Genomic DNA, 57,671 nt, shown 5'->3' with positions numbered 1-57,671 from the left:
GAACGAAACACACAGCATCAATAACGACGTTTGCGTTGTCTTTAGAGATGACTTCTTGAGCTGGTATATCAAGAACACGCTCCATCATACTGATGCGTTGTCCGATTTTATCGATAAATGGAATGATCAGGTTTAGACCTGGTTTGAGGGTTTGTGTATAACGGCCGAAGCGTTCTACAGTCCAGTTATTGCCTTGCGGAACCGTTTTTACTCCGGCAAAAATAAACAGTAGTGCGACGACAGTAAAGACGCCGATAGTAATCAATGTATCAATAGCCATACAGAATCCTTTGCAAGTTTAAGTTTTTGATAGTTCACTCTTGATACTGGCTCATATTTAAATTCTGAGCAAATTTATAAACGAGAAATGGGCCATAAAATATTGATTTTATGGCCCATTTTACACTGTTTAATTCGACAATCTAATTGATTAAATTGTCAGTTTTCGATGTTTAATCTAACGCTTTTTAAGTTTTAACTAGTAAAGTAGAGAGTACAGCTGTCGACGATATTTACTGGCAACGGGGTTACCTTGCCCCAGTGCACTCAAGATGTCCATGAACTCTTTTTTCATGTCGCCATCAAGCGTATTTAGATCTTTGGCTAAGAAAGACCACAAGAGATCCATTGCTTCTTCACTGCGATTCACTTGGTGATATTGCAGTGCCAATTTAGACGCTGTCTTAGCATCGCTTGGGTTTTGCTGGAGTACGGCTTCTAATGCTTGTATTTCAGGGCTGTCGGCTGCCTGCTTGTGAAGCTCCAGCTTCGCGATTAAGCCTTTATAGTAATTATCTTGGTACTCTAGAGGAATAGTGGCTAGCTGAGTTTCTGCAAGATCAAATTGTTGCGTTTCTAACAAACACTCTGCGATCGCCAGTTTTACTTCACCTTTATTCGTTAGCTCAGCTGGAAGTTGCTGCATTGCAGCTAAGGCTTGTGTGTGATCGCCAGCCTGCATTTGCTCTAGAGCTTGACGCAGTGCGAGTTCATCTTGACTTGGAAGGTGTTTGCCTAGCATCTCTACAATTGCTTCTAAGCTTTGAGGGCCACCTAGGCCGTCGACAGGTTGACCGTTAACAAACAGTGCAACAGTCGGCAATGCTTGAACACCAAACTGGCTAGCAATCGCTTGTTCTTGCTCGCAATTCAGTAGGGCTAACGTGAAAGCACCGTTGTATTGCTGAGTTAATGTTTGAAGTTCAGGAATGACTTGGGCGCTCTCTTGGCTCATTGGTGCCCAAAAATGGATGAGTACAGGGGTCTGCATCGAACCTTCTAATACTTGACGAAAGTTCTGCTCATTAAGTTCAACAATATGCGGAGATTGCATTTACGTTCCTTGAGGTTTGTTTTGTGGATACGTTGCAAATATGGGGTGAGAAGTCGGTAACTTCAAGATCTAACTCAGTTATCTCAGATAAAAAGCGCTAAAAATAGAAAAACGCCATGCTTCGATGTTGATAGAGTTGTTATCTCAACACGGAAGACACAGCGTTCTCATTGAGGTGGTCAGTGAGGTATTACTTAAGATATTCAAAACAGAATAAACAACGTAATAGCCAAACTCACACCTACCCAATTAAGGCGGTTTAAAGTCATGACATATCCAGAAGTAGCGTCATCAATTGGGAATAATTGATGAGATAGGCTAAATCATGACATCTTATTGTTACGAATAAATTACATCGTTACATTAAAGTTTGCGACTGTGCATTCAAAGTTAGTAATTTATGCTGCTTTTCTCAAAATAGGGTCTAGCAAGCGGCTTGGTAGGAGCCTTTTTAACACTGCGAACACCTTGGTTGGTGTCGTCACTCGATACCTTAACTTCGGCTTATTCGCAGTCAGCGCGTGAAAAACGGGTTCAATGCAGCTTTCAGCAGGCAGAACAAAAGCGTTGTTCGACGACTCTTTTTCAAGTCGGTCTTTTTGTTGCTGATAAGCTTCTTGGTGGACACTGCCTTCGATGCGTATCCACTTATTGAAAGTCTTTAGGGCGTTAGTTCTAAACTGGGTTTCAATAGGACCGGGTTGAAGTAATGAGATGTGTATACCACTGCCATGCAGTTCTAAACGCAGAGTGTCAGTCCAACCTTCAATCGCGAACTTTGAAGCGTTATAGGCGCCACGATATTTCATGGCCGCAAAGCCTAATACGGAACTGTTTTGTACGATTCGACCTTCGCCGCGTTCGCGCATGTGCGGAAGTATCTGACAAACAAGATGATGCCAGCCAAAGAAGTTGGTTTCGAATTGCTCTCTGAGCCCTTGAGTTGGTAAATCTTCCAGCGCTCCTGCTTGACCATAAGCGCCGTTATTGAACAAGCCATACAATCCGTTAGGCGCCAGCTCGATAGCAAGCTGTGCAGCTTGTTCAATGTTTTGTTGATTAGAAAGATCGAGCTGTATGCAGGTCAACCCTTCATCTTGCAGACGCTGTACATCTTGCGGATGACGACACGATGCAATGACATGAAAACCACGCTTTTGAAGCGCATGAGCACATGTGTAACCAATACCCGTTGAACAACCAGTGATAAGAATCGACTTATTCACGCTTAATCCTTTATTAGAGTCTCTATAACCCTAGGGTAAAGAATTAGTCTTGATGTTGTAACAAGTTTTTTAGTGCAGGCTCGATTCTTGAGTAACTAAAGATGAATCCCATTTCGGTGAGCTTTTTTGGTTTGGAGCGGATGCTATCAAATAGTAAACAAGATGATTCTCCCATCAGAAGTAACATTGCCCATTTCGGTGTGAACAAGAAATGCGGTCGGCCCAATTGTTTGGCTAACGTACTGCTGAACAGTTTGTTAGTCACAGGGTGTGGGGCACACATATTAAACTCCCCTTGAGCGTGAGGAATCGACAACAAGTGGTTGATAGCTCTCACCATATCTAGCATGTGAATCCAAGGCATGTATTGCTCGCCTGAACCTAGTGGCCCACCTACACCAAGTTTGTAGGGCATTAGCATCTTCTTCAGCGCGCCGCCATTTTCGCTCAACACAATCCCTGTTCGAAGTAGGATCACACGCGTGTTATCTGATTGAGCTCGCTTAGCTATCTCTTCCCAGTGGGCACAGACTTTATGAGGGAAACTTTCGTCTTCTACTTGTAGTGATTCATCAAATGGGTGTTGCTGTTGATCGCCATAATAGCCAACGGCTGACCCGCTAATAAAAACCTCGGGTGGGTTGCTACTGGCATGAATTAACTCGACCAGTTTTTCAGTGATGTGCCAGCGACTGTTACAGATCCTTTCTTTTTGCTCCGCACTCCAACGCTTGTCAGCGATCGGTTCGCCAGCAAGGTTTACCACCCAATCGAAGTCATTGAGATCGCTGAGTTCATCAAGAGATTGAATGTAATGAAGGTTATTCTGGTTCAGGTGATTTAGGTTTTGCTTCGCTTTTTCGGGGCTCCGTGTCAACAATGTCACATCGTCAGTATTCCAACTTTTGACCAATTCAGAACCAATAAATCCCGTACCACCAGTTAACAATATCTTCATACCAATCTCCCTATTAAACATAATTATAGACATGGCTTGTTTTTGAACGCTAATCAATACGAAAAAATCACTATAACGATCAGTTGGTTTCAATTGTGTGATACCCAAATTACGCCGTATCAATTTACGAAAGAATGAAATTAAATTCATCAGGTTAGGATGTATACCGCTATCACACTTATGCACTTTACTCAGATATGTTACCAACTGCGTAATATTTGTCACATAAGGAATGATAAGGATTTGCCATGATTATTAGTAATTAATAACCAGACACAATTTCAATGACTAGGAGTTGCGATGACGGCAGTGCTTGCTTTGTTTCGAGCCATGTTAGGTAGCCTAAGGGATCTCTTGCCGATTGTCGCGGTGATTGCTTTCTTCCAGCTTGCTGTTTTGCAAGAACCACTCCCTCATCTGTTGTCTATTCTAACTGGCTTAGTGCTGGTGGTTTTTGGTCTGACTTTCTTTATCTTTGGCCTTGAAATGGGGTTGTTCCCGATTGGCGAATCGATGGCTCAAGCTTTTGCGCGAAAGGGCAGTGTGTTTTGGCTATTGACCTTCGCTTTCTGTTTAGGTTTTGGTACCACCATTGCCGAACCTGCGTTAACCGCAGTGGCGGCCGAAGCCGCGGAAGTGGCCGCCGAGGGAGGCGTCATCCCCAATACGTTAGATGAAATGGAAGAATATGCAGATGGTCTGCGTTTCACCGTAGCATTGTCTGTCGGTATCGCTATTTTACTTGGGGTGCTGCGGATCTTAAAAGGTTGGCCAATCCAGTACATGATCATCGGTGGTTATATTGGTGTGGTGGTGCTCACCGCTTTCGCCCCTGAAAATATCATTGGGATTGCGTATGACTCCGGCGGAGTGACTACATCGACCATTACCGTTCCGTTAGTGACCGCATTGGGCGTGGGTTTAGCCTCTGCGATTAAAGGGCGAAATCCGATGATTGATGGCTTTGGATTGATCGCCTTTGCTTCACTGCTGCCGATGATGTTTGTCATGGTCTACGGGATGGTGGTGACATGATCAGTGCTCAGCAATTTATTGACACCTTTCTTGGCACTGTCATGGATGTGATTCCGATTGCGGTGATCATCTTCGGTTTCCAATTAGCGGTGCTGCGTAAGCCAGTTAATAACTTAGGCAAAGTGCTGATAGGTTTCTTTTACGTCATTCTTGGGTTGTCGCTCTTTTTGATGGGGTTAGAGCTCGCGCTGTTTCCTTTAGGGGAGACGATGGCAATGCAACTCACCGAACCAAGTTTTTTGACTGAGTTCAAGCTCAGTTCAGGCCTTGCCTTAGTTTGGTTTGATTATTACTGGGTTTACCTTTTCGCGTTTTGTATTGGTTTCAGTACCACGATAGCCGAGCCTTCTTTGATCGCCGTTGCTATTAAGGCAAACCAAGTTTCCGGTGGCAGTATCAGTGTTAACGGGCTGAGGATCTCCGTGGCGTTAGGCGTAGCGATTGGCATATCGCTAGGTAGTTATCGCATCGTGGCTGGCGACCCTATCCATTACTACATCATTGTTGGTTATGTCATTGTGGTGATTCAAACCTTTTATGCTCCCAAATTGATTATTCCGTTAGCTTACGATTCTGGTGGAGTTACGACATCAACGGTGACGGTTCCTTTAGTGACGGCACTTGGGTTGGGACTCGCGTCAACGGTGCCAGGAAGAAATCCGCTAATTGATGGCTTTGGGTTGATTGCTTTCGCGAGCTTATTTCCAATTATATCCGTGATGGGGTATGCCCAAATAACGCAATGGCTAAACCGATCACAATCCTCTAAGGAGAGCAAAGATGCGCTTTAAACTTATCTTAGCGTTTGTAGAAGAGAGCAAGACCGATATCGTGCTCGACGCCGCGCGTGATGCGGGCGCAACCGGAGCAACCGTGATTAACAATGCCAGAGGGCAGGGGCTAAACCAAAAGCGCACCTTCTTTGGGTTAACGTTAGAGGTGCAGAAAGATGTGCTGCTGTTTGTCGTCGAGGAGCATCTAGCTAGGCATATTCTAGAAACTATCGGTGAAGTGGGGGAGTTCGACCAAGAGTCTGGGCAAGGGATAGCAGTGCAGATTGATGTCGAAGATGCAGTCGGGGTTGCGCACCAAGTTGAAACATTAACTAAGGTTGTGGAGGACGAGTTATGAGTGGCAGTAAAAAAATCCGAGTAAGCGATGTAATGGCTAATACGTATGTGATTATCGATGGGCTAACCACTGTGTTGGAAGCGATAGAGATGGCTAAGAAGCATAAAGTGAAAGCTATCATTGTCGATAAGCGCCACGAAGATGACGAATACGGCATCGTATTGATGAATGATATTGCTAAGAAAGTGTTAGCGAAGAACCGCTCGCCTAAGCGCACTAACGTTTATGAAATCATGACTAAACCGGCTTTGAGCGTGTCTGCCGATATGAATGTGAAGTATTGTGCACGCTTATTTGAGCGTTTTGGTATCAGTCGCGCCCCTGTGGTCAGTGACCATAAAATAGTCGGTATGGTTAGTTACAATAATATCGTGATCAACGGTATGGCGAGAGATGACGTGTAGCGGTTAGATACGTACAATAGGCTCATAAATTTTATGGAGAAGTACGTGTGAAATTATTTTTTGCTTCAGACCTACACGGTTCGCTGCCAGCAACAGAAAAAGTATTAGAGCTATACCAAGCCTCTGGTGCGCAATATTTGGTTCTATTGGGTGATATTCTGAATCATGGTCCAAGAAACCCGATTCCAGAGGGATACAACCCGCCGGCGGTTGCAGAGAAGTTGAATGCGTTTTTTCAAGAGATCATTGCCGTTCGTGGTAACTGCGACAGCGAAGTGGATCAGATGCTGTTGTCTTTCCCAATGATGATGGATTACTCATGGGTGTTATTGGAATCGGGTCAGCGTATTTTCTTAACTCATGGTCACCTGTATAACACAACGAAGCGACCAGCATTGAAAGCGGGTGATATTATTGCGCATGGACATACCCATGTTCCAGTTGCCGAATACCAAGATGATATCTTCATTTTCAACCCTAGCTCAGTGACTTTCCCACGAGAAGGGCACGCAGCAAGCTATGGTCTATATGAAAACAATGCCTTCAAAGTGATCAGCCTTGAAGGTGACTTGATTGTGAGCGGTCAGCTTTAATTAATAAAATCGGTCGCGTAGCTTTACTTTGAATCCACGTGGCCGAGGTTTTTGTCTGGAGCAATGATGTTTCGTACTCTTTGCTTCAGAACTTTAGCCTCAGGAAAGCCGCCATCCGCTTTTCTTTCCCAAATCTGTGTCCCATTACAAAAGATCTCGAATCGTCCGCCCGTATCAGGGTGTAGACTGACTTGTTCTATCTCCTCACTGAAAGTGTGCAGCAATTCTTGGCACAACCAGCTTGAGCGAAGCATCCAATTACATTGACGACAATAGTGTATTGCGATGGTGGCCTTGGTGATTGATGCACTTACCGAGCTTGGTTCTGTATTCATAGATATCCCTAAAAATTCTAAAACAGTAGTTTGATGCCAACGGCTCACAAAAAAGGGGCATCATGCCCCTTTCTATTGGTATATCGTTTAATTATATACAGTAAATAACTGTTGAGTTTTAGCTTGAACTGGTTTTAGTTTGAGAACAACACTCTAGAGCCATGATTTAAGCTAGTGAGCAGCAGTGCCTTCTGGTTAATAATATCAATGCGTCGGCTTTGTTCTGCATCCATTTTAATCACTTGAGTGATCAGTTCGAGTTGCTCTTCCGAAAAGTCTTGGCGCTCAGCAGAAGTGACATCTTTAAACTCCGTTGGTGAGATCAGTAAGTAATTATCGTTAATATCCCACTGGCCGGTTTCGGAAATATTGATGACGTTTGCGGGTGCAGTCTGAGTGCCATACAATTTAACCACAGCCATTCTCAGATACGTACCATTTGGCAGGTATTTCGCATTCGATGACAACTCAACTTTACGCAGTGGTCCGATTGAATCCTCTTGCTTGATATCGCTGATCAGCGTCACCATTTTCGATTGCCATTCGTGTTGTGTCAGCAAGCGCTCTACTTTTGCATCGCTTCCCCAGTACAACCAACCGCTAAAGAAAGCAGAGATAACCAGTAAAATAATGGATACTTTTAATTTCATGTTACTGACCACCGTTACAAATGTCGTTTACATCCGACTGGTTTGCGTAAATTCTTAGAGTTACATTCTCGCTCGAGTAATCTTGAGGGTGAATATAGTTTAGAGCTAGATTGTTACCTTGTCCGCCTGTTGCAATCACCTCAGTTGGCTTTAGCATGCCAGTGTGGCTGGTGTTGTAACGCAATACACATTTCTCTATCGCTGGCAGCCAACTAGTCAGAGTTGGATGGTTGATTGGGGTTTGAACTTTGACACCATTAACCTCTGCTAATGTGCGGAATTCCGACTCTGCTGGGTTCTTTAACGTTAAAACGAGTATTGGCATGATGAAAGCGACGAGTAACATTCCAAACGTTAACCATTTATTCGAACTTTCATCTTTAGGCTTAACCTGATTGGTTACTGGCTCGACTTCAACATGATTTTCTTGAGCCTTTTCAGTTGGCTCTGGATCAATAGTTTCAGTGATGACCTCATCAGCTAATGTGGTATTAGCAAATGTTAAGATAGGTTCTACTTCACTTTCTGCAATTTCAGCTGTTGTTGGCTGACCGTTTGATGACAGTGGTGCTGAGCGCTCAACGGTTGCAATAAATTGATAACCGCGTTTAGGCACTGTCTTTACGAATTCTGGGGATTTGGTCGAGTCTTTCAGCATCTTTCTTAGTGTCGATACTGCTTGCGTTAAGCTAGAGTCATCAACCTCAAAGCCTTGGTCTCGCCAAACATATTCGTGCAATTCGTTGCGAGTGATAACTTCATTGGGTCTTTCCGACAGCATCAGGAGAATGCGGCTTTCATTGCTGCCAAGGCGTACGACTTCGCCGTCGCTCATTTGGTCAACAAGTGAGTTGCTGTTTGGATCGAAGACAAACCGCTGTGCGAGAATAAACTTTGTGCCGATATTGCTCATTGAATTCTTCTACTTTTGGATGATTTGGGGTGCGAAATAGACAAATCTCAGGTGAAGTTCAGTTAATTCTTCACCAAATCATGGCTTCTTTTATGTTCTTTTATATTTATCAGACTCAAGGATAATAAAAACCGATCAAAAAAACAGTGTTTTTATGCTTTTTGACCTTGAATTTACATTTGTCATCCTCATGTTAATGAACATAAGAGTGGCACCAAGTGTTACGCCCCTATGGTTATTCAACATAAAGTATAGATGTTTTGGAGTAAAAATGAGCGAAACGGCAACGCAAAATAAAGAGACTCGTGGCTTTCAATCTGAAGTAAAACAACTACTTCATCTAATGATTCACTCACTGTATTCAAATAAAGAAATCTTTCTACGTGAGCTGATCTCTAACGCATCTGACGCGGCTGATAAGCTTCGTTTTCAAGCTCTATCGAACGGTGACCTTTACCAAGGTGATGCAGATCTAGGTGTAAAACTTTCATTCAACGCTGAAGCAAACACCTTAACGATTTCTGATAACGGTATCGGCATGAGCCGCGACAACGTTATTGAGCATTTAGGCACCATAGCTAAATCAGGTACGGCAGACTTTTTCTCAAAACTGTCTGAAGACCAAAGCAAAGACTCTCAATTGATTGGTCAATTTGGTGTTGGTTTCTATTCTGCATTTATCGTTGCAGACGCAGTAACTGTGCGAACTCGCGCTGCTGGGCTGGCAAGCGATGAAGCTGTGCAATGGCATTCAGCTGGTGAAGGCGACTACACCATTGAAGACATTACCAAAGAATCTCGCGGTACTGACATCATTCTCCACATGCGTGAAGATGGTAAAGAATTCTTGAATGAGTGGCGTCTGCGTGAAGTGATTGGTAAATATTCTGATCACATCGGTATTCCTGTTTCTATCTTAACTGCGGTTAAAGATGACGAAGGTAAAGACACCGAAGAGAAGCATTGGGAACAGATTAACAAGGCTCAAGCGCTTTGGACTCGTAACAAATCTGATATTGAAAAAGAAGAGTACCAAGAGTTTTACAAGCACGTATCTCATGACTTCGCTGATCCATTAACTTGGAGCCACAACAAAGTTGAAGGTAAGAACGATTACACCAGCTTGCTTTATATCCCTGCTAAAGCACCTTGGGACATGATGAACCGTGATCATAAGAGCGGCTTGAAGCTTTATGTACAACGTGTATTCATCATGGATGACGCAGAGCAGTTCATGCCGTCTTACATGCGTTTCGTTCGCGGCTTGATTGACTCAAATGATCTGCCACTCAACGTGTCTCGTGAAATTCTGCAAGATAACAAGGTAACCCAGTCCCTTCGTGGCGCGTGTACTAAGCGTGTACTGACTATGCTTGAGCGCATGGCGAAGAATGACGATGATAAGTACCTAGAGTTTTGGAAAGAGTTCGGCCTAGTCTTGAAAGAAGGCCCGGCTGAAGACATGGCGAACAAAGAGAAGATCGCTGGTCTACTTCGTTTCTCGTCAACGGAAGTGGATTCTGCTGATCAAACCATCAGCCTAGCGTCTTACGTTGAACGTATGAAAGAAGGCCAAGACAAGATCTATTACCTAACGGCAGACAGCTATGCTGCAGCTAAGAACAGCCCTCACTTAGAGCAGTTCAAAGCGAAAGGTATTGAAGTTGTTCTAATGTACGATCGTATTGATGAGTACGTAATGAACTACCTGACTGATTTTGATGGTAAGCAGTTCCAATCGATCACTAAAGCGGGCTTAGACCTAAGCAAGTTTGAGGGTGAAGAAGAGAAAGAGAAGCAAAAAGAGACAGAAGAAGAGTTCAAGTCTGTTGTTGAGCGTACTCAAGCTTACCTAGGTGGTCGTGTTAAAGAAGTTCGTACAACCTTCAAGCTAGCAACAACGCCTGCGGTTGTTGTGACTGACGACTTCGAAATGGGTACGCAAATGGCTAAGCTTCTTGAAGCTGCGGGTCAAGCGGCACCTGAAGTTAAGTACATCTTTGAGATTAACCCTGAGCACGCACTTGTGAAACAGATGGCTGATGAAGCGGACGAACAGGCGTTTGGTCGTTGGGTTGAGTTACTCCTTGGTCAAGCTATGCTGGCTGAAAAAGGCTCAATGGAAGATCCATCACAATTCTTAGGTGCAATCAACGAACTACTGACAAAACGTTAGTATTTCGACTTTGGGCTAAGCTCATAATTATAGTTAAAAGCTCGCTAATGCGGGCTTTTTTTATGAACGTCGCTTAACTTCATCGAAATGTAGCTAAAGTCGCTAACAAAGCGAAAGCAAACGCTGTCGATACATTCTTTAGTCTTAATTTAAGCCAAATTGAATATTAATGTGATAGAATGCTCGACCTAATCAGCTGGGAGTATGAACCTATCGCCTCCAGTTGTATGATTTTTAAACGTTATACCGAAACTTACCGTTTTGCTTCTGTTTACAGTTGTGCTTAGCCTCAGTTGTTACCTAACCTCTCTTGTTTGACCTAAATTAAACCTGAAAGGCGGGATAGTGAGCTTCGGTATAAATCATAATTTTTATAAGAGGATTAAACATGCGCATCATTCTTCTAGGTGCTCCTGGCGCGGGTAAAGGTACTCAAGCTAACTTCATCATGAACAAATTTGGTATCCCTCAAATTTCAACTGGTGACATGCTACGTGCTGCTATCAAAGCGGGTACTGAGCTTGGTAAGCAAGCTAAATCAGTAATCGACGCGGGTCAGCTAGTTTCTGATGAAATTATCCTTGGTCTTATCAAAGAGCGTATCGCTCAAGATGACTGTGAGAAAGGTTTCCTACTAGACGGTTTCCCACGCACAATCCCACAAGCTGATGGCCTAAAAGAAATGGGTATCGCAGTAGACTACGTTGTTGAATTCGACGTAGCTGACGATGTGATTGTTGAGCGTATGGCTGGTCGTCGTGCTCACCTTCCTTCAGGCCGTACATACCACACTGTGTACAACCCGCCTAAAGAAGAAGGTAAAGATGACATCACTGGCGAAGAGCTAGTGGTACGTGATGACGACAAAGAAGAAACAGTACGTGCACGTCTAGGCGTATACCATGATCAAACAGCTCCGCTTATCTCTTACTACGGTAAAGAAGCTGAAGCAGGCAACACTCAGTACCTTAAGTTTGACGGTACTAAGCAAGTTGCTGAAGTTAGTGCAGAACTTGAGAAAGCACTAGCATAATTGGCTAACAGCCAGTTTTAGAATTTGATATATTGGAAGCGACCTTATGGGTCGCTTTTTTTGTTTTAATTTTTAGTACGATACCAATCTAGATAATTCGATTACACATCATTCAAGATGAAACCATTTTTGATGAAGGTGGCTCACAATCGAGAGTAGATGTTGCGATATCCCATTTAAATAATGATTATTCAGACATTTAGTGGGAAGCAATGATCTTAAACTTATGCAGATTAGTATATTACTTTCCAGAAAATCACATATTGGTCTCAGGTATCTATGGAAAATAATAAAAAGCAGGGCGTTTTACTGGTGAACTTAGGAACACCAGATTCGGCGACCCCAGCTGGCGTTCGTCGATTTTTGAGTGAATTCTTACACGACAAGCGAGTAGTAAACCTAACCCGTTGGCTTTGGTGCCCAATCTTGCACGGGGTGATTTTACCGATTCGAGCACCCAAAGTAGCCAAGTTGTATCAATCTGTCTGGATGGATGAAGGCTCACCACTGCTTGTGTATTCTCAAAGACAAGCTGAAAAGCTCCAGAAGAAACTAGAGATGCCGGTTGCACTGGGTATGACCTATGGTAACCCAAGCATTAAGACTGGTGTTGAGCAACTGATGGACCAGGGTGTTGAGGACATCATCGTACTGCCTTTATATCCTCAGTACTCTGGCACAACCACAGCGGCAGTTTCAGATGGTTTAACCAAAGCCTTTAAGCAAATGCCGGTAATACCTAGCTATCGTTTTATTCGCGACTACTACGCCCACCCTAGTTACGCAAAAGCATTAGCTGAAAGTGTGCGCAGTCATTGGGATAAAAATGGCAGAGCGGATCACTTGGTTTGTTCATTCCACGGCATCCCTAAAAGATTAGCCGATGAAGGTGACATCTATCCTCAGCATTGTGAAGCGACGACAAAATTGCTTGCTGCCGAGTTGGGCTTATCTGCAGACGATATTACCATGACATACCAGTCTCGATTTGGGCGAGAGGAGTGGTTAAAGCCGTACACAGATGAGACGCTTGAATCGTTGCCAAGCAAAGGAATCAAGAAGATCGACATCATGGCGCCTGCATTTTCGGTGGATTGTTTAGAAACGCTAGAAGAAATTTCTGACCAGTGTAAAGAGACTTTCATTGACGCTGGTGGTTCGGACTTTAGCTACATCATGTGTCTTAACGACAGAGATTCGCATATCGACATGATGGCTGAACTGGTAGCGCTTCATCGCTAATTGATGTGTCGATTGAATAGATAACAAAAGGGCTGCTCACTGAGCAGCCCTTTTTGATCTTGATGTTTCTTCTTGATAGATCTAGATATTAAGCAACAGAGGTTTCTGCTGTCTCAGCTTTTGGCTCAGCTTCAAGCATAGTGTTAGTTTCTACGCCATGCATCCATGATACAAGCTTACCTGCACAAAGCAGCAGTAATACGCCACTAATTGTTGCTGTAATCGCGATGCCACCAAAGATAGACATTGCGCCAAGCTCACCAACGTGAGAACCCACTAGACCAGCTACATAGTTTGCTACCGCATTGAAGCCAAACCATGCACCCATCATCAATGATGCTAGGCGAAGCGGAGCTAACTTAGTGACCAACGACAGGCCAATAGGAGATAGACAAAGCTCACCAAGAGTATGGAAGAAGAAAGCACCCACTAGCCATAACATGGATGTTTTCACTGTTAGGTCGCCACCTTGCTCCATTACCGCCCCCATCATGCAGACAAAGCCTAGTGCTAAGAAGAACAGCGCCATTGCAAACTTAACCGGCGAGTTTGGTTCACGCTTACCAAGCTTCACCCAAAATGCAGCGATGATAGGTGCAAGTGTAATGATGAAGAATGGATTTAGAGATTGGAACCAAGCAGCCGGAACTTCAAAGCCACCAATCATACGGTCGGTATATTGTTGAGTGTAGATGTTCATTAGGCCACCAGCTTGTTCAAAGCCCGCCCAGAAAACGATCACGAACAGACCCATAACTAGAATCACTTTTAGTCGGTCGAACTCTTCTTTAGTTAGTGGCGTTTTCTCTTTCGATTTGTTTAGCTCTTTTGCTCTAGCTGCTGCAGGTACAGAACCAATGTTGCCTAACCAAGATTGAGCCATTGTCATTTGCATGATTAAACTAATAACCATACCGATGCCTGCCGCTAGGAAACCTGCTTTCCAGCCATACGAATCAACCGCAGCACCGGAGATAAGGCCGCCCAGTAGTGCACCTAAGTTAATACCCATATAGAAAATAGTAAACGCGCCATCACGACGGTTATCGCCTTCTTGATAAAGGTCACCAACCATCGTCGAGATGTTTGGTTTGAACATGCCGTTACCACTGATAAGCAGCGCTAAACCCAGGTATAAAGCGTTGACTTGGTCTAAGCCAATAAAGCCGTTAGGTAGAGCAAGTGTAAATTGGCCTAGTGCCATCAATACACCACCAATCAGGATTGATTTTCGTTGTCCTAGGTAGTTATCGGCAATCCAGCCGCCAATTAATGGTGTGATGTAGACTAAACCGGTGTAGATACCGTAGAGATCAAGTGCGTCTTTCGTTGACCAACCAAGTCCACCGTTGAGGGTAGTGTCAGTCAAAAATAAAACAAGGATGGCACGCATCGCGTAGTAAGAGAAACGTTCCCATAGCTCTGTGCTAAAAAGTAGAAATAGGCCTCTAGGGTGGCCAAAGATGTTGTGAGTGCTTGGCATAAGTTTTACTAATTTTAAGTATTAAAAGATTTTATAGTTATTCATGTATACACAGTAGGGTAAAAGTCTGCAATAGGCGTATTTTATGGTTACGATAACTGAGGTTGAGTAAGGTGTTGATATTAAATACATTTACTTTTTATGTGGCCCATTCTGCTTGTGCTGCAAACTAATTTTTCATATTTGACCTGGTTCGTTATTGACCTGTTTTAGCCCGTATTCAATAAAATTGTTTAGATCTATTGGTCTAGTCTATCGTTATGATCTTAAAAGGAATGTCATTCTTATAATCTGCGAGATACATATGTTTACAGCAATGTGTCTTTTGATCTCTAAATGTTCCCTGTACAATGTCTGACCAAAATTTATACCTATTAGTTTTGGTTGATAAGTTTGTCTATTGCGCGTAATTTCTCGGTTATCAAAACTCATTTATTAACGGCGATTCAATCGTTTTGGTATGTGGTAAAATGTCTAAAAATATAAAATGGCTAGTTAAATGAAACGTTGGTATTTACTTTACTGTAAGCGTGGTGATCAAAAACGCGCTCAACAGCATCTAGAAAATCAGGGGGTAGAGTGCTTTTACCCTCAAATAGAAGTCGAAAAGGTAGTGAGAGGGAAAGAGAAGCGAGTACAAGAGCCGCTGTTCCCATCATATATCTTTGTCCGTTTTGATTATGAGCAGGGCCCAAGTTTTACTACAGTTCGTTCAACGCGTGGTGTAGTGGACTTCATTAAGTTTGGAGCACTGCCACACGAGGTCCAAGGCGACTTGATTTTTGAGCTTAAAGAGTTCGAGAAGTGCTGTAGTAACGAAGTTGAAGATTGCTGTGCTGAGTTCGAGGCAGGGCAGGTAGTTAAGATTCAGAGTGGCCAATTTGCAGGGGTTGAAGCTATTTTCGATCAGAAAGACGGTGAAGCTCGATCGATTATGCTGGTGAAAATGATCAGCCAAGTGGTTCCAATCAGTATTGAGAACGAAGCACTACAAGCTCTCGCATAACTGCAGTCATAAAAAATAGGCTTAAAACAAAAAGGCGCATAACGCGCCTTTTTTAGTATTCGAGTTTTTCAAGTGTTTTAAGCGTTATAAGCGTCGTTGTGAACGGCTTGTACCGCACGGCCTGATGGGTCGACACAGTTTTTGAACGACTCATCCCACTCAATTGCTTTCGCTGATGAACAAGCAACTGATGGACCACCAGGTACACATTCTGCCGCTGATTCTAGAGGGAATAGCTCCTCAAAGATTTCACGGTATGCATAACCTTCTTTGGTTGTTGGTGTGTTGTAAGGGAAACGGAACTTAGCAGCTTCCATTTGTTGATCCGTTACTTTTGCTTCAGCCGTTGCTTTCAACGTATCAATCCAATCGTAGCCAACACCATCAGAGAACTGCTCTTTTTGACGCCATGCGATTGAATCTGGTAGGTAGTCTTCAAAACACTCACGCAGGATGTGTTTCTCCATTTTACCGTTACCACACATCTTATCTTCAGGGTTCAAACGCATAGCGACATCAATGAACTCTTTATCTAAGAATGGTACTCGACCTTCAACGCCCCATGCTGCAAGTGACTTGTTTGCACGAGCACAGTCGAACATGCTTAGAGCAAGCAGCTTACGTACTGTCTCTTCGTGGAACTCTTTCGCGTTTGGTGCTTTATGGAAGTAAAGGTAGCCACCAAAGATTTCATCAGCACCTTCACCAGACAATACCATTTTGATGCCCATTGCTTTGATCTTACGAGCAAGCAAGTACATTGGCGTTGATGCACGAATCGTCGTTACATCGTAAGTCTCGATATGGTAGATAACATCACGGATTGCATCTAAGCCTTCCTGAATGGTGTAAGTCATCTCGTGGTGCACAGTACCGATCTTGTCCGCAACTTCACGAGCAGCGATAAGATCTGGTGCGCCTTCAAGGCCAACTGCGAATGAGTGCAGTTGTGGCCACCAAGCTTCAGATTGCTCATCATCTTCGATACGCATTGCAGCAAAGCGTTTAGCGACCGCTGAAGTAATTGATGAATCAAGGCCACCAGATAGAAGTACACCGTAAGGAACGTCAGTCATTAGTTGACGTTTAACTGCTGCTTCTAGCGCTTCAGTCAGTTCTTCTTTGCTTGTGCTGTTGCCTTGTACCGCAGCGTACTCGTTCCAATCGCGTATGTAGTAGCGTTGAGGTTCTGCATCTTTCGAAGAGTAGAAGCTACCAGGAGGGAATTCACTGATCGTCTTACATACTTCAACCAATGCTTTCATCTCTGAAGCAACGTAGTAGTTACCGTGCTCATCGTAACCTTGGTAAAGCGGGATGATACCGATGTGGTCACGACCCACTAGATATTCATCTTTTTCTTCGTCGTATAAAACGAAAGCGAAAATACCGTTAAGTTCTTCTAAAAGGTCTGCGCCCATTTCTTGGTATAACGCTAGGATAACTTCACAGTCAGAATCCGTCTGGAACTGGTACTTATCTTCATAGCGAGCGCGAAGTTCTTTGTGGTTATAGATTTCGCCGTTCACTGCAAGAATGTGTTTTTTGTCTTGGCTATATAGTGGTTGAGCACCACTGTTTAGGCCGACGATAGCTAGACGCTCGTGAGCAAGAATGGCTTTTTCACCGGCATAGATACCAGACCAGTCTGGGCCACGGTGACGAAGCTTTTTAGACATTTCTAAAGCAATAGGGCGAAGTGCTGCGACATCACTTTTAATGTCGAGAATGCCAAATACTGAACACATAGAACTTCCTTTTAAATAATTTCTAAATCAACTGCATTCAATTTGCCATTCTGGCTAAAAAAAGCAACCGAATGTGAGCAAAAAAATAATATAAAGGGTGTTCTGTTAGAAAATATCTAATTTTATTGTTGTTTTGGTGTGTGATGTTCAATTGCGGTTGGTTTTTTAAACAAAAACCTCTCAAAAGTGCAAAAGAACAGCAATTTTGAGAGGTTAACGAGACAATGTTTATGACTAGATTTTACTTATGTTAGGGTTTAGCTGCTCACAAACGTGGCGAGCAAAACCGCTACCTGCTTCGCTATAAATGTTGAACGCTGCATCGACACCGTTTTCTTTTAATGTTTCGAGTTGATCTGGATATTCAGCAATAGCCGCAATTTGGCCTTTAAAGTTACGTGACTTCAATTGCTCTAAAGCGGTTTGATTACCTTGGTGGTGAGGCATAGCCAAGATCACTAGCTTTACGTTTGCTGTATCTAGAATTCGTTCCCAGAAATCCGGGTCAGTCGCGTCACCAGAGATCACGTTCCTGCCATGGCTTCTGTGATTGTGCGCGGCTTCTTCGCGAACTTCAACACCTAGGCTGACTTTGCCATAGCGAGAGCGTAATTCGTCATAAGCACCAGTACCAATTCGTCCCATACCAAGAATCAGCACTTGGGCCCGACCTGGGTCAATTCGCTTATCACGTTGGTGAAGCTTTTCTGCGGCATGTTCTTTTAACCATTTACCAGATTGTTGATAAAGCTTGTGACCAGCTCGGTTTAGAGGTGCAGCGATCAAGAACGACAATGAAACCGCTATCGCCACCGCCACCAAGATATCACCAGACATCCAACCCATCTTGAAGGCGAGACCACCAACGATGAGGCCAAACTCGCTATAGTTAAACAGTGATAGCGAGGCAAGTAGAGACGTTCGAACACGGAACTTAAAGCGGTTAAGCACTAAGAAGTAAAGAACGCCTTTCACTGGAAGTAATAATAAGAACAATACTGCAAGCATAAAACCCTGAATAGTTGGCTGTTCTGACAAGCCAATATTCAAGAAGAAACAGACAAGGAAAAGTTCTTTAAGGTTAAACAGCGACTTTGATAATTCTGAGGCTTTTGGGTGACCAGCAAGTAACATACCTAAAACAAGAGCCCCCAAGTCTGGTTTCACACCAACCAAATGGAATAAACCAGCACCGACGACTAATGCGAAGAAGATGCCTGAAAGAACCAGCATCTCACCGTGACCAACCCAATCGAGCACTTTGTAGAACAGTGGGCGTAATAAGGGTAGGGCAAACAGAGCAATCGCATACCACTCAGGTATTTTGCCCGTAGAAGCCGTTAAGAATACTACGGCGAAGATATCCTGCATGACCAAGATACCAATCGCTAACGTTCCGTAGGTCGCATTCATTTCGCCTTTCTCTTGCAGAGTCTTAACCGCAAATACCGTACTAGAGAATGAAAGAGCAAAACCGAGCAGAACGATCTGTTCTACCGACATGGCAGCTAGCGATGAAATACCTAAGAACTTAAAGCCAAACAGGGCGACGGCGAAAAACAGAGTGGACAAAAGGTTGTGGATTGTCGCGCCAGCCCAGATCTCTTTAGAGAGCAGGGTTTTAATATCGAGCTTTAAGCCAATCGTAAATAGAAGCAGGGTGACACCAAGATCAGCCAAGGTAATGATGGTGTTATTGGTTTCAAAACCCAGAGCAAAGAGCCCAAAACCAGCGACCAAAAAGCCGACCAATGGGGGAAGGTGACACTTTAAAGCAATAAATCCTGCAATAAACGCAGTGGATATTAATATAAGTTCCATAACTTGTAGTAGTAGTTCCCTAGCTTGAAAAACGGGCCGTGTTTATACAAACACGGCCCGCGGAAAATCAGAATGGTTTTCTTTAGTCTTCGAGTAGCTTTTGAAGTAGCACGCCGTTGAGCATGGCACGCTTAATCATTGCAAAAGCTCCCATCGTGGGATGCTTATCGATCTGTGATGCTACAATAGGCAGGCCGCTATGGAAAGCCGTTAACGACTGATTCTCTACATTGCGCTTAATTGCAGGGAAAACAATCTCTTGTGCCTTGGTAATATCACCAGCAATGATTACTTTCTGAGGGTTAAACAGGTTAATCGTCATCGCGATAGCCTTGCCTAATTGGTTTCCTACTCTAACTAAGCTTTGCTTCGCGAGTTCATCGCCATTGATTGCGTGGTCACAAACATCTTGAATCGTAATATTTTCAAGTTCAGTTAAAGAAGACTCATAGCCTTGCTTAATGAGTTTCTGTACTCGGTCAACAATAGCAGGGTTTGCCGCTACGGTTTCAAGACAACCGAAGTTACCACACTGGCATTGTTCACCTAACGGATCAATTTGGATATGACCAATCTCACCCACGTTACGGTTATGGCCTAAGAAAACCTGACCATTAACGATGATGCCTGCGCCAGTACCACGGTGAACACTGACAAGAATAGAGTCTTGGCTGTCTTTACTTGCACCGAAGTAGTGCTCAGCAAGCGCCATTCCTCGAACGTCATTGCCGACAAAACAAGCCACATGGAAAGTGTCGCGAATAATGTCGCTTAATGCGAGGTTATCGATGTCAGTGTTTGGCATGTACTCAACAACACCGGTCGTTGGGTTAACCAAGCCTGGAAGGGTAACACCAATAGCAATCAGTTGGTCGATTTTTGGCTGATGCTCAGCAATGAAAGCCTTCAAATTATTTACCAAGCCTTGGGTAAGGTCTGATTGGTCTGAATAATTCAGGTCTTGCTGTTGGAAAGCCAATTCACGACCGCCAAGGTCATGTAGGCTAATTTGAATATAGTCTCGACCTAAGCGCACTGCGGCAGAATGAAAAGGTTCTACTTCTGTGGTTAGGGAGATAGCGCGTCTACCGCCAGTAGACGCTTGCTGCGCAACCTCTTTGATTAGGCCGCGCTCTAAAAGTTGGCGGGTAATTTTTGTAACACTTGCCGGTGCGAGTTGGCTTACATCAGCCACTTGTATACGACTGATAGGCCCTTGTTGGTCTATTAGTCGGTATACCGCCGCACTGTTTAGTTGTTTAACTAAGTCTACGTTACCTATTTGTCCGCCATTCATACTTAATTGTGCTCGTATTGTCCGTTAACAACAGTCGCTTTAACGTTAAAGTCTCGGTCAAATACAGCTAGGTTTGCAACCATGCCTTTTTTGATTCGACCTAGCTTGCTTTCTACACCGATAGCCGTAGCTGGGTATAGCGTAGCCATGCGAAGAGCTTCGTCTAAAGCGATACCAGCGTGCTCAACTGTATTCTGAACTGCTTCAATCATAGTCAGAGCTGAGCCGCCCAGTGTGCCGTTTTCATCAACACACTTACCATCACGGTAATATACTTTCTTACCGACAAAAATAAAGTATTCCATGTCAGCACCTGCAGGAGCTGTGGCATCCGTCACTAATACCAACTTTTCTCCCTTGATTTTATGCGCAATTCTGATGTTTGCGTAATCAACGTGGAAACCGTCGGCAATGATCCCAGCGTAAACCTCTGGTGTGTCGTAAATCGCGCCTACAACGCCCGGTTCACGACCGACCATAGGGGTCATTGCATTGAATAGGTGAGTAGCGAACGTGATACCAGATTCGAAGCTTTGGCGAGCTTCTGCGTAAGTCGCGTTTGTGTGGCCGATAGAAACGACAACGCCAGCTTTGTGTAGGCGTTCGATATGTTCTGGGTCATTCAGCTCTGGAGCCAATGTTACTTTTGCAACAAGATCACTATTCTCGCAAATCAGTTCAATCATTTCGCTGTCAGATTTGCGAATGTGATCGACGCTGTGAATACCTTTTTTCGCAACGTTTAGGTATGGACCTTCAAGGTGCAGACCTAGAGATTGGTTTTGGTATTGGTTGTGGTATTCGCGAGCTGCAGTGATAACGGCACGCATATCTTCGTCTGAAGAGGTGATGAGCGTAGGCAAGAAGCTAGTACAGCCTGATTTAAGGTTTGCTTCGTGCATGATCTGCATTGTTTCTGCCGTGATCTCATCGTTAAGCATTACACCGCCACAACCATTCAGCTGTAAGTCAATGAAACCTGGGCTTAGGTTTGCTCCGTTTAGATCGCGAACCTCGATTCCTTCTGGCAATTCAGAGATAGGACAGACTTTTTTGATCAGTTCATTTTCTATTACGACGGCATGATCGGTTAGAACATCACTACCAGTGTAAATTTTACAGTTACTTAGCGCGTACATAGTCAGCTAATCCTTATTTCGTGAGATCTTTTAAATTTGTTCGTTACCTAAATGTGGACTTAGTTTGCGAGCATCATTTACGTAACGATTTATCTTTTATGGGCGAACGGCTTCAAAATGGGAAGCTATTTAAGTTGTTGAAAAACATACGAACAATTGATCTTTATTATACATTCAGGTTCATTGTTAATGATTATTCATAGGGTAATCTAAAATTAGGAATATCATGTTTTTGCCTAATGATTAGATTTGAATTTTATCTATAAACGCTCATTTTTTTGAATGATAAAATAAGTTTTATGATCTCGCTAGCAAAAACCTCTGGATTTGGTAAAAACTGGTGATTAGGATCACAAATGGTAAGGTTTTAATTTGCGGGGCAAAATTAATTGAATACACTGAACAGGACTAAATTGAGCGACTAAAATAAGTTTCTCAAATGAATTCTAAAAAATCCTATAGGGGGAAACAACTGGTGAATATTCTAGGATATGCACAGAAGCTAGGTAAGGCATTAATGCTACCTATCGCAACACTTCCGATTGCGGCGCTTCTACTACGTTTAGGTCAAGGTGATCTACTTGACATTCCATTCATGGCGCAAGCTGGTGGCGCAATTTTTGGTAACCTACCACTGCTATTTGGTCTAGGTATCGCGATTGGCCTTTCTAAAGACGGTAACGGTGCAGCGGGTCTTGCTGGTGCAGTTGCTTACTTTGTACTAACAGCGACAGCAACAACAATTAATGCTGACGTAAATATGTCATTCTTCGGCGGTATCTTCGCTGGTATCATCGCAGGTCACTCTTACAACGCTTTCCATGCAACACGTCTTCCTGAGTGGCTGGCATTCTTTGCGGGTAAACGTTTAGTACCTATCATGGCTGGTCTCTTTGCACTTGTTGCAGGTGCTGTGTCTGGTGTGGTTTGGCCTGGTGTTCAATCTGGTCTAGACGCACTGGCTCACGCAGTATCAACGTCTGGCGCTATCGGTCAATTCGTTTACGGTACTCTTAACCGTGCACTTATCCCTGTAGGTCTACACCACGTATTGAACTCATACTTCTGGTTCGGTATGGGTACATGTCAAGAAATCATCGTTGCTGGTCAAGGCGCATTCGCTAACATCACTCAACTTTGTGTTGACCCATCACTAGCGAAAACTCTCGTTGTTGGCCAAGAGCACACATTCACATTCGCTAACTCTGTAACTCCAGAAATCACTACTGTAGTTAAAGAAGTGACTGAAACTGTTAAATCTGGCGACCTACACCGTTTCTTCGGTGGCGATAAAGGCGCTGGCGTATTCATGAACGGTTTCTTCCCTGTAATGATGTTCGGTCTACCAGGTGCTGCACTAGCAATGTACTTAGCTGCTCCTGCTGAAAAACGTAGCCAAGTTGGTGGCGCACTGTTCTCAGTTGCATTCTGTTCATTCCTAACAGGTATCACAGAGCCGCTAGAATTCATGTTCGTATTCCTAGCTCCTGCTCTATACGCAATGCACGCTGTATTTACAGGTCTGTCTCTAGTCGTTGCAAACATGTTTGGTACTCTGCACGGTTTCGGTTTCTCTGCTGGTCTAATTGACTTCGTACTGAACTGGGGTCTAGCAACTAAACCATTCCTACTACTACTAATCGGTCTTGGTTTCGGTGCTCTATACTTCTTCACTTTCTCTTTCGCAATCCGCGCTTTCAACTTGAAATCGCCAGGTCGTGAAGATGATGAAGCTGCAGTTGCTCCGGCTGGTGACGCACCAAAAGGTGAAGTTGCACGTCAATACCTAAAAGCACTAGGCGGTCACGAAAACCTAACTTCAATCGACGCTTGTATCACTCGTCTACGTCTAACTCTTAAAGACCGCTCTATCGCAGATGAAGCTGTTCTTAAGAAGCTTGGCGCTAAAGGTGTGGTTAAACTAGGTGAGAACAACCTACAGGTTATCCTAGGCCCACTAGCTGAAATCGTAGCTGGCGAAATGAAAGCTATCGGTGCAGGTGAAGACCTATCTGATGTAAAACTTCCTTAGTAACGGAAGTGCTTAAATAAGATGTATAATTACTCTTAAATAAGTTACAAATTGAAAGCCTCCCACACGGGAGGCTTTTTTGTGCCTACTGTCTAGGGGCAACGAACACGGTTCGTTCTATTCTTCATCGAATAGCAGAAATAATCGCAATTAACGGACGGTTCTTATTGTGCAAAGGCTAAGAATTGTGGATGATTAGAAACAATGATCTTTCTATCTTAGACTGGCGCTATAAGTGACCGTTTTCTTGGAGACGAAAGATAACTTTCTCTGACAATACTAAATACATAGAGGTGCTATAGATGAGTGAAGCTGAGGCTCGTCCATCGAATTTCATTCGCCAAATTATTGATAAAGATTTAGCGGATGGTACACACAGTAGCGTGCATACTCGTTTCCCGCCGGAGCCAAATGGCTACCTGCACATTGGTCACGCTAAATCTATTTGCTTGAACTTTGGTATTGCTCAGGACTACCAGGGACAATGTAATCTTCGTTTCGATGATACAAACCCTGAAAAAGAAGACGTTGAATACGTTGAGTCAATTAAGAATGATGTAAGCTGGTTAGGCTTCGAATGGTCTGGTGATATTTGTTACTCATCAAACTACTTCGATACGCTTTACGCTTATGCTGTGGAATTAATTAATAAAGGCTTAGCGTATGTTGACGAGCTAAGTCCTGATCAAATCCGTGAGTACCGTGGCACGCTAAAAGAGCCAGGTAAAGCGAGCCCATACCGTGATCGCAGCCCAGAAGAGAACCTAGCGTTGTTCGAAAAAATGCGTGACGGTGGCTTTGAAGAAGGTAAAGCGTGTCTACGTGCTAAGATCGACATGAGCTCTTCATTCATGGTGATGCGCGATCCTGTTATCTACCGTGTTCGTTTTGCTCACCACCATCAAACGGCTGACAAGTGGTGCATTTACCCAATGTACGACTTTACTCACTGTATTTCTGATGCGCTGGAAGGTATTACGCACTCTATCTGTACGCTTGAATTCCAAGATAACCGTCGTTTGTACGATTGGGTTCTAGATAACATCACGATTGACTGCCAACCTCGTCAGTATGAGTTTAGCCGCCTGAATCTTGAATACACAGTGATGTCTAAGCGTAAGCTGAACCAACTTGTAGTTGAAAACCTAGTTCAAGGTTGGGATGACCCACGTATGCCTACTATCTCTGGCCTACGTCGTCGTGGTTTCACTTCTGCGTCTATCCGTGAGTTCTGTAAGCGTATCGGTGTAACTAAACAAGAGAACATGATTGAATTCGGTTCACTTGAATCTTGTATCCGTGACGACCTGAACGAAAATGCACCTCGTGCAATGGCTGTTCTGGATCCAGTTAAGATCGTGATTGAAAACTACGATGCGGATAAAGTAGAGACACTAACGGTTGCTAACCACCCGAACAAACCTGAAATGGGCACTCGTGAAGTACCATTTACTCGTGAAGTGTGGATTGAGCGTGATGACTTCCGTGAAGAAGCAAACAAGAAATACAAGCGTTTGGTTCTAGGTAAAGAAGTTCGTCTACGTGGTGCTTACGTGATTAAAGCTGAGCGTATCGAGAAAGATGCGGAAGGCAACATTACGACTATCTTCTGTTCTTACGACAACGAAACACTAGGTAAGAACCCTGCTGATGGCCGTAAAGTGAAAGGTGTTATCCACTGGGTATCGGCTGATAAAGCATTGCCTGCTGAGATTCGTCTTTACGATCGTCTATTCACTGTGGCAAATCCAGCTGCAGCTGATGACTTTGCAGCAACGCTAAACCCTGAATCACTTGTTACGCTAAATGGTTTTGTTGAACCTAGCCTAGTAGAAGGTGTTGCAGAACAAGCGTACCAGTTTGAACGTACAGGTTACTTCTGCGTCGATTCGAAAGACTCTAAAGCAGACGCTCTAGTGTTCAACCGCACGGTTGGCCTACGTGACACTTGGGGTAAAACTGAAGCTTAATGCTTGAGTGTTTAGCTTGTTAAAAGCAACCCAATAAAAAACCGGCCTAGAGCCGGTTTTTTGTGTCTGAATAATATCGGTTATTCGTACTTATATAGTGACCATATAAAAAACGCCGGCCTAAGCCAGCGTTCTGTATTACTTCTTCGCTTTATGCGCGTCTGGATTGCCTTTGCAATCTCCGCTAATGCTTTTGCCGTACAAGTACAAACTGTGGTTTGTCAGTTGCACGTTGTAACGCTGAGCAATCTCTTTCTGTCTTTCTTCGATGATGTCATCAGAGAATTCGATCACTTCGCCACAATCTAAACATACAAGGTGGTCGTGGTGGTGCTGTGTAGAAAGTTCAAATACAGACTTGCCGCCTTCGAAGTGGTGACGAGTTACAATGCCAGCGTCATCGAATTGGTTAAGTACTCGATAAACGGTTGCAAGACCGATTTCTTCACCTAGGTCGATCAGCTTCTTATATAAATCTTCAGCACTAATATGTTGGCAGTCTGGCTGTTGTAATACTTCTAAAATTTTGAGCCGTGGAAGGGTCACTTTAAGACCTGCATCTTTTAGCGCTTGATTATTGTCTGACATATACTTTCCTGTTGATGATCTGCAGCAATTAACAGAATTCAATATTAATACCATTATAGTTTAGTCAGGCATAACAATAAACCACGAACTTCAAAGGGTTACTTACTGACATCACAATCTGTTTTGTAAATTGGAAGTATCTCACTTATAGTGGAGGTACGACCAGTCAAGTGACGGTGTTTTTTGATATGAACATGGATTGTTGTTATGAATAAGCAACTCGCAAAAATATATAAACCTAATATTGTAAAATTTGCACTCAATATTTGGCCTCCCTTTTGGGGCTCGGGAATTCGAATAGCCCACATTAGCGCTGACTTTAGGGTTGTTAAGACTGTGCTCAAGTTGCGGTGGTGGAATAAGAACGCCAATCGTACTCAATATGGAGGCAGTATCTTTTCTCTTACCGATCCCGTTTACTCGTTAATGTTAATGGGGATTTTAGGTGAGCGATATTATGTTTGGGATAAAGAGGCGAGTATTAACTTTATCAAGCCTGGTCAATCCGACTTGTATGCAGACTTTGAGATAAGCCAAGGGCAACTTGAGGATATCTATCGTCAGACACAACTTGGTGAGAAGTGTTTCCCCGAATTTATCATCCACGTTAAAGATAAGCAGGGAAGTGTGGTTTCGGAAATTCAGAGAACTCTCTATGTGAGAAAGAAGCCACAATTTAGAGATGATGAAGCACTAGAAGCTGAGTATTAATTGGTTACCATTGAATAGCAAAAAACCTCCCAGAAGGAGGTTTTTTCATATCTACATAACCGTCATTAATTGTAACAATTAACAACCGCTAATGAATTAGTCTTCTAGCTCTGCTAGGCACATCTCTTCGTGGATTTGTTTAACCCAGTTAGATACACGCTCATCAGTCAGCTCAGGTTGACGGTCTTCATCGATACATAGACCAACGAACTGGCTGTCATCGCCTTCAACTAAACCTTTCGATGCTTCGAATTCGTAGCCTTCAGTTGACGTGTGACCTAGGATAGTACCGCCTTTTGCTTCAACGATATCACGGATAGTACCCATAGCATCGCAGAAGTATTCTGCGTAATCTTCTTGGTCGCCACAACCAAAAATCGCAACAAGCTTAGTTGAGAAATCAATAGCTTCTAGCTCAGGGAAAAAGTCATCCCAATCACATTGTGCTTCGCCGTAGTACCACGTAGGGATACCAAGCAGCAGCAGATCGAAGTTATCGATATCTTCTTTGCTGCTTTTTGCAATGTCTTGAACTTGAACGAGCTGCTTGCCCAATTGCTTTTGAATCATCTTAGCAACAGCTTCAGTGTTACCTGTATCGCTACCAAAGAAGAGACCTACACTTGCCATAGAATCATTACCTTTCATTTTGTCTGTTGTCGGTGTAATAAAGTTCGGAGGAAATCGTTAGATTCCAGATCCTTCCCAGCTTAGTTGGATTATCCCTTTTGCGATAAAACCTGCGCAGCCAAGGAAAAGTACTAACCATACGATACGACGACCAAATGCAGGAACATTCCCCTGCTTTAGAACGTCTTTAATTGCCATTCCGATTAGAAAGAAAATCGCGGCAAACAGAAGATCTAAACCAACAGATTCAATGATGTTCATGTAGTCGTAAAGCATGGGAACCTTATATACCAAATTTGCTTGGGCGCACTATATCACTGTTGTGAGATAAAGTTAATCTGCTGTGATTACACAGCTCTCATTTATATCGACTAATCAACCCATCTAAGTGATGAATTTTCTTATTGCACGGAGCACTTCAGCGGGCTTTTCCGCGTGTAGCCAATGTCCAGTATTGGCGATAACATGTGCCTTTGCGTTGGAAAACTGCTGTTGAACGGCGGTTTGATGCTCAGCCGTCAGATAATCTGAGTCACCACCCTTTATTAGCAAGGTTTTGACTGAGGTTTTGTCAATCGTTTCCCAACCAATAATCTGTGGGTAGTTGCTTAATAGCGAGGCAACGTTGAAACGCCATTCCATGATGCCTTGTTCTGATTTAAACAAAGATTTCGTTAAGAACTGGCGAACCCCATCAATTTCGATATGTTTTGCGAGGACCTTAAGCGCCTCTGAGCGTGATGTCGGTTTTTCTTCTATCACAGCTTGTAGGCCTGCGAATACGTTGTCGTGACGACTTTGGGTGTACGCGACTGGTGCCATATCTAAGACAATCAATTTATGCAGCGTCAGATGTTGTGTCAGTGCCATCGCTACCTTGCCGCCCATCGAGTGGCCAATCACAGTAACACCATCTAACTTAAGATCATTCAGCAGTTGAGCCACATCTTGTGCCATAGCTTGATAATTATGAGTGTCACTATGGAAAGATTGACCGTGATTGCGTAGATCGATGCTAAGTACTTGATGATCGGCTTTTAGATCCCTAGCGAGCAAGCCAAGGTTGTCCAAGTTACCGAATAATCCATGGATCAAAACAATGGTGTGACCCTCACCTTCAATTTTATAGTTGAGCTGTACTGACATTTTTATCTTATTCATGGTGGGTTTGACGTAGAGTATCCGCGCGGATCTCGCTATAATCCCCTAGAGTTTAAACATTGAGATTGTGAAAAGCGAATGAAAACAATTGAGGTTGATGAGGACCTATACCGTTTTATTGCGGGTCAGACAGAACGTATTGGCGAAAGCGCTTCAGATATTCTGCGCCGCTTGTTACTGGTTGATAACCAAGGCACGGTTCCGATCGAAGAGATCGTTGAGCCAAAAGGTATCGTTGTTAGCAAAGAGGTAGGCTTTACTCCAGAGAAGTTCGATGGCGTTAAAGAAATGCGCTCACTACTAATATCAGATGAGTTTGCATCACTAAAGAAAGCCATTGATCGTTTCATGCTTGTGTTATCAACACTGCATAAAATCGACCCTTTAAGCTTTTCAGAAGCAACTCAAGTAAAGGGCCGCAAGCGTGTTTACTTTGCAGACAACGAAGCGACGTTGTTAGCAAACGGCAACACAACTAAGCCTAAAGCTATTCCACAAAGTCCTTTTTGGGTTATTACGAATAACAATACAAGCCGAAAAAGACAGATGGTTGAACAGCTTATGAGCCGCATGAATTTCCAAGCAGAATTGATAGAAAAAGTAACAGGTTCAATTTAACGAAATCTGATTTAAACCTCATAATATCCATGGCTAAGAAGATATTATGAGGTTTTTTTGTTTTTAAATTTTATATAAGGATGTCGATAATGGCTATGCACCCTCGTGCCGGGCAGAAAGCTCAGCAGGAAGATCTTCATAATATCCCGGCTTTAGTTGCAAACTATTTCTTACAGCAACCGGATGCTACTAACCCAGATCATAAAGTACTGTTCGGTACTTCAGGTCACCGCGGTACAGCTGACAAATCAACATTTAATGAAAACCACATTCTAGCGATCGCACAAGCGGTTGCTGAGGTTCGTGCCGATCAAGGTACTACTGGCCCACTTTTCTTAGGCAAAGATACTCACGCTCTATCTGAGCCTGCTTTTTCTACGGTTATTGAAGTGCTAGTTGCAAACGGCGTTGAAGTTATCGTTCAAGAAAACAATGGCTTTACTCCAACTCCAGGTATCTCGCACGCGATTCTTACGCACAATCTAGTGAATGATAAAAAAGCTGACGGCATTGTTATCACGCCTTCACATAACCCACCTCAAGACGGGGGCATTAAATACAACCCGACACACGGTGGCCCTGCTGAAGCTGAACTTACTCAAGCGATTGAAGATCGTGCGAACGTGATCATTGCTGAGCAAATGCAAGGCGTTAAGCGTACTCCTATCGCACAGGCTAAACAGTCTGAGCTAGTGAAAGAAGTTGATTTAGTTGCACCATACGTTGCTGACTTGGTTAATGTGGTTGATATGCAAGCGATCCAGAAAGCAAACATCAAGATTGGTGTTGATCCATTGGGTGGCAGCGGTATTGATTACTGGCGTCAAATTGGCAAAGCGTACAACCTAGACCTTACTCTTGTAAGTGAAGCGGTTGATCCTTCGTTCCAGTTTATGTCTCTAGACAAAGACGGTGTAGTTCGTATGGATTGCTCTTCTCCATACGCGATGGCAGGTTTATTGGCGCTTAAAGATGACTATCAACTAGCGTTTGGTAACGACCCAGACTACGATCGCCACGGCATTGTTACGCCAAAAGGCTTGATGAATCCAAACCACTTCCTAGCGGTGTGTATTGACTACTTATACCGTAACCGTGAAGGGTGGGGTAAAGACGTTGCTGTTGGCAAAACATTGGTATCAAGTGCATTGATTGACCGTGTTGTTGCTGACTTAGGTCGTGAACTTTGTGAAGTGCCAGTTGGCTTTAAATGGTTCGTTGATGGCTTATACAACGGTCAGTTTGGTTTCGGTGGCGAAGAGAGTGCGGGTGCATCTTTCTTACGTAAAGACGGAACGCCTTGGTCAACAGATAAAGATGGCCTAATTCTTTGCCTACTTGCGGCTGAGATCACAGCGGTAACCGGTAAGAACCCACAAGAATACTACGAAGAGCTTGCCGCTAAACACGGTGAATCTAAATACAACCGTATTCAAGCTGTAGCTAACGGCGCACAAAAAGATGTGCTTAAGAAGCTATCTCCAGAGATGGTTTCAGCTGAGACGCTTGCTGGTGATGCAATTACTGCACGCTTAACGCACGCTCCTGGTAATGGTGCTGCGATTGGCGGCCTAAAAGTGACGACTGAAAACGGTTGGTTTGCTGCTCGTCCATCAGGAACTGAAGACATCTATAAGATCTACTGTGAAAGCTTTAAAGGGGAAGAGCACTTAAAAGCAATCGAAGCAGAAGCGCAAGAGATTGTTAATCAAGTATTTGCAGCCGCTGGCCTATAATCGAATCTCGATTACTAGAGTCTCAAGGTAAATAGTGAAAGGGTTGATGTGAAAGCATCAGCCCTTTTTTATCAGTTTGTGGGTAAAGCGGCCAAGGCTAAGTAGTTTAATCGCTAAGCAACTGAATAGATTATCCGTGTGGCCAACTTTGTGGCATCACAAACCAAAACTGCCCTGATTTAGTTTGTCCATGAACGAAGCGATCACCAAACTCGGTGATAGGCTCGCAGGTGAAATCATCAGTGCCCGCTGCCCATTGCTCTTTGGTGAGAGGGTAGAGCACTTCGGTAATTAAATGAGCTTGGTTTTGATAGCACCAAAAACCGTTTACTTGGCTTGAATTAATGTCATAGCCCAAACATTCAGTAGGTACTTTTTGATCTAAGAAGGGGTTGGTATATAGGCGACCCTGCATGAGGAGGTGCTTTGAGTCGACATCAACCTTTGGATACTGTTCAATAAAGGCGGCTGAAGATGACATACCAAGTTGGTGGCTTAGCATCCTATCGAGCTTCTTATCCAATTGATCATGAGAGTTTGGCCCAAACCATGTTTGTTCATGGAGCAGATAAAACTTAATCGCCACTTCCCAATGTTGCAGCTTTTGGGTGCTCTCTTCTTCAAGAATAAAGTCGATAGCACCTAGCGTTCTACCATCCACATTAATCTGAATCTCATCGTGCTTAATCGAATAATCAGGTGAAGCTTCGACAACTTGTTCACATAGATGTTGGTAGAGGAAACCTAATCTAGGGTTTCCATTATAAGTATGTGATGAGTCGATGGCATGGTGGCTAGAGAATGCACTGAGATCCGAAATCGGTGGCTTGATTTCTAGTAATGGCGGTGAGTCGATGACCCATTGGTAAAAACGTTGCAGTGCTGTCATCTGTTCCTCATAAACTTCAATCATCTGCTTTTCATCAACAGATCCGTTTTTCATAAACGTAGCTCTATATAAACATGGCCCTGGGGCTTTCGACATTCTACCCGTAAATTGATATAACGACGTTATTATAAAGGTAAGCTGGAAATAAAAATGAATAACTTACAATTAGAAAAGCTTCTTAACGAAAAACTGCAGCCACAGCAGATTAAAGATTACTGCCCGAATGGTTTGCAGGTTGAAGGTGCGCCAGAAGTAAAGCGTATCGTTACTGGTGTGACAGCTTCTCAAGCCTTGATTGATAAAGCGGTAGAACTGAACGCAGACGCTTTATTAGTGCATCATGGCTTCTTCTGGAAAGGTGAATCAGAAGCAATTCGTGGCATGAAGGGTAAGCGCATTCGTACCCTGATTAAAAATGACATCAACCTTTTGGGTTACCATTTACCACTTGATATCCACCCTGAGCTTGGTAACAACGCCAAGCTTGCTGAGTTGCTTGATATTGAAGTAGAAGGTGGCTTGGAAGGGCACCCACAATCGGTTGCGATGTTCGGCAAGTTGAGTGCGCCAATGACAGGTGCAGAGTTCGCAGAAAAGGTTGGCCAAGCTTTGAATCGCAAGCCATTACACATTGCCCCGGAAAACCAAGACAAAATGATTACGACTGTCGGTTGGTGCACCGGTGGTGGTCAAGATTACATTGAGTTAGCGGCTTCTCAAGGTATTGATGCATTTATCTCTGGTGAAATTTCAGAGCGCACTACTTACTCAGCACGTGAGCAAGATATCCATTACTTTGCGGCAGGCCACCACGCGACTGAGCGCTACGGTGTAAAAGCGTTAGGTGAATGGTTAGCGAAAGAACATGGCTTGGATGTTGAGTTTATTGATATCGATAATCCGGTTTAAGAACAGATGCGAGATGAGGGGTACGAGTCGAGTGTATGCGTCATTCCCTAGAATTGAGCTGGTAACCTGTAGAGTTTATCTGCTCGCTTAAAGAGATCCCTAACTCGCTCGTCCCTTACATTTGAGGATGACAGAGTTGAGAGCATATAAAAGAAAAGGGTTGATGTTAATACATCAACCCTTTCTGATTTTAATCGATTAGAAAAGTCTAAACCTTACTATTCGCGCTCGTGTAGAGCTTGGAAATCACGCTGTTCTTCACCAGTGTACAACTGACGAGGACGACCGATACGGTTCGTCGGGTCGCTGTGCATTTCGTTCCAGTGTGCAATCCAACCGATAGTACGAGACATCGCGAAGATTACTGTGAACATTGATACTGGAATGCCGATCGCTTTCAGAATGATACCAGAGTAGAAATCTACGTTCGGGTATAGCTTCTTCGATACAAAGTACTCATCAGAAAGAGCGATGCGCTCAAGTTCCATTGCTACGTCAAGTAGTGGGTCTTGAATGTTCAGTTCTTTAAGTACTTCGTGGCACGCTTCGCGCATTACCGTTGCACGTGGATCGTAGTTCTTGTAAACACGGTGACCGAAGCCCATTAAACGGAATGGATCATCTTTGTCTTTTGCTTTTGCGACGTACTCTTCAATGTTGTCTACGCTACCGATCTCTTCAAGCATCATTAGACAAGCTTCGTTAGCACCGCCGTGAGCCGGACCCCACAAAGAAGCGATACCAGCAGCAATACAAGCAAATGGGTTTGCGCCCGAAGAGCCAGCTAAACGAACTGTTGACGTTGAAGCATTTTGTTCGTGATCTGCGTGTAACGTAAAGATTTTGTCCATAGCGCGAGCAACAACAGGGTTCACTTCATATTCTTCACATGGATTCGCATACATCATGTGCAGGAAGTTTTCTGCGTAGCCTAGGTCATTGCGTGGGTAGATAAACGGTTGACCGATAGAATATTTGTAACACATTGCAGCCAGTGTTGGCATTTTTGAAATTAGGCGGTATGCCGCAATTTCACGGTGTGTGTCGTTATTAACATCTAATGAATCATGATAGAACGCAGCAAGCGCACCTACCACACCACACATAACAGCCATTGGGTGAGCATCACGGCGGAAACCGTGGAAGAAACTAGCAATTTGCTCATGAACCATGGTGTGACGCGTGACAGTCGTCTTGAACTCTTCGTATTGAGCTCGAGAAGGAGCTTCGCCGTATAAAAGAATGTAACAAACTTCTAAGTAATCAGCGTTATTGGCCAGTTGATCAATTGGATAACCACGGTGTAGAAGGATACCTTTTCCACCGTCAATATAAGTGATTTGCGATTCACAAGATGCAGTGGCAAGAAAACCAGGATCAAAAGTGAAAAAACCATTAGAACCCAGTGTACGAACGTCGATGACTGGAGTACCAAGTACACCTTCTGTAATCGGCAATTCGATCGGCGCTTGACCTTCAATATGAAGGGTAGCTTTCTTATCCGCCATAACAATCTCCTTTGTTATTATTAATCCGTCCAGGATGTTTATGTGCCATTTTTTTACTGGTCTTACGTCAGAAAGTCAATTTTTCTGCAGCTTTGTGTGCACTTGTTAGTGTTTTTTACATTAAATTCGTTAAAAGTCTGTGCTGTGTAGCATTATTTGTTGCATCAATTGTATTAGAATGTTGCCAGCCGTATAGTGGCGCTGAAAAGTTTGGTTAAAACCTTATAAATGCAAGGCTAAGAAGAAATGTGAGGTGTCTTCGGAAACCTAGTTATTAACAATTACTTTACAATTATCTAAGGCTCAACCTATGTTATTTGTTAAGTTAATGTTAAATTTTGAGGGTTTGCAATCAAATTTTGTCCATAACAATACATAAGGTTATTTAATGACCATCATGCTCAATGGAGCTGAGTGAGCGAGCCCGTGAAAGAAAGAAAGACAAGACCTGTTAATTTAGATTTACAGACCATCCACTTTCCTATCACAGCAATAGCTTCCATCCTACACCGTGTGTCTGGGGTGATTACTTTTGTTGCGATCGGAATTCTGCTTTGGTTACTATCCATTTCCCTCTCTTCCCCTGTAGGCTTTATGGAAGCTAGCGACATTGTCGACGGTTTCTTCGTGAAGTTTATTCTGTGGGGCATTTTAACCGCTTTGGCTTACCACATTGCTGGTGGTATTCGTCACCTTCTTATGGACCTTGGTCACTTTGAAGAGCTGGAATCTGGCGCTAAGAGCGCTAAGGTTGCATTCGCAGCAACAGCGGTATTGTCTCTACTAGCGGGGATCTTAGTATGGTAAACAACGTTTCTACTTTTGGTCGTAATGGTGTGCATGATTATCTATTGATTCGTGCAACAGCCATTATTATGACGCTTTACACTATCTACCTAGTGAGCTTCTGTGCTTTCTCAGGTGATATTTCTTACGCATCTTGGACGCAATTCTTTGGTGGTACCTTCACTAAAGTCTTCACCATGTTAGCGCTTACTTCAATTTTGGTTCACGCGTGGATCGGCTTGTGGCAAGTACTAACTGACTACATCAAATGTGCAAAATTGCGCGTTGGTCTTCAAGTCGGTGTTGTTGCGGTTCTTCTAGGATATTTCTTCTCTGGTCTGTTTATTTTGTGGGGTGCGTAAGTGACTATTCCTGTTCGTGAGTTTGATGCCGTAGTTATCGGAGCTGGTGGTGCTGGTATGCGTGCCGCACTGCAAATTTCAGAGCAAGGCCTATCTTGTGCATTGCTTTCTAAAGTTTTCCCAACTCGTTCTCATACTGTATCTGCGCAAGGTGGTATCACCGTTGCTCTTGGTAATGCGCATGAAGATCACTGGGAACAACACATGTACGATACGGTAAAAGGTTCCGATTACATCGGCGACCAAGATGCTATCGAATACATGTGTAAAAATGGCCCTGAATCAGTTATTGAACTTGAAAAGATGGGCTTACCATTTTCTCGTTTTGATAACGGCACTATCTACCAACGTCCTTTTGGTGGCCAATCGAAAAACTTTGGTGGTGAGCAAGCGGCTCGTACCGCAGCTGCGGCCGACCGCACTGGTCACGCACTGCTGCACACGCTTTACCAGCAAAACATCAAGCATAAAACTACTGTGTTCTCTGAGTGGTATGCACTGGATCTTGTTAAAAACGAAGATGGTGCAATCTTAGGTACTACCGCGCTTTGTATGGAGACGGGTGAGGTTTGCTACTTCAAAGCGAAGGCAACAATCCTTGCTACTGGTGGTGCTGGTCGTATTTACGCATCAACAACCAATGCTCACATTAACACTGGTGACGGTGTTGGCATGGCGATTCGTGCTGGCGTTCCAATGCAAGACATCGAAATGTGGCAGTTCCACCCAACGGGTATCGCTGGCGCAGGTGTTTTGGTAACAGAAGGTTGTCGTGGTGAAGGTGGTTACCTTCTCAATAAAGACGGCGAGCGCTTCATGGAACGTTATGCTCCGAATGCTAAAGATTTAGCAGGTCGTGATGTTGTAGCTCGTTCGATGATGGTTGAGATTCGTGAAGGTCGTGGTTGTGATGGTCCATGGGGTCCACACATCAAGCTGAAACTTGATCACCTAGGTAAAGAGACGCTTGAATCTCGTCTACCGGGTGTATGTGAGCTTTCTCGTACCTTCGCTCACGTTGATCCTGTTAAAGAACCAATTCCTGTAATCCCAACGTGTCACTACATGATGGGTGGTGTTCCAACGCAAGTTTCTGGTCAAGCTATTAAGCAAACCGAAGATGGCAACGATGTTGAAATTCAAGGTCTGTTTGCTTGTGGTGAAATCGCATCAGTATCAGTGCACGGTGCAAACCGTCTAGGTGGTAACTCACTACTTGATTTGGTGGTATTTGGTCGTGCGACAGGTTTACACCTAGGTGAGACTTTGAACAAGCAAGCTGAAGCAAAACCTGCAACTGAAGCCGACATTGAACGTTCACTAGAGCGCTACAATCGTTGGGAAAACAGTACCGACGGTGAAGATCCTGCGGTAATTCGTAAAGATCTTCAGCAATGTATGCAGAACAACTTCTCAGTATTCCGTGAAGGCAAAGCAATGGCTGAAGGCCTAGAAGATCTTAAAGCGATTCGCGAGCGTCTGAAGAATGCACACCTTTCAGACAAGTCGACAGAGTTCAACACGCAACGTATTGAGTGTTTAGAGCTTGAAAACTTGATGGAAACAGCATTCGCAACCGCGGTTGCAGCAAACTTCCGTACAGAGAGTCGTGGAGCGCATGCTCGTTTCGACTTCCCAGATCGTGATGATGAGCAATGGCTATGCCATTCACTGTACAACCCTGAATCAGAAAGTATGACTAAGCGTGGCGTGAACATGGAACCTATCCATCGTGAAGCATTCCCGCCGAAAGCACGTACGTACTAAGGAGATATGACCATGAAACTGAATTTCTCTTTATACCGTTACAACCCAGATGTGGACCAGAAGCCTTACATGAAAGAGTACACCCTAGAGGTGGAAGAAGGTTCTGACATGATGCTTTTGGACGCGCTTATTCTTTTGAAAGAGCAAGATCCAACGATTTCATTCCGTCGCTCATGCCGTGAAGGTGTATGTGGTTCTGATGGTTTGAACATGAATGGTAAAAACGGATTGGCGTGTATCACGCCACTGTCTGCACTTTCTGGCCAAGATAAGATCGTAATCCGCCCACTTCCAGGTTTGCCTGTTGTGCGTGATTTAATCGTAGACATGACTCAGTTCTACGATAACTACGAAAAAGTTAAGCCGTTCTTAGTGTCTGATGGCAATGTGCCACCGGCTCGTGAAAACCTACAAAGCCCTGATGAGCGTGCTCATTTAGATGGTTTGTATGAATGTATTATGTGTGCATGTTGTACGACTTCATGCCCATCATTCTGGTGGAATCCAGATAAGTTCATCGGACCAGCTGGCCTACTTGCAGCATACCGTTGGCTAATAGATAGCCGAGATACGGCGACAGACGAACGTCTGTCCGATCTTGATGATGCATTTAGCGTTTTTCGTTGCCATGGCATCATGAATTGTGTAAGTGTTTGTCCTAAGGGATTAAATCCGACGAAAGCGATTGGTCACATTAAGACCATGCTCGTGAATCGTTCGGTTTAAGTTATATAAAAATTGCCGCCCTAGAAGTTTTGGGGCGGCCTTTTAATAGCTCGGCATAGACCGCAGCAAACGTGAAAACTACTGGTTAAGGGAAAATATGCACAACGGCGTGATGAAGGCATGGCTCGAGTCTTCACACTTGGCTGGCGCCAATGCAACGTACGTAGAAGAACTCTATGAACTGTATCTAAGTGACCCAGATTCGGTAAGTGACGAATGGAGAAATGTTTTTGAAGAACTGCCTGTGCAAGCTTCAGAGACAGTGGAACAACCACACTCTCGTGTTCGTGAATACTTCCGTCGACTCGCTCAAGAAACAAAGCATTACAGTGTCCAAGTTAGTGATCCAGATGTCGATGCGAAACAAGTAAAGGTTCTGCAACTTATTAATGCCTATCGATTCCGAGGGCATCAAGCAGCAAATCTAGACCCCCTAGGTTTATGGAAAAGAGCGACAGTTGATGAACTGGACCCTTCTTTTCACACTCTTACCGAAGATGACCTCAATGAGACGTTTAACGTCGGCTCTTACGCGATTGGCCAAGAGACGATGGTGCTTAAAGATCTCTACAAATCTCTAAAGCAGACTTATTGTGGCTCTATTGGTGCAGAATACATGCACATGACAAATACAGAGCAAAAGCGTTGGATTCAACAACGTTTAGAGTCTGTATCTGGTCAACCCTCTTTCAATAAAGAAGAAAAGCAAGCTTTCCTAGAAGAGCTAACTGCGGCTGAAGGTCTTGAGCGCTATCTTGGTGCGAAATTCCCAGGCGCAAAACGCTTCTCCTTGGAAGGTGGTGATGCGCTTATCCCAATGACGAAAGAAATTATTCGTCATGCTGGCGGACAAGGCATGCGTGAAGTTGTTGTTGGTATGGCTCACCGTGGTCGTCTAAACATGCTGGTCAATGTGCTTGGTAAAAAGCCACAAGACCTGTTTGACGAATTTGCGGGCAAGCACAGCGATGATTCATGGGGTACTGGTGATGTGAAATACCACCAAGGTTTTTCTGCGGATTTCGCAACCCCAGGCGGCAACGTTCACTTAGCACTTGCATTTAACCCATCTCACTTAGAAATCGTAAACCCGGTAGTTATCGGTTCAGTACGTGCTCGACAAGATCGTCTAGACGATAAAGACGGCAGCCGTGTACTTCCAATTACTATCCATGGTGATTCAGCTATCGCTGGTCAGGGTGTAGTGCAAGAGACGTTTAACATGTCTCAAGCGCGTGGTTTCTGCGTCGGTGGTACGGTTCGTATCGTTGTAAACAACCAAGTTGGTTTTACAACGTCTAACCCTCGCGATACACGTTCTACGATGTACTGTACAGATATCGCGAAGATGGTTCAGGCTCCAATTTTCCACGTTAATTCTGATGATCCAGAAGCGGTTGCGTTCGTAGCGCGTCTTGCATTGGATTACCGTAATACCTTTAAGCGTGATGTTGTTATTGATTTGGTTTGTTACCGTCGCCACGGTCACAACGAAGCCGATGAGCCGAATGCAACACAGCCTTTGATGTACCAAAAAATCAAGAAGCATCCAACACCACGTAAGCTTTACGCTGACGTGCTAATGGAGCGTGGTGAGTTTGGTATTGATACAGCAACTCAGCTAGTTAACGAATATCGTGATGCACTTGATCACGGTGAAGTTGTGGTTAAAGAGTGGCGCCCAATGGCACTTCACTCTGTGGACTGGTCGCCTTATCTAGGTCACGACTGGAACATCGAGTGGGACAATAAGATTGATATCGAGCGCCTGAAAGAGCTTGGTACTAAACTTTGCCAATACCCAGACAGCCACAAGTTGCAAAGCCGAGTCAATAAACTGTACAACGATCGAACTGCCATGGTAAATGGTGAGAAACAAGTCGATTGGGGTATGGCTGAAACTCTGGCTTACGCAACACTGGTTGATGACGGTAAGCGTATTCGTATCTCTGGCCAAGATTCTGGTCGTGGTACGTTCTTCCACCGTCACTCAGTACTGCACAACCAATCAGATGCAAGCACGTATGTTCCTCTAGCGAACATTCATGATAAACAAGGGCCATTCCAAGTGTTTGACTCGGTATTGTCTGAAGAAGCGGTACTGGCATTTGAGTATGGTTACGCAACAGCAGAGCCAAGCGGTCTAACCCTTTGGGAAGCACAATTTGGTGACTTCGCAAACGGTGCACAAGTTGTTATCGACCAATTTATTTCGTCAGGTGAGCAAAAGTGGGCACGTCTATGTGGTCTAACTATGCTGCTTCCTCACGGTTATGAAGGTCAAGGCCCAGAGCACTCTTCTGCACGTCTTGAGCGTTACCTTCAGTTATGTGCTGAACAAAACATGCAGGTTGTTGTTCCTTCAACACCGGCTCAGGTTTACCACATGATTCGTCGTCAGGTTGTTCGACCAATGCGTCGTCCTCTGATTGTAATGTCACCTAAGTCATTGCTTCGTCACCCTCTGTGTACTTCTTCTCTGGAAGATTTGGCTGAAGGTACGTTCCAACCAGCTATCGCAGAAATTGATGATCTGGCTCCTGAGAACGTAAAACGCGTCGTGTTCTGTTCAGGTAAGGTTTACTTTGACCTACTTGACCAAAGACGTAAGAACGAGCAAGACGATGTCGCTATTGTACGTATTGAGCAACTTTACCCGTTCCCTTACGAGGACGTGAGAGCTGCAATTGCACAGTACACAAATGTAGTCGATTACGTTTGGTGTCAAGAAGAACCACAAAACCAAGGTGCTTGGTACAGTAGCCAACATAATTTCCGAGCTGCTATCCCAGTGGGTGCTGATATTCAATACGCAGGTCGCCCTGCATCAGCATCACCAGCTGTTGGCTATATGTCGGTACACTTGAAACAACAAAAAGCGTTAGTTGACGACGCTTTGACCCTACTTAAGAACTAGAAGTAAAAGGAAAATACGCACATGACAATTGAAATTCTGGTTCCAGATTTACCTGAATCTGTGGCTGATGCAACAGTTGCTACTTGGCACAAAAAACCGGGCGAAGCGGTTGCACGTGATGAAGTCATTGTAGATATCGAAACAGATAAAGTAGTTCTAGAAGTACCAGCTCCTGAAGCGGGTGTTCTGGAAGCTATCATCGAAGAAGAAGGTGCTACGGTACTTTCTAAACAGCTTCTGGCTAAAATCAAGCCGGGTGCTGTCGCTGGTGAACCAACGAAAGACACGACTGAAGATACAGAAGCTTCTCCTGATAAGCGCCACAAAGCGGCTCTTACAGAAGAGAGCAACGAAGCACTAAGCCCAGCTGTTCGTCGCTTGCTTGCAGAGCACAACCTACAACCAGCTGACGTTAAAGGCACTGGTGTTGGTGGCCGTATTACTCGTGAAGACATCGACGCACATCTAGCAGCAGCGAAAGCGGCTCCGGCAGCAGCATCTGCACCAGCAGTTGAAGCGCCAGCAGCAGCTCGTAGCCAGAAACGCGTACCTATGACTCGCCTACGTAAGACAGTTGCAAACCGTCTTCTAGAAGCGAAGAACAGCACAGCAATGCTGACTACTTTCAACGAAGTGAACATGAAGCCAATCATGGACCTTCGTAAGCAGTACAAAGACCAATTCGAGAAGCGTCACGACACGCGTCTGGGCTTCATGTCTTTCTATGTGAAAGCAGTAACAGAAGCGCTAAAACGTTTCCCAGAAGTGAACGCTTCTATTGATGGTACAGATATCGTTTACCACAACTACTTCGACATCAGCATGGCAGTATCAACGCCACGTGGTCTAGTCACTCCAGTACTGAAAGACTGTGACACACTAGGTTTCGCTGATATCGAAAAAGGCATCAAAGAGCTAGCAATCAAAGGCCGTGACGGCAAGCTAACTGTTGACGAGCTGATGGGCGGTAACTTCACTATCACAAACGGTGGTGTATTTGGTTCTCTAATGTCTACGCCAATCATCAACCCGCCTCAAGCGGCAATCCTGGGTATGCACAAAATCCAAGATCGTCCAATGGCTGTTGATGGCAAGGTAGAGATTCTACCAATGATGTACCTAGCGCTTTCTTACGACCACCGTCTAATCGATGGCCGTGAATCAGTTGGTTTCCTAGTGACCATCAAAGAGCTTCTAGAAGATCCTGCACGTCTGCTATTAGACGTTTAGTATCGCTAAAACGTCTAGTTAGCCCAGTTAGCTAGACGTAAAAAGTTTCAAAGGCTAGGCTGCTCAACGTCTGGCCTTCAATTGAACTGTAAAGCCATTAGAAAATGGACAGCAGTTGATTTGAGAAGACCCTACAGACGTACCACAGGAAACTGTGTCGTTATGGAAATAATAATCCCTTAAGGGAAAATAAACGGAATATCAAAATGAATTTGCATGAATACCAAGCCAAACAGCTGTTTGCAGAATTCGGTTTGCCTGTACCAGAAGGTTTCGCATGTGATACTGCACAAGAAGCTTTCGAAGCTGCAGGTCGTATCAGTACAGCCAAGAAAGTCGTTAAGTGTCAAGTACACGCTGGTGGTCGCGGTAAAGCGGGCGGCGTAGAGCTACATGACACTAAAGAAGGCGTTAAAGAGTTTGCACAAAAGTGGCTAGGAAAAAACCTAGTGACTTACCAAACAGACGCTAATGGTCAGCCTGTAACTAAGATCCTAGTTGAAGAAGCATCAAACATTGCTAACGAACTTTACCTAGGTGCTGTTGTTGACCGCGCAACGCGTAAAATTGTATTCATGGCGTCAACTGAAGGCGGTGTGGACATTGAGAAAATCGCTGAAGAAACTCCAGAGTTGATTCACCAATCAGCGATCGATCCTCTAGTGGGCCCTCAAGCTTACCAAGGCCGTGAACTTGCGTTCAAACTTGGTCTAGTTGGCGATCAAATTAAACAGTTCGTTAAGATCTTCATGGGTCTTGGCCAAATGTTCTCTCAGTACGACCTAGCTCTACTAGAAATCAACCCGCTTGTCATTACTGGCGAAGGTAACCTGCTTTGTCTAGACGGCAAGATCAACATCGACTCAAACGCGATGTACCGTCAGCCTAAACTACGTGAAATGCACGATCCATCTCAAGAAGATGAGCGCGAAGCACACGCAGCACAGTGGGAACTGAACTACGTAGCACTAGATGGCAACGTTGGCTGTATGGTTAACGGTGCAGGCCTTGCGATGGGTACGATGGATATCGTAAACCTACACGGCGGCAAGCCAGCAAACTTCCTTGATGTAGGCGGCGGCGCGACAAAAGAACGTGTAGCTGAAGCATTCAAGATCATCCTTTCTGATGACAATGTTAAAGCAGTACTAGTAAACATCTTCGGTGGCATCGTTCGTTGTGACATGATCGCTGAAGGTATTATCGGTGCGGTTAAAGAAGTTGGCGTAACAGTTCCTGTAGTTGTTCGTCTAGAAGGTACCAACGCAGACCTAGGTCGCGAAGTACTTGCTAATTCTGATGTTGATATCATTGCAGCTGAATCTCTAACAGATGCTGCTCTGAAAGTAGTTGCTGCTGCGGAGGCTAAATAATGTCTGTATTAATTAACAAAGACACTAAAGTAATCTGTCAGGGTTTCACTGGCGGTCAAGGTACATTCCACTCAGACCAAGCTATCGCATACGGTACGCAAATGGTTGGTGGTGTTTCACCTGGTAAAGGTGGTCAAACTCACCTAGGCCTTCCAGTATTCAACACCGTACGTGAAGCTGTAGAAGTAACTGGCGCAACAGCAACCGTTATCTACGTACCAGCTCCTTTCTGTAAAGATGCAATCCTAGAAGCGATTGATGCAGGTATCGAACTGATCGTAACGATCACTGAAGGTATCCCTACAACAGATATGATCGACGTTAAAGTGAAGCTAGAAGAAACTGGCGTTCGCATGATCGGTCCTAACTGTCCAGGTCTTATCACTCCAGATGAGTGTAAGATTGGTATCATGCCTGGTCATATTCACAAGAAGGGTAAAGTAGGTATCGTATCTCGTTCAGGTACTCTGACATACGAAGCAGTTAAGCAAACAACAGATGAAGGCTTTGGTCAGTCTACATGTGTTGGTATCGGTGGTGACCCAATCCCAGGTTCAAACTTCATAGATATCCTAAAACTTTTCCAAGAAGACCCTGAGACAGAAGCAATCGTAATGATTGGTGAGATCGGTGGTACAGCGGAAGAAGAAGCGGCTGAGTTCATCAAAGCAAACGTAACTAAGCCAGTTGTTTCTTACATCGCTGGTGTTACTGCTCCTCCAGGTAAACGTATGGGCCACGCAGGCGCAATCATCTCTGGCGGTAAAGGTACTGCTGAAGATAAATTCGCGGCACTAGAAGCAGCCGGCGTTAAGACAGTTAAGTCTCTTGCTGACATCGGTAAAGGCCTACGTGAAATCACGGGTTGGTAATCAGCTGGCTTTTATCGATTGAGATAGAAGCTAACTGAGCGATATAAAAAAGGCTTGGTCACTGACCAAGCCTTTTTTGTATGTTTTCAATGATACGAGATACGAGTCGTATGACTACGCTCGGGTCTTCACCATTTGAGATAGCATAAACATCGCAGCCGCACTGATAACCACAGACGGACCAGCAGGCGTGTCATAGAACCAAGACAAGCTTAATCCACCGAATACAGCGATAGAACCAATAATCGATGCGAGGAATGCCATCTGCTCAGGGGTATTGGAGAACTTCCTTGCCGTTGCCGCAGGAATAATCAATAGCGATGTCATGATTAATGCACCCACAAACTTCATACCGACAGCAATCACGATACCAACAAGCAGCATCAAAATCAGACGCATTAAATCAATGTTGATACCGTCAACCGCTGCGAGATCTTCGTTAACTGTCGTCGACAATAGTGGTCGCCAAAAGATAGCAAGTACCACTCCAATCACGGCAGCACCCGCATAGATAAATACTAAGTCGGTCGGAGACACTGCAAGCAAGTCACCAAATAGGTAGCTCATTAGGTCAACACGAACGTTATCTAAGAAACTCACGGCGACAAGACCCAAAGACAGAGCGCTGTGCGCCAAAATACCGAGTAGGGTATCGGTCGCGACAAGCTTTTGCTTTTGTAACGTAACCAGCAACACCGCTAGCATCAAACAACAAATCAGTAGCGCGAAATACAAGTTAATGTTGAACAGGAAGCCAAGCGCTAAGCCCATTAGAGAGGCGTGTGCAAGGGTGTCACCAAAGTAAGCCATCTTGCGCCACACCACGAACGAACCCAATGGGCCAGCAATAAGAGCAATGCCTAAGCCTGCAAGAATAGAAGGTAGAAGAAACTCAAGCATTAGTGGTGATGTCCGTGTTTATGGTTGGAGCAGTCGTGCACATCCCCTGAAACTGGCTGGCCTGCCAAGTCATGGTGATGGTGGTCATGTTGGTGGTGGTAGAAAGCCAAGCTTTCTTGAACCGCAGTACCAAACAGCGCGATATAAGAAGGGTGGTGCTTGATATCAGCCGGTGCACCAGAGCAACAGATGTGGTGATGCAAACAGATCACATCGTCTGTTTTTGCCATCACTAAATGCAAGTCGTGTGAAACCATAAACACAGCGCAACCAAAGCGGTGACGGATGGAATCGATCAGATCGTAAAGGTCGATTTGGCCCTGTACATCAACACCTTGTGCGGGTTCATCAAGAACGAGCAGATCGGGTCTTTTCAATAGAGAGCGAGCGATCAGCACGCGTTGGTTTTCGCCACCAGACAGTTGGTGCATGTTACTTTTCATCAGATGTTCAGCGCCCACTAGCATCAAAGATTCTAGAATTTCTTGCTTGCTGAATTTTCCGGTGAGCTTAAGAAAACGCTCTACATTAAGAGGCAGAGAGTCGTTCAGCTTTAGCTTTTGAGGAACATAACCAATTTTTAGTTTTTTTGATTTGGTGATCTTTCCGGAATATTTGTTCTGGAGCCCTAGTAGTACCTTAACTAAGGTTGATTTTCCCGCGCCATTTGGCCCAATTAGGGTGGTGATTCTGCCGCGCTCTAAATTTAGAGAGATGTTATCTAGAACTTTTCGACCGTCAAATTCGACGCTCACAGAATCTAGTTGGATTAAGTTATCCATGAATAGAACTCATTTGCAATTCGCTAATGTTATAATGTAACATTTACCTCAAGCCTAAGCTACTTTTCTATTAACGAGGAATTATGTCACGTTCATCTTTTATACTTGCTACTTTGCTTTTAGCGCCAAGTGTTGCAAGTGCCAATACTATTCTAACAAGCTTCAAACCAATTCAAATGATTGTGACAGAATTAACGCAGGGCGTTAGTGAGCCGGATGTGTTGATGAACAGCAATGCTTCGCCGCACGATTATGCGCTTAAGCCATCAGATGTCAAAAAAGTTCATAGTGCCGATATGGTGATCTGGTTTGGCCCTGACCTAGAAGCTTTTTTGACCAAGGTGATTGGTTCTAAAGAAAACGTTATCAAGATCAGTGAGATTCCGGGGATTAACTTGAAAGAGTTTGGACATGAAGACCACGATGCTCATGAAGGGCACAACCATGGTAGCCATGACCCGCATTTTTGGTTGGGTATCGATCAAGTTGAGGTTGCGGCAAAATATATCTCAGCTAAGCTAATTGAATCAGACCCTGATAACGCCATGGCGTATCAAGAGAACCTAGATTCATTCTTGATTGCTCTAAAAGAGAAAAAGCAGTCGATTCATGAACAACTTGCGCCAGTGAAAGACAAAGGTTACTACGTATTCCATGATGCGTATGGCTATTTCGAACAAAAGTTTGAGTTGAATAATTTAGGTCACTTTACGGTAAGCCCTGAGCGTAAACCTGGCGCAAAAAGTCTAATCGCTATCAAGAAGACCTTGGTGCGTGAAAATGTTCAATGCGTATTTTCAGAGCCTCAATTTACACCAGCAGTGATTGAATCGGTGACTCGTGGAAGTAACGCTAAACAAGGACAACTTGATCCTGTCGGTTCGCAGGTTGAAGTCAAGAGTGGAAGCTATTTTGATTTTCTTCAGCAGCTTACAGATAGTTACGCAAGTTGCTTGAGTGGAATGTAATCAATATCGAGTATTCTTTACGACACTTTGCCCTCGTTAATTGATGAATCATGCCGCTTTTTGCGGCATTTTCGTGACCGCTAAGATAAAACCTTCCAACAAATACCAAACCCCCTTTCTCCTTTGTCAATTTCAGCTAAAATAGAAAGATAATAATAAGCACAAAAAAACTCACTATTTGGTTAATCAGCAACAAGCGTTGTGAGAACCAATATTTCATGCGTTGTTGCTGTTCAGGATTAAAAGTTGTATCGAATTATTTTCAAAATGTTCATCTTAATGAGCATTTCATTTAGCGTTCTTGCGGTAAATACATCACCCTCCGTTTTCTACCCTTTGCCCGTTCAAGCACAAGGGAACTTCCTTGCGGCAAAAAATCTGTACTTAGGTGAAGGTGGCGGACTCTGGGTTCATGATGTGCATGGAAAAATACTTTTTTATGATGGCAGAACCCTATTCCCTCGAAAAGGTAGCCTTTTGCAATTTTCTTCAGAGAAAGTCGCGTTTCTTAACGATGAATTTTGGACTTTCTTTGATAATGAGGTGTACCGACATAGCCCAGGAATCGGCAACGCACTTGCATTTAGCCTAAGCCCGGGGGCTGAGATCGCGAATATCGGTGCTTCCGGTGATTATATTTGGGTTACAGATGGCAGTAATTTCTATACGTACAATACTCAATCTTTAGAATTTAGCACTTACTCGCTTCTAAAATTGTATCGGCACAACAATAGCAGCGATATTACGATTAACGATGCTGAGCGGGTGCTGTCAAAATGGGTGCTAGCGACCAGTTCCGGAGTGTACCTTTCTGATAGCCAAGAATTTACTCATATCGGTGCATCAGAAAAAAATCATATAGAGACGCTGTATTTTTCGATGGCAAGACGTGAGTTAGTCATTGGCACATTGAATGGTGCAGTGATTATAGATCTTGCAAATCCTAAGAAAGAAAGGTGGGTGCGTGGTTCGCATGTTCTTTCTCTCGCTGAAACAACCGATCAATACTGGATTGGGACTGAGCATGGTCTTATCAGCTACAATTTTATTACGGGGCAAATTACACGATTTGAACAAGCCGATAATCAAGACTTTTCGTTACCGGGTGAAAAAATATATTCGTTAATTAACGACCATGCTGGTGGAATGTGGGTCGCGACCAATAACGGAATTCGATACTTTTCACTGTTCAGCAGGACATTCTCAAGAACGCCATTAACGGGAATGGGGATGCACTCGAGTAGTGTGGTGATAAACAAAGTACAGCTTGTTCGCGATCAACTATCTTGGGTTGCTTCTTCCAGAGGTCTCTATTTGGTTGATTCTCAAAGTGAAGATAACCCCGTTCGTGTTTACTCTAACCCGGTACAGGACTTTGAGATCTTTGATTCTTCAATTTGGTTGGCGACTGCAGAAGGTATTATTAGTTTCAACACTGATACGTTAGAGGCTGAAAAGGTCGATCTACCAAGAGCGATTGAAGGTGTACCCGTTGAAAACTTTGCACTTGAAGCGGATAACATGCTTTGGATGACCTCGGGACAAAACCTTTATTCGTTAGCTATCGAAACCAATAAGTTGACAAGTTATGGCACCGACTGGTTAGTTGATAAATTTTTGCCAGCAAAGATCACCGCTCTCAATATAGGTTTACAAGGTCGTATTTATGTTGGTACTGATCACGGATTCTACTCTTTTCTTGATGAGAGAATTAGCTTTAGTCGTTCAAGCGAGCGGCTTGGCAAAGTGGTCGATATTGAAAAAGCGAAAGATGGCTCCCAGTGGTTTGCGAGTAGCTACGGTGTGTATCGAATCTCTAATAACAGTTCTATTATTCAAGAGGTCACTCTTGTTGAGGAAAATATCAGTCCTAAATGTTTAATTAGCGATGATAATGGGATGTGGTTAGGCTCTTCGAAAGGTATTAGCTATTACGGATTGGATGGGCAACTGCATAAACATATCGGCTCACCATTTGGCTTGATCACCAATGAATTGGCTGCAGGTGCGTGTGCTCTGTTTTACAGCTCAGGTAGCCAGTCTACTAGGCTTATCTTTGGCTCAAGATATGGCGTGGTGAGTGCATTAGCTAATGAGCTATTGGTATCAACAACACCTCATAGCCGTGCATTGCTGAGCAAGATAAGTGTCGACCAGCAGATAGTATCACTTGGTGGTAAGACAGCTGATTTAGATGAAATTCCTTATGGCTCATCAATCGGTTTCAAGATTGGAATTTTACCAGCGACATACACGCCTGCAATGGAGTATCGACTAAGCGACAACGAACCTTGGAGTGAGTTTGAAGGGGGTTTACTAACACTCGATCACCTTCTTCCTGGGGACTATACGTTGGAAGTGAAACCCGTTAAGGACTCCCATTATCGCTTTACGTCAACGAACCAAAGCTTCTCTATTGCGGAACCTTGGTATCTGAGTAATTGGGCAGCAGCAAGCTCTCTTATATTACTTATCTGTGTAGTGACTGCTTTGGTTTTCTGGCGATCGCGTTACGTCACTTTCGCCAATAGGCACTTAAAGGCGCAAGTTGCATTAAAGACAGATCAACTGAGGCATCAAAGCCGAATACTACTAACGACTAATCAACAGCTTAAAAAACAGTTGTCAGTTAAGAATGCTCTTGTCACACATACTGCTAATGAACTCTCTTCTGAAGTTAATCATATCGCAGCTATGATCCCAAATTGGAATGATGAACAAGGTAAGTCGGCAATATTGATATTGAAAAATGGCTTGGCTCAGCTGAGTAACATGCCACAAGGGAAGGGAAAGGTTTGTTACGATATAATTTTAATCTTAGAAGCTGTACTCAAAGCTTGGCAGGACGATTTAGCCAAAGCCGGTATTGTACTGGATATTAAAGTTGACACTAAACAACGACATGTATCCTTGCTGTATTTTAATCTTGATATTATTTTCAACAGTCTAGTCGCTAGCATCATTAAGAGAAATTTTAAGTCACAGAGTATGGTGGTATTGGTTGAAGAGGTTAAAGAGCACCTTGTTGTGACGATTCGAGACCATGGGATGCCTTTCCCTAAATTGACTTCAAGCATTAATGACAATACTGGAAAGTCGACCGACCTAAACATCGAAAAGTTGCCATTGTTGATGAATCAGAGCGGTGGTGAACTGAATGCCTTTGTCTCGGACTCTCAAAATAAGGTTCAGCTTTCTTGGCCGATTGAATATCAAGTGTTAGATAATTTGGAAGCTAGCACAATTGAACAGATTGAGACCATTAAGCTTACCGTTTCAGCGACGGAGCAGCAAAAGTTAAGTGCTGAGCAAGAGTGGAAAAACAGAGTATCGCAGCTTGTTAGTGAAAACTACGCCGATGCAGAGTTCAGTACTGCAAATGCTGCTAAGTATTTGTTCATGTCAGAGAGAAGCTTACAGAGACGTTTTAAATCGGCTTACAATAAGACCTTTAAAGAGCATTTGAATGAAGTGCGTTTAGAGCATGCGTGCGAGCGGTTACTTGCGGGAGAGAGGATTTCAGACGTCGCGTTTGATTCTGGTTTCAATGACCCTTCCTATTTCAGTCAAAGGTTTAAACATCACTTTGGCATGTCGCCATCTAAGTTTGCTGAAAACAACGAAGAGCAGTGAACTGGGGACGTCCAGTTACAACATAGATAAAGATATTTTGAGCCTCGACATTCGTGTTGGGGCTTTTTTATGCTTCTACGAGATACGAGATACGAGATACGAGATACGAGATACGAGATACGAGATACGAGATACGAGATACGAGATATAACGATAGTTGGGAAATTTAAAAAGGTTTGTGGGTTAAAAAAAGGAAGAAAAAAAATATCGTGGTATAGCCGGGGGGACTATACCACGGGTGCCAATGACACCTTCGCTTGCTGCCGGAGTGATATGGCAAGCCACATCACCTCTGGAATAAAATTAAAGAGAAAGAGTTTCTCTTCGATGGAGTAACTATACGGGTAGCGACTTGTTTTTCTTATAAAATTAACGACAGATGACTGTAATAAAACCGACATTGTTATAAGCTATTGATTATTGGTGTTTTATTGTTTCCTGGTTGACATGTGCTAGTGAGGTAGTTCTCACTGATTATTAAAAGTGACGTTTTTGACGTAAACGTTTTTAACGAAATTTACGAGAGTGTATTTTCGAAAACATTGATTTCACACAATAGAATTGTGGTCATGTATGTGTATCATGCTCGTAATAACAATCTTTCTCATTATCAGTCACGAATTGGGTACTTATGAAACTCTCACAACTAGAGCAAGGCAAAGCGGCTTCTATTGTTGCACTAACAGGTTTAACACCAGAAGTTAGAAAAAAACTTATGGTCATGGGCATGTTGCCAAAAACCGAGGTGACTCTGATTCGCCGTGCACCTATGGGTGATCCGCTTCAAGTTGAAGTGAGAGGGGTTTCAATCGCCATTCGTGAAAGCATCGCAGAACAAATCGAGGTTATCTAAATGGATTATCAAGTTCTCACCGTTGGTAACCCGAATAGTGGTAAAACAACATTATTTAATGCACTGACTGGTGCTAAACAGCACGTTGGTAACTGGGTTGGTGTCACCGTAGAAAAGAAGACGGGTTTATACTCACACGCAGGTGATCAGTTCCAGCTTACCGACTTACCCGGTATTTACGCGCTAGACAGTGGTAATGATGCGAACAGCATCGATGAATCTATCGCGTCTCGCGCGGTGCTTACTCATCCGGCAGACGTAATCATTAATGTGGTAGATGCAAGCTGTCTGGAACGAAGCCTATACATGACATTACAACTGCGAGAATTGGGTCGCCCAATGATCGTTGTATTGAATAAAATGGACGTACTAAAGCGTGAGCGTCAGGTGATTAATCTTAAAGCACTTGAGAAAGAGCTTGGTTGTCCAGTATTAAGCTTGTCTGCAAACGACAAAGACCAAGTGGTTCGCTTTAAAGAGCGCCTACATAAATTGCTTGTTCAAGGTGTGAGCCTTGATCCTATCTCTATTGATTACGACGCAGCATTAGAAGCTCTTATCCCTTCTGTTGAATCACAATTTGATGATGCAGATGTTTCTCACCGAGCTCTGGCAATTCGTGCTTTAGAAAATGATTACTTGGTCTTGAATGGACTGGCTCCTCAAACTCGTACTCAAATTGATGGTGTACGTCTTGGTGCTGACTTTGATATCGACCTTGCAGTCGCTGACGCGAAATACACATTCTTACATGACCTTTGTAAACGTGTTCGTCGCAGCGAAGGCAAGCTAAGCCGCAACTTCACAGAAAAAGCAGACCAATTCATTTTGAATAAATGGGTCGGTATTCCTTTCTTCTTTGTGATCATGTACCTGATGTTCATGTTCTCTATCAATATCGGTAGTGCGTTTATCGACTTCTTTGATATTGGTGTTGGGGCAATATTGGTTGATGGTGGACATCACTTATTAGATGGTCACTTGCCTGTCTGGCTAGTCACTATATTGGCTGATGGTATCGGTGGTGGTATTCAAACCGTTGCGACCTTCATTCCGGTTATTGCAGCTCTTTATTTGTTCTTAGCAGTGCTTGAAAGCTCAGGCTACATGGCGCGTGCGGCATTTGTACTTGATAAAGTAATGCAGAAGATTGGTTTGCCGGGCAAAGCGTTTGTACCACTGGTGCTTGGTTTTGGCTGTAACGTACCTTCAATCATGGCAACTCGTACTCTTGACCAAGAACGCGAACGTAAACTGGCTGCATCAATGGCGCCGTTTATGTCATGTGGTGCTCGTCTACCTGTATACGCACTGTTCGCAGCTGCATTCTTCCCAGGTGCTGGACAAAACGTGGTATTCGCTCTGTACATCATGGGTATTGTTGCTTCTGTGTTTACGGGTCTGTTCCTTAAGAACACCATTTACCCAGGTAGCAGCGATAGCTTAGTAATGGAAATGCCAGATTACGAATTGCCGACCGTGCAGAACGTAATGCTTAAAACGTGGCAAAAACTGAAGCGTTTCGTACTTGGCGCGGGTAAAACAATCGTGATGGTTGTGGCTATTCTTAGCTTTCTAAACTCGCTAGGTATGGATGGCAGCTTTGGTAATGAAGACAGTGAAAGTTCTGTGCTATCTAAAGCGGCTCAAGTGGTAACTCCAGTGTTCCAACCGATTGGTATTACTGAAGAGAACTGGCCTGCAACGGTTGGTATCATTACTGGTATTTTTGCGAAAGAAGCTGTGGTTGGTACGCTAAATAGCTTATACACCACACCTTCTGATGAAGAAGCGGCTGAGTTTGATCTAGCGGCAAGTTTAGAAGAAGCTGTAATGACCATTCCTGAAAACCTTGCTGGTTTGAGCTATTCAGATCCATTAGGCATTGAAGTTGGTGACTTGTCTGACTCTAGTTCTGTGGCTGCTGATCAAGAGGTTGATACTTCGATCTTTGGTAACTTGAAAGATAAGTTTGTATCAGGCCACGCTGCGTTTGCTTACTTAATCCTAATCTTGCTTTACACACCTTGTGTGGCTGCGATGGGGGCTTATGTTCGTGAATTTGGTCAGACGTTTGCCCGCTTCATCGCAGTTTGGACAATGGCACTTGGTTACTTCGGTGCGACCTTCTATTACCAAGCAGCAAACTTCGCTGCTCATCCAATCAGCAGTGCGGTATGGATGGTGGCGATTGCTGGTGGCTTTGTACTGACCTATCGAGTCTTCAAGAAAGTCGGCAGTAAGCAGAAAGTATTAGAGGTACAAGTAGTATGATTTTAACTGAACTTCATCAATACATTGATAACGAAGGTGTTGCTGCTCGTAGTGAGCTTGCATCTAAGTTTGGGGTAAGTGAAGACGGTATCGATGCGATGCTGGGAGTGTGGGTCAAGAAAGGCAAGATATCTCGCTTGGTCGACACCAATAAGCATGGCCATACAACACGTATTCGCTACACCATCAGCAAACAAGATGGTTTGTCACTGAATGTGATGATGTAGTTCAGGTCTCATACTCTCGTTGAAAGCGACGAGATTAGACAATAAAAAAGCCGCTCACCTATTAGGTGAGCGGCTTTTTGTTATGTGTCTTTCCTGAACTGTCTTACTTTAAAGCGTAATGAGATGAACTCGAATTACGCTTTCTTGAAGATAGAGCTCAGCGATAAAACGTTTTGAATGCGAGTATGGATTGCGGCTTGTTCTTCTTCCGTACGCTGCTCACCTTTAGTGTTTCCCCATACTGGCCCTGGCCATGCGATGTCGTCTTTGAAACGTGCAATATGGTGAATGTGTAGTTGTGGCACCATGTTACCCAGCGCACCAAGGTTCAACTTGTCTGGTTGAAACGTAGCTTCTAATGCTTGGCTTACCGCTTGAGACTCAAGCAAGAACTGCTGTTGTTCTTTCATTGGCAGATGGTGCAACTCTTTTAGGTTGGCGCGTTTGGGTACCAAGATAACCCAAGGTACTGCACTGTCTTTGCTTAGCAGAGCCAAACTTAGTGGAAATTCGCCGATAAGCGTGGTGTCTTTTGCTAACTGTGGGTGAAGTTCAAAGCTCATTATTATTATCCATTTCGATTTCTTGAAGTCATACCAATCACAGTAAGCAAATAACCAGCTAGGATGATGAGTTATTTACTACGATTGGTATTAGTATACGTTAGATAAAACAAAAGGTTGATGCTCTCACATCAACCTTTGTATTTATTCATTGTAACCCTAAGGGAATTACATGCGCTCTAGAGTTTCGATGCCTAGAAGCGACAGACCTTGCTTGATAGTCTTCGCTGTTAGTGCAGCAAGCTTCAGGCGGCTCTGTTTAACGGTTTCATCTTCAGCCACAAGGATAGGGCATGCTTCGTAGAAGCTAGAGAATTGACCAGCAAGTTCGAACAGGTAGCTACACATGATGTGTGGTTGACCTTCACGAGCAACAGACTGTACCGCTTCTTCAAATTGTAGAAGTTTCGCGATAAGGGCTTTCTCTTTCTCTTCAGTGATTTTGATTTCACCTTCTAGAGAGTCCATAGAAATGCCTGCTTTAGCAAAGATTGAAGCGACACGAGTGTATGCGTACTGCATGTACGGTGCTGTGTTGCCTTCAAATGCCAGCATGTTTTCCCAGTCGAACACGTAATCAGTGGTACGGTGCTTAGAAAGGTCTGCGTATTTAACTGCTGCCATTGCTACTGTGTTCGCAATGGTTTTCTTCTCGTCTTCTGCTAGCTCAGGGTTTTTAGACTCAATCAGCTGAGTTGCACGTACTTCTGCTTCGTCCAGAAGGTCAGCAAGACGCACTGTACCGCCAGCACGAGTTTTAAATGGCTTACCATCTTTACCTAGCATCATGCCGAACGCGTGGTGCTCAAGAGATACAGACTCAGGAACATAACCCGCTTTACGAACGATAGTCCAAGCTTGCATTAGGTGTTGGTGCTGACGAGAGTCGATGAAGTAAAGTACGCGATCTGCGCCCAGTTCTTCAAAACGATATTTAGCACATGCAATATCGGTGGTGGTGTATAGGAAGCCACCGTCACGTTTTTGCACGATAACGCCCATAGGGTCGCCATCTTTGTTTTTGTATTCGTCTAGGAATACAACTTGTGCGCCGTCAGACTCTTTTGCTAGACCTTGTGTTTGTAGGTCAGAAACGATGTTTGAAAGCATATGGTTGTACATACTTTCACCCATCACATCATCACGTGTCAGTGATACGTTTAGGCGATCGTAGTTACGTTGGTTTTGAACCATAGTTACGTCAACCAGCTTTTTCCACATTTCAGCACAGTATGCGTCGCCGCCTTGCAGTTTCACTACGTAGCCACGTGCTTTTACTGCGAATTCTTCGTCTTCGTCGTAAAGCTTTTTAGATTCACGGTAGAACTGTTCAAGATCTGACAGTTCCATTGAAACTTCACCAGTTTCAGCTTGGATGCGCTCAAGGTTTGCGATAAGCATACCGAATTGAGTACCCCAGTCACCAATGTGGTTAGCACGGATAACTTTGTGACCTAAGAACTCAAGTGTACGAACAACAGCATCACCAATGATCGTTGAACGTAAGTGGCCTACGTGCATTTCTTTTGCAACGTTTGGAGCTGAGTAGTCAGCAACAATAGTTTGTGCTTCTGCGGCTGAAACACCAAGGCGAGAGTCAGCAAGCGCTGCGTCTGCTTGTTGTGCCAGGAACGTTTCATCTAGGAAGATGTTTAGGAAACCTGGACCTGCGATTTCAACTTTAGAAGCGATACCGTCTAGGTTTAGAACATCCAATACTTTTTGAGCAAATTCTCGAGGGTTAGTGCCTAGTCGTTTAGCAACACCCATAATGCCGTTTGCTTGGTAGTCACCAAATTGTGGTTTTGCAGATTGACGGACAGCCGCAGGAGAGCCTGCAGGTGCGCCAGCGGCTTCTAGAGCCTGAGATACTTTGTCATTAATCAGTGCTTGGATATTCACACGCGTTTCCTTCAATTCAAGGATGAATAAGAGTAGCCGTTATTTCGTGGGCATTAAATTTGGCTAATTATGCTTCTAGTTAACGATTTAATGCTGAAATGAACAACAGACTCTGTTTAAGTTCACAAAAATGGCGTTAATCATACCAATTTTGTGGGCTTTCTTATAGGTCGAATTGATAGAAAATTAACATTTCCTGAGGGGTTTTTGACAATCAACTTTGACCAAGCCAAGTTTGTCTATTTAGGAAAGTAAGCCACGGTACTTTTTGAGTGTTTTTTGTTAAAGCAGCGCTTGTTGCTGGAAGTAAAACTGATACCATGCTGCCATTATTTGGAGAACATAGACAATGACGATGAGCCTGAAGCAAGCTGAACTAGAACCACAACAAATGATTGCACGCCTTGATACGTTTATGACGAAAATTGAGAACCTAGGAAATGTGCTGGGTTTGGATTTAAGCTTTGCTCAAGCGGATCATATTGCATTAAGAATCAATGAAACTGAGCTTGCGAAATCAGCACACCAAGCATGGTCTGAATACGGCTCTACTATTTCAGAAGCGATGATTAACGGTCGCCCAATTGTGGTGTTGGCTTTCGATGAGCCATTGCAAAGCCTTGGTTGGAAGATTGAGTGCTTAGAGTTGCCATATCCAGCAGAAGGCAAGATTTATCCAAGCCAAGATTGGGAACATGTCGAGTTTGTGATTCCGTCTCACGCGCAAACGGCCGATGAGTATCTAGCGGATCTTAAAGAGACTTACCCGCAGTTCGCTGCTAAGTTTGAAACTTTGGCAGATCAAGGCATTAAGATAAAACTCTCTAGCCCGAAAGGTGAGGGTGAACGTTTGAATAACCCAACGGTTGCATTCAAGCATCAAGGGGTTTGCATTAAGCTGCACCCACACTCTTTGAAGAAGATTGTTGAATCTGAACAAGCTGAATTTAAGTAGAGAGTTGCGGGGAAGAGATTCCTGATCTCGCTTAGGCTCGTCGGAATGACGGGGTGTTTGATGGTGTTTGCCAGAGCCTATCTCTAGATACTGACAGGCTGAGTGTTCTAGGGCGTATGTTAGAGCCTATAGCTAGAAGGTTCATCAACGAGTTCGTTATTCCCGATAGCGACGAAGGAGTGTAGTTGGGAATCTCATAAAGCTAGTCAGATCATCAGATACAAAAAACGCGCAATGGATTAACCCTATTGCGCGTTTTTTATTGGGTTTTAACTGGAAGTCTTACTGTAATACCAATCGTAGTAA

Annotated in this window: 51 protein-coding genes (1 of these 51 only partly in view); 29 read left to right on the top strand and 22 right to left on the bottom strand. The window is 43.9% G+C overall.

Annotated elements, in window-relative coordinates:
* The 4 genes from AB4407_RS05770 to AB4407_RS05755 form a co-directional block, all read right to left on the bottom strand.
* Positions 1–280 carry the beginning of an SPFH domain-containing protein gene (locus AB4407_RS05770; protein ID WP_372119486.1) on the bottom strand. Its footprint begins 650 nt before the window's first position, so the window shows 280 of its 930 coding nt (coding positions 1–280); the start codon lies at positions 278–280; its stop codon lies beyond the left edge, outside the window.
* A 198-nt stretch (positions 281–478) separates the two neighbouring features.
* Positions 479–1,333, bottom strand: coding sequence for a co-chaperone YbbN (locus tag AB4407_RS05765; protein ID WP_372119484.1), 855 nt, complete (start codon positions 1,331–1,333; stop codon positions 479–481).
* Between the two features lie 398 nt (positions 1,334–1,731).
* Positions 1,732–2,559, bottom strand: coding sequence for an SDR family oxidoreductase (locus AB4407_RS05760; RefSeq protein ID WP_372119482.1), 828 nt, complete (start codon positions 2,557–2,559; stop codon positions 1,732–1,734).
* A 43-nt stretch (positions 2,560–2,602) separates the two neighbouring features.
* On the bottom strand, positions 2,603–3,517 hold the full coding sequence (locus AB4407_RS05755; RefSeq protein WP_372119480.1) for a TIGR01777 family oxidoreductase: 915 nt from the start codon (positions 3,515–3,517) through the stop codon (positions 2,603–2,605).
* Positions 3,518–3,817: 300 nt separating this feature from the next.
* Between AB4407_RS05755 and AB4407_RS05750 the strand changes: the two genes are divergently transcribed.
* From AB4407_RS05750 to yfcE, 5 genes are read left to right on the top strand one after another with little or no spacing between them, the layout of a single operon-like run.
* Entirely contained in the window at positions 3,818–4,552 is a 735-nt protein-coding gene (locus tag AB4407_RS05750) for a DUF1538 domain-containing protein (protein ID WP_048660868.1), read from the top strand.
* Complete coding sequence (locus AB4407_RS05745; RefSeq protein WP_372119478.1) at positions 4,549–5,343, top strand: DUF1538 domain-containing protein; 795 nt, start codon at positions 4,549–4,551, stop codon at positions 5,341–5,343. Before AB4407_RS05750 ends, AB4407_RS05745 begins: the two co-directional genes overlap by 4 nt.
* Positions 5,333–5,683 carry a P-II family nitrogen regulator gene (locus tag AB4407_RS05740; protein WP_009847348.1) on the top strand — a complete coding sequence of 117 codons (351 nt, stop codon included), beginning with the start codon at positions 5,333–5,335 and terminating at the stop codon, positions 5,681–5,683. Before AB4407_RS05745 ends, AB4407_RS05740 begins: the two co-directional genes overlap by 11 nt.
* Entirely contained in the window at positions 5,680–6,087 is a 408-nt protein-coding gene (locus AB4407_RS05735) for a CBS domain-containing protein (RefSeq protein WP_372119476.1), read from the top strand. The genes AB4407_RS05740 and AB4407_RS05735 overlap by 4 nt, the downstream gene beginning before the upstream one ends.
* A 47-nt stretch (positions 6,088–6,134) precedes the next feature.
* Complete coding sequence (gene yfcE / locus AB4407_RS05730; protein WP_372119474.1) at positions 6,135–6,680, top strand: phosphodiesterase; 546 nt, start codon at positions 6,135–6,137, stop codon at positions 6,678–6,680.
* Between the two features lie 23 nt (positions 6,681–6,703).
* On the opposite strand, the gene AB4407_RS05725 is transcribed toward yfcE, so the two are convergent.
* The 3 genes from AB4407_RS05725 to AB4407_RS05715 form a co-directional block, all read right to left on the bottom strand.
* Positions 6,704–7,015: a SelT/SelW/SelH family protein gene (locus AB4407_RS05725; RefSeq protein ID WP_372119472.1), complete on the bottom strand. Its 312-nt coding sequence runs from the start codon at positions 7,013–7,015 to the stop codon at positions 6,704–6,706.
* 134 nt (positions 7,016–7,149) lie between these two features.
* The gene (locus AB4407_RS05720; protein ID WP_304564667.1) at positions 7,150–7,665 is read right to left on the bottom strand and encodes a regulatory protein ToxS; all 516 of its coding nucleotides are present in this window, start codon (positions 7,663–7,665) and stop codon (positions 7,150–7,152) included.
* Between the two features lies 1 nt (position 7,666).
* Entirely contained in the window at positions 7,667–8,578 is a 912-nt protein-coding gene (locus AB4407_RS05715) for a transcriptional regulator (protein ID WP_372119470.1), read from the bottom strand.
* 271 nt (positions 8,579–8,849) lie between these two features.
* Here AB4407_RS05715 and htpG point away from each other — a divergent pair, with 271 nt between their 5' ends.
* The 3 genes from htpG (at position 8,850) to hemH (ending at position 13,029) form a co-directional block, all read left to right on the top strand.
* Positions 8,850–10,754, top strand: a complete 1,905-nt coding sequence (gene htpG / locus AB4407_RS05710; protein WP_372119468.1) for a molecular chaperone HtpG — start codon at positions 8,850–8,852, stop codon at positions 10,752–10,754.
* A 388-nt stretch (positions 10,755–11,142) separates the two neighbouring features.
* Positions 11,143–11,787, top strand: coding sequence for an adenylate kinase (gene adk, locus AB4407_RS05705; RefSeq protein ID WP_372119466.1), 645 nt, complete (start codon positions 11,143–11,145; stop codon positions 11,785–11,787).
* A gap of 279 nt (positions 11,788–12,066) precedes the next feature.
* A complete protein-coding gene (gene hemH / locus AB4407_RS05700) occupies positions 12,067–13,029 on the top strand; it encodes a ferrochelatase (RefSeq protein ID WP_372119464.1) in 963 nt (320 codons plus the stop codon).
* Positions 13,030–13,117: 88 nt separating this feature from the next.
* Here hemH and AB4407_RS05695 read toward each other — a convergent pair whose 3' ends face one another.
* The gene (locus tag AB4407_RS05695) at positions 13,118–14,512 is read right to left on the bottom strand and encodes a peptide MFS transporter (protein WP_372119462.1); all 1,395 of its coding nucleotides are present in this window, start codon (positions 14,510–14,512) and stop codon (positions 13,118–13,120) included.
* A gap of 499 nt (positions 14,513–15,011) precedes the next feature.
* Between AB4407_RS05695 and rfaH the strand changes: the two genes are divergently transcribed.
* Positions 15,012–15,518 (top strand): transcription/translation regulatory transformer protein RfaH, encoded by a 507-nt coding sequence (gene rfaH / locus AB4407_RS05690; protein ID WP_372119460.1) that lies wholly within the window; start codon positions 15,012–15,014, stop codon positions 15,516–15,518.
* 77 nt (positions 15,519–15,595) lie between these two features.
* On the opposite strand, the gene asnB is transcribed toward rfaH, so the two are convergent.
* The 4 genes from asnB to nagA form a co-directional block, all read right to left on the bottom strand.
* A complete protein-coding gene (gene asnB, locus AB4407_RS05685) occupies positions 15,596–17,266 on the bottom strand; it encodes an asparagine synthase B (protein ID WP_372119458.1) in 1,671 nt (556 codons plus the stop codon).
* Positions 17,267–17,500: 234 nt separating this feature from the next.
* Positions 17,501–19,087, bottom strand: coding sequence for a cation:proton antiporter (locus tag AB4407_RS05680; protein WP_372119456.1), 1,587 nt, complete (start codon positions 19,085–19,087; stop codon positions 17,501–17,503).
* 82 nt (positions 19,088–19,169) lie between these two features.
* Entirely contained in the window at positions 19,170–20,384 is a 1,215-nt protein-coding gene (locus tag AB4407_RS05675; RefSeq protein WP_372119453.1) for an ROK family protein, read from the bottom strand.
* Between the two features lie 2 nt (positions 20,385–20,386).
* Entirely contained in the window at positions 20,387–21,523 is a 1,137-nt protein-coding gene (gene nagA, locus AB4407_RS05670) for an N-acetylglucosamine-6-phosphate deacetylase (RefSeq protein ID WP_012604541.1), read from the bottom strand.
* Between the two features lie 475 nt (positions 21,524–21,998).
* On the opposite strand from nagA, the gene nagE reads away from it, so the two are divergent.
* Positions 21,999–23,555: an N-acetylglucosamine-specific PTS transporter subunit IIBC gene (gene nagE, locus AB4407_RS05665; RefSeq protein WP_372119451.1), complete on the top strand. Its 1,557-nt coding sequence runs from the start codon at positions 21,999–22,001 to the stop codon at positions 23,553–23,555.
* 302 nt (positions 23,556–23,857) lie between these two features.
* The gene (glnS, locus tag AB4407_RS05660; protein WP_372119449.1) at positions 23,858–25,525 is read left to right on the top strand and encodes a glutamine--tRNA ligase; all 1,668 of its coding nucleotides are present in this window, start codon (positions 23,858–23,860) and stop codon (positions 25,523–25,525) included.
* A 138-nt stretch (positions 25,526–25,663) separates the two neighbouring features.
* Here the strand turns inward: glnS and fcrX are convergent, their stop codons facing one another.
* A complete protein-coding gene (gene fcrX, locus AB4407_RS05655; protein WP_048606469.1) occupies positions 25,664–26,113 on the bottom strand; it encodes a ferric iron uptake transcriptional regulator FcrX in 450 nt (149 codons plus the stop codon).
* A 207-nt stretch (positions 26,114–26,320) separates the two neighbouring features.
* Here fcrX and AB4407_RS05650 point away from each other — a divergent pair, with 207 nt between their 5' ends.
* Complete coding sequence (locus tag AB4407_RS05650) at positions 26,321–26,824, top strand: DUF4442 domain-containing protein (RefSeq protein WP_372119447.1); 504 nt, start codon at positions 26,321–26,323, stop codon at positions 26,822–26,824.
* 96 nt (positions 26,825–26,920) lie between these two features.
* Here AB4407_RS05650 and fldA read toward each other — a convergent pair whose 3' ends face one another.
* From fldA to AB4407_RS05635, 3 genes are all read right to left on the bottom strand, one after another.
* Positions 26,921–27,454 carry a flavodoxin FldA gene (gene fldA / locus AB4407_RS05645; RefSeq protein ID WP_009847329.1) on the bottom strand — a complete coding sequence of 178 codons (534 nt, stop codon included), beginning with the start codon at positions 27,452–27,454 and terminating at the stop codon, positions 26,921–26,923.
* A gap of 57 nt (positions 27,455–27,511) precedes the next feature.
* Entirely contained in the window at positions 27,512–27,730 is a 219-nt protein-coding gene (locus AB4407_RS05640; protein ID WP_372119445.1) for a DUF2788 domain-containing protein, read from the bottom strand.
* 108 nt (positions 27,731–27,838) lie between these two features.
* On the bottom strand, positions 27,839–28,600 hold the full coding sequence (locus AB4407_RS05635; RefSeq protein ID WP_372119443.1) for an alpha/beta fold hydrolase: 762 nt from the start codon (positions 28,598–28,600) through the stop codon (positions 27,839–27,841).
* A gap of 93 nt (positions 28,601–28,693) precedes the next feature.
* Between AB4407_RS05635 and seqA the strand changes: the two genes are divergently transcribed.
* Both seqA and pgm read left to right on the top strand, forming a co-directional pair.
* The gene (gene seqA / locus AB4407_RS05630; RefSeq protein WP_012604536.1) at positions 28,694–29,233 is read left to right on the top strand and encodes a replication initiation negative regulator SeqA; all 540 of its coding nucleotides are present in this window, start codon (positions 28,694–28,696) and stop codon (positions 29,231–29,233) included.
* 89 nt (positions 29,234–29,322) lie between these two features.
* Positions 29,323–30,969 carry a phosphoglucomutase (alpha-D-glucose-1,6-bisphosphate-dependent) gene (gene pgm, locus AB4407_RS05625; protein WP_372119441.1) on the top strand — a complete coding sequence of 549 codons (1,647 nt, stop codon included), beginning with the start codon at positions 29,323–29,325 and terminating at the stop codon, positions 30,967–30,969.
* A gap of 130 nt (positions 30,970–31,099) precedes the next feature.
* Here the strand turns inward: pgm and AB4407_RS05620 are convergent, their stop codons facing one another.
* A complete protein-coding gene (locus AB4407_RS05620; RefSeq protein ID WP_372119496.1) occupies positions 31,100–31,858 on the bottom strand; it encodes a DUF1853 family protein in 759 nt (252 codons plus the stop codon).
* Between the two features lie 150 nt (positions 31,859–32,008).
* On the opposite strand from AB4407_RS05620, the gene AB4407_RS05615 reads away from it, so the two are divergent.
* Positions 32,009–32,767 (top strand): Nif3-like dinuclear metal center hexameric protein, encoded by a 759-nt coding sequence (locus AB4407_RS05615; protein ID WP_372119439.1) that lies wholly within the window; start codon positions 32,009–32,011, stop codon positions 32,765–32,767.
* Between the two features lie 218 nt (positions 32,768–32,985).
* Here the strand turns inward: AB4407_RS05615 and AB4407_RS05610 are convergent, their stop codons facing one another.
* On the bottom strand, positions 32,986–34,275 hold the full coding sequence (locus tag AB4407_RS05610) for a citrate synthase (RefSeq protein WP_004734217.1): 1,290 nt from the start codon (positions 34,273–34,275) through the stop codon (positions 32,986–32,988).
* A 414-nt stretch (positions 34,276–34,689) separates the two neighbouring features.
* On the opposite strand from AB4407_RS05610, the gene sdhC reads away from it, so the two are divergent.
* The 8 genes from sdhC to sucD all read left to right on the top strand — a co-directional run bounded on the left by sdhC (position 34,690) and on the right by sucD (position 44,308).
* Positions 34,690–35,082: a succinate dehydrogenase cytochrome b556 subunit gene (gene sdhC, locus AB4407_RS05605; RefSeq protein WP_012604532.1), complete on the top strand. Its 393-nt coding sequence runs from the start codon at positions 34,690–34,692 to the stop codon at positions 35,080–35,082.
* Complete coding sequence (gene sdhD, locus AB4407_RS05600) at positions 35,076–35,423, top strand: succinate dehydrogenase, hydrophobic membrane anchor protein (RefSeq protein ID WP_004734215.1); 348 nt, start codon at positions 35,076–35,078, stop codon at positions 35,421–35,423. Before sdhC ends, sdhD begins: the two co-directional genes overlap by 7 nt.
* Positions 35,424–37,190, top strand: coding sequence for a succinate dehydrogenase flavoprotein subunit (gene sdhA, locus AB4407_RS05595; protein WP_372119437.1), 1,767 nt, complete (start codon positions 35,424–35,426; stop codon positions 37,188–37,190).
* A 12-nt stretch (positions 37,191–37,202) separates the two neighbouring features.
* A complete protein-coding gene (locus AB4407_RS05590) occupies positions 37,203–37,916 on the top strand; it encodes a succinate dehydrogenase iron-sulfur subunit (RefSeq protein WP_009847320.1) in 714 nt (237 codons plus the stop codon).
* A gap of 97 nt (positions 37,917–38,013) precedes the next feature.
* Entirely contained in the window at positions 38,014–40,833 is a 2,820-nt protein-coding gene (gene sucA, locus AB4407_RS05585; RefSeq protein WP_372119435.1) for a 2-oxoglutarate dehydrogenase E1 component, read from the top strand.
* 21 nt (positions 40,834–40,854) lie between these two features.
* The gene (gene odhB / locus AB4407_RS05580) at positions 40,855–42,063 is read left to right on the top strand and encodes a 2-oxoglutarate dehydrogenase complex dihydrolipoyllysine-residue succinyltransferase (protein WP_372119433.1); all 1,209 of its coding nucleotides are present in this window, start codon (positions 40,855–40,857) and stop codon (positions 42,061–42,063) included.
* Positions 42,064–42,269: 206 nt separating this feature from the next.
* Positions 42,270–43,436, top strand: coding sequence for an ADP-forming succinate--CoA ligase subunit beta (sucC, locus tag AB4407_RS05575; RefSeq protein WP_372119431.1), 1,167 nt, complete (start codon positions 42,270–42,272; stop codon positions 43,434–43,436).
* Complete coding sequence (gene sucD / locus AB4407_RS05570; RefSeq protein ID WP_004734209.1) at positions 43,436–44,308, top strand: succinate--CoA ligase subunit alpha; 873 nt, start codon at positions 43,436–43,438, stop codon at positions 44,306–44,308. Before sucC ends, sucD begins: the two co-directional genes overlap by 1 nt.
* 114 nt (positions 44,309–44,422) lie before the next feature.
* On the opposite strand, the gene znuB is transcribed toward sucD, so the two are convergent.
* Entirely contained in the window at positions 44,423–45,208 is a 786-nt protein-coding gene (gene znuB, locus AB4407_RS05565) for a zinc ABC transporter permease subunit ZnuB (RefSeq protein WP_372119429.1), read from the bottom strand.
* Positions 45,208–45,990, bottom strand: a complete 783-nt coding sequence (gene znuC / locus AB4407_RS05560; protein ID WP_010436800.1) for a zinc ABC transporter ATP-binding protein ZnuC — start codon at positions 45,988–45,990, stop codon at positions 45,208–45,210. Before znuC ends, znuB begins: the two co-directional genes overlap by 1 nt.
* 83 nt (positions 45,991–46,073) lie before the next feature.
* On the opposite strand from znuC, the gene znuA reads away from it, so the two are divergent.
* The 5 genes from znuA to AB4407_RS05535 all read left to right on the top strand — a co-directional run bounded on the left by znuA (position 46,074) and on the right by AB4407_RS05535 (position 53,945).
* Positions 46,074–46,958, top strand: a complete 885-nt coding sequence (gene znuA, locus AB4407_RS05555) for a zinc ABC transporter substrate-binding protein ZnuA (protein ID WP_372119427.1) — start codon at positions 46,074–46,076, stop codon at positions 46,956–46,958.
* A gap of 246 nt (positions 46,959–47,204) precedes the next feature.
* A complete protein-coding gene (locus AB4407_RS05550; RefSeq protein WP_372119425.1) occupies positions 47,205–50,591 on the top strand; it encodes a helix-turn-helix domain-containing protein in 3,387 nt (1,128 codons plus the stop codon).
* 631 nt (positions 50,592–51,222) lie between these two features.
* The gene (locus AB4407_RS05545; RefSeq protein WP_008221191.1) at positions 51,223–51,444 is read left to right on the top strand and encodes a FeoA family protein; all 222 of its coding nucleotides are present in this window, start codon (positions 51,223–51,225) and stop codon (positions 51,442–51,444) included.
* Positions 51,445–53,718 carry a Fe(2+) transporter permease subunit FeoB gene (feoB, locus tag AB4407_RS05540; protein WP_372119423.1) on the top strand — a complete coding sequence of 758 codons (2,274 nt, stop codon included), beginning with the start codon at positions 51,445–51,447 and terminating at the stop codon, positions 53,716–53,718. It begins immediately after the preceding gene.
* The gene (locus AB4407_RS05535) at positions 53,715–53,945 is read left to right on the top strand and encodes a FeoC-like transcriptional regulator (protein WP_009847310.1); all 231 of its coding nucleotides are present in this window, start codon (positions 53,715–53,717) and stop codon (positions 53,943–53,945) included. The genes feoB and AB4407_RS05535 overlap by 4 nt, the downstream gene beginning before the upstream one ends.
* A 134-nt stretch (positions 53,946–54,079) precedes the next feature.
* Here AB4407_RS05535 and AB4407_RS05530 read toward each other — a convergent pair whose 3' ends face one another.
* Together AB4407_RS05530 and argS are read right to left on the bottom strand one after the other, a co-directional pair.
* On the bottom strand, positions 54,080–54,508 hold the full coding sequence (locus AB4407_RS05530) for an HIT domain-containing protein (RefSeq protein ID WP_065110960.1): 429 nt from the start codon (positions 54,506–54,508) through the stop codon (positions 54,080–54,082).
* A 168-nt stretch (positions 54,509–54,676) separates the two neighbouring features.
* A complete protein-coding gene (gene argS, locus AB4407_RS05525) occupies positions 54,677–56,410 on the bottom strand; it encodes an arginine--tRNA ligase (RefSeq protein ID WP_009847308.1) in 1,734 nt (577 codons plus the stop codon).
* Positions 56,411–56,759: 349 nt separating this feature from the next.
* Here argS and AB4407_RS05520 point away from each other — a divergent pair, with 349 nt between their 5' ends.
* Positions 56,760–57,365, top strand: a complete 606-nt coding sequence (locus AB4407_RS05520) for a VOC family protein (RefSeq protein ID WP_372119421.1) — start codon at positions 56,760–56,762, stop codon at positions 57,363–57,365.
* Positions 57,366–57,671 lie beyond the last annotated feature (306 nt).

It is taken from the genome of Vibrio sp. 10N.261.46.E11, assembly GCF_041472735.1.
In the GTDB taxonomy this organism is placed as follows: Bacteria; Pseudomonadota; Gammaproteobacteria; order Enterobacterales; family Vibrionaceae; genus Vibrio.
This window is presented reverse-complemented; position numbering and strand designations above follow the sequence as displayed.

Bases quoted from the DNA above. Each gene is read 5' to 3' on its own strand.
- AB4407_RS05765 (WP_372119484.1), bottom strand. From the start codon at position 1,333: ATGCAATCTCCGCATATTGTTGAACTTAATGAGCAGAACTTTCGTCAA.
- AB4407_RS05755 (WP_372119480.1), bottom strand. From the start codon at position 3,517: ATGAAGATATTGTTAACTGGTGGTACGGGATTTATTGGTTCTGAATTG.
- AB4407_RS05750 (WP_048660868.1), top strand. From the start codon at position 3,818: ATGACGGCAGTGCTTGCTTTGTTTCGAGCCATGTTAGGTAGCCTAAGG.
- AB4407_RS05745 (WP_372119478.1), top strand. From the start codon at position 4,549: ATGATCAGTGCTCAGCAATTTATTGACACCTTTCTTGGCACTGTCATG.
- AB4407_RS05740 (WP_009847348.1), top strand. From the start codon at position 5,333: ATGCGCTTTAAACTTATCTTAGCGTTTGTAGAAGAGAGCAAGACCGAT.
- AB4407_RS05735 (WP_372119476.1), top strand. From the start codon at position 5,680: ATGAGTGGCAGTAAAAAAATCCGAGTAAGCGATGTAATGGCTAATACG.
- AB4407_RS05725 (WP_372119472.1), bottom strand. From the start codon at position 7,015: ATGAATACAGAACCAAGCTCGGTAAGTGCATCAATCACCAAGGCCACC.
- AB4407_RS05720 (WP_304564667.1), bottom strand. From the start codon at position 7,665: ATGAAATTAAAAGTATCCATTATTTTACTGGTTATCTCTGCTTTCTTT.
- AB4407_RS05715 (WP_372119470.1), bottom strand. From the start codon at position 8,578: ATGAGCAATATCGGCACAAAGTTTATTCTCGCACAGCGGTTTGTCTTC.
- htpG (WP_372119468.1), top strand. From the start codon at position 8,850: ATGAGCGAAACGGCAACGCAAAATAAAGAGACTCGTGGCTTTCAATCT.
- adk (WP_372119466.1), top strand. From the start codon at position 11,143: ATGCGCATCATTCTTCTAGGTGCTCCTGGCGCGGGTAAAGGTACTCAA.
- hemH (WP_372119464.1), top strand. From the start codon at position 12,067: ATGGAAAATAATAAAAAGCAGGGCGTTTTACTGGTGAACTTAGGAACA.
- AB4407_RS05695 (WP_372119462.1), bottom strand. From the start codon at position 14,512: ATGCCAAGCACTCACAACATCTTTGGCCACCCTAGAGGCCTATTTCTA.
- rfaH (WP_372119460.1), top strand. From the start codon at position 15,012: ATGAAACGTTGGTATTTACTTTACTGTAAGCGTGGTGATCAAAAACGC.
- asnB (WP_372119458.1), bottom strand. From the start codon at position 17,266: ATGTGTTCAGTATTTGGCATTCTCGACATTAAAAGTGATGTCGCAGCA.
- AB4407_RS05680 (WP_372119456.1), bottom strand. From the start codon at position 19,087: ATGGAACTTATATTAATATCCACTGCGTTTATTGCAGGATTTATTGCT.
- AB4407_RS05675 (WP_372119453.1), bottom strand. From the start codon at position 20,384: ATGAATGGCGGACAAATAGGTAACGTAGACTTAGTTAAACAACTAAAC.
- nagA (WP_012604541.1), bottom strand. From the start codon at position 21,523: ATGTACGCGCTAAGTAACTGTAAAATTTACACTGGTAGTGATGTTCTA.
- glnS (WP_372119449.1), top strand. From the start codon at position 23,858: ATGAGTGAAGCTGAGGCTCGTCCATCGAATTTCATTCGCCAAATTATT.
- fcrX (WP_048606469.1), bottom strand. From the start codon at position 26,113: ATGTCAGACAATAATCAAGCGCTAAAAGATGCAGGTCTTAAAGTGACC.
- AB4407_RS05650 (WP_372119447.1), top strand. From the start codon at position 26,321: ATGAATAAGCAACTCGCAAAAATATATAAACCTAATATTGTAAAATTT.
- fldA (WP_009847329.1), bottom strand. From the start codon at position 27,454: ATGGCAAGTGTAGGTCTCTTCTTTGGTAGCGATACAGGTAACACTGAA.
- AB4407_RS05640 (WP_372119445.1), bottom strand. From the start codon at position 27,730: ATGCTTTACGACTACATGAACATCATTGAATCTGTTGGTTTAGATCTT.
- AB4407_RS05635 (WP_372119443.1), bottom strand. From the start codon at position 28,600: ATGTCAGTACAGCTCAACTATAAAATTGAAGGTGAGGGTCACACCATT.
- seqA (WP_012604536.1), top strand. From the start codon at position 28,694: ATGAAAACAATTGAGGTTGATGAGGACCTATACCGTTTTATTGCGGGT.
- pgm (WP_372119441.1), top strand. From the start codon at position 29,323: ATGGCTATGCACCCTCGTGCCGGGCAGAAAGCTCAGCAGGAAGATCTT.
- AB4407_RS05620 (WP_372119496.1), bottom strand. From the start codon at position 31,858: ATGACAGCACTGCAACGTTTTTACCAATGGGTCATCGACTCACCGCCA.
- AB4407_RS05615 (WP_372119439.1), top strand. From the start codon at position 32,009: ATGAATAACTTACAATTAGAAAAGCTTCTTAACGAAAAACTGCAGCCA.
- AB4407_RS05610 (WP_004734217.1), bottom strand. From the start codon at position 34,275: ATGGCGGATAAGAAAGCTACCCTTCATATTGAAGGTCAAGCGCCGATC.
- sdhD (WP_004734215.1), top strand. From the start codon at position 35,076: ATGGTAAACAACGTTTCTACTTTTGGTCGTAATGGTGTGCATGATTAT.
- AB4407_RS05590 (WP_009847320.1), top strand. From the start codon at position 37,203: ATGAAACTGAATTTCTCTTTATACCGTTACAACCCAGATGTGGACCAG.
- sucA (WP_372119435.1), top strand. From the start codon at position 38,014: ATGCACAACGGCGTGATGAAGGCATGGCTCGAGTCTTCACACTTGGCT.
- odhB (WP_372119433.1), top strand. From the start codon at position 40,855: ATGACAATTGAAATTCTGGTTCCAGATTTACCTGAATCTGTGGCTGAT.
- sucC (WP_372119431.1), top strand. From the start codon at position 42,270: ATGAATTTGCATGAATACCAAGCCAAACAGCTGTTTGCAGAATTCGGT.
- sucD (WP_004734209.1), top strand. From the start codon at position 43,436: ATGTCTGTATTAATTAACAAAGACACTAAAGTAATCTGTCAGGGTTTC.
- znuB (WP_372119429.1), bottom strand. From the start codon at position 45,208: ATGCTTGAGTTTCTTCTACCTTCTATTCTTGCAGGCTTAGGCATTGCT.
- znuC (WP_010436800.1), bottom strand. From the start codon at position 45,990: ATGGATAACTTAATCCAACTAGATTCTGTGAGCGTCGAATTTGACGGT.
- znuA (WP_372119427.1), top strand. From the start codon at position 46,074: ATGTCACGTTCATCTTTTATACTTGCTACTTTGCTTTTAGCGCCAAGT.
- AB4407_RS05545 (WP_008221191.1), top strand. From the start codon at position 51,223: ATGAAACTCTCACAACTAGAGCAAGGCAAAGCGGCTTCTATTGTTGCA.
- feoB (WP_372119423.1), top strand. From the start codon at position 51,445: ATGGATTATCAAGTTCTCACCGTTGGTAACCCGAATAGTGGTAAAACA.
- AB4407_RS05535 (WP_009847310.1), top strand. From the start codon at position 53,715: ATGATTTTAACTGAACTTCATCAATACATTGATAACGAAGGTGTTGCT.
- AB4407_RS05530 (WP_065110960.1), bottom strand. From the start codon at position 54,508: ATGAGCTTTGAACTTCACCCACAGTTAGCAAAAGACACCACGCTTATC.
- AB4407_RS05520 (WP_372119421.1), top strand. From the start codon at position 56,760: ATGACGATGAGCCTGAAGCAAGCTGAACTAGAACCACAACAAATGATT.